This is a genomic window from Archangium sp. (genome assembly GCF_036277355.1).
GTDB lineage: Bacteria > Myxococcota > Myxococcia > Myxococcales > Myxococcaceae > Archangium.
This window is the reverse complement of sequence record NZ_DASUNC010000042.1, coordinates 1-56,127: the sequence shown is the minus strand read 5'-3', so window position 1 is coordinate 56,127 and position 56,127 is coordinate 1. Positions and strand designations below refer to the sequence as shown.

The window sequence follows — 56,127 nt, the reverse complement described above, 5'->3', positions numbered from 1 at the left end:
GGCGGCTGCCTCGTCGTGGGCCTGTTCGCCGCCGGCTGGCACCTGGCCATCGCCGATGCCCGCCGCCGCCGCATGGCCGCCCTGCGCCTCACCCGCACCGACGTGAGCGCCGCGCTGGACTGAGGCCCCTCACGCCGTCACGAGCGGGGCTCCGCAGCCGCGGCGTCGCGCCGGAAGCCATACACCCAGGCCGCCGCCGCGCCGAGCGCCGGCAACACCACGGACAGGGTGAGCACGCCGAACACGGCGTCATTCACGGGCTCGCCGGTGGCGTCCACGCCGGACACGCGCAGAAACGCCTTCACACCGGTGACGAACCAGTTGGCGAAGTTGGACACGATGAAGGCCCACGCGAGCCGGCGCTGGCCCGTGGCCCCGTAGCGCAGCATCGGCAGCGTCCAGGCCACACCCAGCAGCAGGAAGGCCCCCATCAGCGCGTTGAGGTGCGAGGCGAGCGCGGCATGAGCATCCGCCGGCACCTTGCCCGTCATGGCCGCGGACACGAAGCCGCCGGTGAGCAATCCCAGCAGGGTGAGCCACGCGGCGGCATGCGCCATCAGGCGCGCGGCGGGCAACGGGGCGGGAGTGGAGACAGCGGCGGAAGCGGGAGCAATCTCCTCGCTCGGAGGCACGGGACGCAGGGCGGTCGTCATGGGATGCCCCACTCTACCGGGAGAGCGGCCAGCCAGACGAGCCACCCCCCATTTCGAGCCAGCGGACCACGCGGCGCCTGTCCGGCCGCCTGCTCGCATTCCGGGAATGAATGTGAGAGCACCGCTCTCCCGCCCCTCTGGACAGGAACCGCCCCATGCCGTTCCCGCCGCTCCGCTGGAGTCTTCTGCTCGCCCTCGTGTGCCTGCTCGTTCCCGGTCTCGCGCCCGGCGCGGACGCGAAACGCAAGCGGGCGAAGACGGCCGTGTCCAAGCACCTCGTCAAGCTGCCCGGTGGCGAGTCGCTGCGCCGTGACGCCGCGGCCTCCTTCCAACGCATGGCCACCGAGGCCCGCGCGGACGGCATCTGGCTCTGGGTGACGAGTGGCTACCGCACCCGCCGGGAGCAGCGTCTGCTCTACGAGCGCTACCGCAAGGGCCTGGGCCCCAAGGCCGCGCGTCCCGGCCAATCCAACCACCAGCGGGGCCTGGCGGTGGACGTCGTCGTCGGCGACGAGGAGTCCCCCACGTACCACTGGCTCGCGGCCAACGCGTGCCTCCATGGTTTCCGGCGCACGGTGCCCTCCGAGCCGTGGCACTGGGAGTACCGGCCGCGCACCACCCGCGCGCCCGCCCCCGGCACCGACTGCACCGGCCAGCCCCGGCCCTCCGAGGAGCCGCCGCGTACGGCCTCCAAGGACCTCAGCTGACGCCGGGACTCGGCACCCGAGTGCCCACTGGCGAGCATCCGTCTCGCGCCGCTGTCGCATTCCTGCTGCGGGGTGACGCAAGTGCTCGCTAGCGAGCACCCACAATGTCTTGCTGTGTCATGACTGCCCTCGGGTAGGAGGCAATGCGCGAAGGCAGGCAGCAATGTGGGCGGCCTGTCCATGACCGCCCTCCTGCTCACAGCCCTGCTCTGGCACGCCGGCCTGCCCGCGGGTGCCCTGCTGGCCCAGACCGGACCGGGGGCCGCCGTGTCTCCGCCCTTCCAACCCCAGGTCTCCGACCCGCTGCTCGAGCCCGTTCCTCCGGCGCCGGTGCAGGTGGGCTCCTGGGACGAGGCGCTCACGCTGTTGCGCCAGCAATCCACGGACCTGCGCGTCGCACTGGCCCGGGTGGAGTCCGCCGCGGGACAACGGCGCGTGGCCCTCGCCGGACTGCTGCCCACCGTCAACGGCTCGGCCGGTGTCCAGTCCAACGTGCTCGACCCCTCGACGCCCTTCATCGGGGGCGGCGTGGGCGGCGGCGGTATCGGTGGAGGCGTCGGGGCCGGTGGAGGTGACGGCCCACGGCCCACCACGCCCCTGGGCACCGCCACGGTGACGGCCTCCGTGCCCCTGCTCAACTGGAGCGCCATTCAATCCCTGCGCTCGGCCAGCGCCTCCCGCCGCGCCGCCGAGCTGTCCGTGGACGAGACGCGCCGCCAGCTCACCGGGGAGCTCGCCCGGGCCCTGGCGCGGGTGGCCTCCTCCGAGCGGCTCTCCGAGGTGAACCGCGTCAACCTGCGCTCCGCCCTGGAGCGGCTCGCGCTGGCCCAGCGGCGGCTGGAGCTGGGCGCGGGTACCCAGCTGGACGTCATCCGTCTCCAGCAGGACGCGGAGTCGGCGCGCTCCTCCGTGGTGTCCGGGGACAACTCGCTGCTGCAGGCGCGGGATGCGCTGGCGTTGATATTGGGCCAGGAGCAGCCGGTGGGACTGACGCGCGGCGTGTCCCTGGAGGAACTGCTGAATCGCGGCCAGGCGCAGTGCCAGAACCTCCAGGAGCTGGAGAAGCGGCCGGACCTGGCGGCGGCACGCGCGCAACTGGAGGCGGCCGGGCACGACGTGTCGGCGGCCGAGGCGCAGTACCTGCCCACGCTGGCGGCCCAGAGCACGGTGTTGGGCTTCACGGTGGACCCGGGCTTCGCGCGGGTGCCCGTGTGGAACGTCGGCGCGGTGCTCACCCTGCCCTTCTACGAAGGAGGCGCGCGCGGAGGCCGTGTGCGGCAGGCACGGGCCCAGGAGGAGACGGCGCGCCAGGACGTGGTGTCGAGGCAGCGCGGGGCCACGGTCGAGGTGAGACAGACGCGGCGCGAGGTGGGCGTGGCGGGGGCGGAGCTGGAGATCGCCACGCGGGCGCGGGAGCTGGCGGCGGAGAACGACCGGCTCACCCGCCGCGCCTTCGAGGTGGGCACCGGGACGAGTCAGGACCTGGTGGTGTCCGCCGCGGCGCTGCGGCAGGCGGAGCTGAACCTGGTGGTGAGCGAGTTCCAGTTGTTCCAGGCGCGAATCGAGGCGTTCCTGGCGGAGGCGGCATGCGACTGGTGAGGCGGGGAGTGTGGGGAGTGTGGCTGGCGGCCCTGGCCCTCGTGGGGTGTGAGCGCTCGCAAGGAAAGGGCGGCCCCCAGGCCGGACCCGGCGGCCCGGGAGGTGGCGGACAGCCGCTGCCGGTGGAGGTGATGGAGCTGCGGCCGGGCCCGGTGCGCGACACGGGCGATTACCTGGGGACGCTCATCTCCCGCCGCAGCGTCACCGTCTATCCGCAGGTGGCCGGCTACGTGCAGCGCATCGCGGTGAAGCCGGGAGAGCAGGTCAAGGAGGGGCAGATGCTGCTGGAGGTGGACCCGAGGCGCGAGCGCGCGGGCGTGCGGAGCGCCCAGGCCCAGCGCGCCTCGGCCGTGGCCCAGCAGCAGTTCGCGCGCAACAGCCGGCAGCGCGCCGAGCAGCTGCTGCGCGAGGGGCTCATGAGCCGGCAGGACTATGAGCAGGCGGTGGCCCAGGCGGCGGCGGCCGAGGCCAGCGCGCGCTCGGCGGAGGCGCAGCTGCAGGCCCAGCAGGTGGAGCTCGGCTACTTCCGGGTGGAGGCGCCCTTCGCCGGGGTGGTGGGGGACATCCCCGTGAAGGTGGGCGACTCCGTCACCTCGCAGACGGCGCTGACGAACGTGAACCAGAGCCGGGCGCTGGAGATCTCCGTGGCGGTGCCACCCGAGCGGGCCTCGAAGGTGGAGACGGGCAGCACGCGGGTGGAGGTGCTGGACAGCGACGGCCAGCCGGTGGTGAGCGCCCCCGTCTTCTTCGTGGCACCCACGCCGGACCCGCGCACGCAGCTGGTGGAGCTGAAGGCCGCCTTCGACAACACGCAGGGGCTGCGCGCCGGCCAGGTGGTGCACACCCAGGTGGTGTACGCCACGCGCGAGGCGCTGCGGCTGCCCACCTTCGCGGTGACGCAGCAGAGCAGCCAGTTCTTCGCCATGGTGGCGGTGCAGGGCGACGGCGGGCCCATGGTGGCGCAGCGCCGGCCGGTGAAGCTGGGCGGGCTCCAGGGCAACGACTACGAGCTGCTCGAGGGCCTGGAGCCGGGAGCGCAGGTCATCGTCGGCTCGCTCCAGCAGCTGCGGGATGGGCAGCCCATCCAGCCCAAGCCGGCGAAGCAGCTGCCGGGCGAGGGCCCTGGCGTGGGCGGCTCCGCGGACGCCGGTACGGGGGGGGCCGGGGACGCCGGTACCGGCAGCACCGGGGACGCGGGCACGGCACCGAGCCCGGACGGGGGGAAGTGAGCGCCCATGTTCTCCGACTTCTTCATCCGCCGGCCCATCTTCGCCAGCGTCATCTCCATCCTCATCACGCTAGTGGGGGCCATCTCCATCCCCAGCCTGCCCGTGGAGCAGTACCCGGAGCTCGCGGCGCCGCAGGTGAGCGTGACGTCCACGTACATCGGCGCCTCCGCCGAGGTGGTGGAGAGCGCGGTGACGACCGTGCTGGAGCGCCAGCTCAACGGCCTGGAGGGCATGCGTTACATCTCCTCCACCAGCAGCAACAACGGCACCAGCACCATCACCGTCACCTTCGAGCCGGACCGGGACCTGGACGTCGCGGCGGTGGACGTGCAGAACCGGGTGGCCACCGCCTCGGCCCGGCTGCCCGCCGAGGTGAACGCGCTGGGCATCACCATCAACAAGACGCAGTCGCAGCTGCTCATGTCCTTCGGCCTGTATGACGAGGCGGGGCACTACGACACGGGCTTCCTCAGCAACTACGCGGACGTCTACATCCGCGACGCGCTGCTGCGTGTGAAGGGCGTGGGCGACGTGCGCATCTTCGGCGAGCGCCGCTTCGCCATGCGGCTGTGGTTGGACCCCACGAAGCTGGCGAGCCGCGGCCTCACCGCGCAGGACGTGGTGGCCGCGCTGCGCGAGCAGAACGTGCAGGTGGCCGCGGGACAGGTGGGCCAGCCGCCCTCGCCACGGGGACAGACGTATCAGATCAACGTGCAGGTGCTCGGCCAGCTGTCCACGCCGGAGCAGTTCGGGGACATCGTCCTGAAGCGGGGCGAGGACGGCACGCTGGTGCAGATGAAGGACGTGGGCCGGGTGGAGCTGGGGGCGGAGAACTACAACCAGATGCTGCGCTTCAACGGCCGGGACGCGGTGGGCCTCGGCATCTTCCAGCTCCCCGGCTCCAACGCGCTGGATGTGCGCGAGGGCGTGGTGGCCGAGCTGGAGCGGCTCGAGGGCAACTTCCCGCCGGGCATGGTCTACGAGAGCGCCTTCGACACCACGGCGGCGGTGCAGGCCTCCATCGAGGAGGTGCTGCGCACGCTGGTGGAGGCCATCGCGCTGGTCATCCTCGTCATCTTCATCTTCCTGCACGGCTGGCGCAGCATCCTCGTGGTGGCCACGACACTGCCGGTGTCGCTGGTGGGCACCTTCGGCTTCGTGAGCGCGTTCGGCTTCTCGCTCAACACGCTGACGCTCTTCGGCCTGACGCTGGCCACGGGCCTGGTGGTGGATGACGCCATCGTGGTCATCGAGAACGTCGAGCGCGTCATGGTGGAGGAGGGCGTGGACGCGCGCGAGGCGTCGCACCGGAGCATGAAGCAGGTGGGTGGCGCGGTGATCGCCACGGCGCTGGTGCTCTCGGCGGTGTTCGTCCCGGTGTCCTTCTTCCCGGGCACCACGGGCACCATCTACCGGCAGTTCGCGCTCACGCTGGCCTTCTCCATCAGCCTGTCTGCCCTGGTGGCCCTCACGCTGTCCCCCGCGCTGTGCGCCCGGCTGCTGCGCGCGCACGAGGGAGAGAAGTGGCGCGTCTTCCGCTGGGTGGACCAGACGATGGATGCCTTCCGGCGCGGCTACGCGCGCTTCCTGGGCAAGCTGCTGCTGCCCGGCATGCGCTGGGCGGTACTGGGCGTCTTCGTGGTGCTCATGGGCCTCACGGCGCTGCTCTACCGCGTCACGCCCACCGGCTTCATCCCCGAGGAGGACCAGGGCTACCTCATCGTCGCCATCCAGGGCCCCGAGGGCACGTCGCTGGACTACACGCGGCAGGTGCTCCTCCAGACGGAGGAGGTGCTGCGCCAGCAGAAGGAGGTGGCGGACATCTTCACCGTGGGTGGCTTCTCGCTGCTGGGCACCGGCCCCAACTACGGCGTCCTCTTCATCAACCTCCACCCCTGGGAGGAGCGCGAGAAGAAGGAGCAGAGCGTGGCCGGGCTCGTCAACCGGCTGCGCGGGCCCTTCGCCGGCATTGCCGGCGCGCGCGTGCTGGCCTTCCAGCCGCCCACCATCCGCGGCGTGGGCAGCGTGGGCGGCTTCGAGTTCGTCCTGGAGGATCAGCAGGGCAACCACACGCTGAACGAGCTGGCGGCGGCCACGCAGCAGCTCGCGGGGCGGGCCAACCAGTCACCGGACCTGCGCAGCGTCTTCTCGTCCTATACGGCGAGCACCCCGCTGCTCAACGTGTCGGTGGACCGGGAGAAGGCCAAGTCGCTCGGCGTGTCGCTGGACTCGCTCTACTCCACGCTGCAGATCTACATGGGCAGCAGCTACGTGAATGACTTCACCTTCGCCAACCGCGTCTACCGCGTCTACGTGCAGGCGGCCATGCCCTTCCGCAACGAACCCAAGGACATCTCCGCCTTCTACGTGCGCTCGGCGCAGGGGGAGATGGTGCCGCTGGAGAGCCTGGTGAAGGTGGAGCCCGTCACCACCGCGCAGAACATCACGCACTACAACCTGTTCCGCTCGGCCGCCATCAACGGCCAGGGCGCGCCCGGTGTCAGCACGGGCCAGGCGCTGGACGCCATGGAGGCCGTGGCCCGCCAGGGGCTGCCGGCCGGCTTCACCTTCGAGTGGACGGGCCTGTCGCTCGAGCAGAAGCAGTCCGCGGGCAAGGTGCTGCTCATCTTCGCCCTGGGCGTCGTCTTCGTCTTCCTGGTGCTGTCGGCGCAGTACGAGAGCTTCGCGCTGCCCTTCGTCATCATGCTGGCGGTGCCGGTGGCCATCCTCGGCGCGCTCGGCTTCCAGTTGTTGCGAGGGCTCGCCAACGACGTGTTCTGCCAGGTCGGTCTGCTGATGCTGGTGGGCCTGTCCAGCAAGAACGCGGTGCTCATCGTGGAGTTCGCCGAGCAGCTGCGCCATCAGGGCAAGAGCGTGGTGGAGGCGGCCATCCAGGCGGCGGACACGCGGCTGCGGCCCATCATCATGACGTCCTTCGCGTTCCTGCTGGGCGTGGTGCCGTTGGTGCTGGCCACGGGCGCGGGCGCCGCCTCGCGCAAGTCGCTGGGCACGGCGGTGTTCGGCGGCATGCTGCTGTCCACCTTCGTCAACCTCATCTTCATCCCCGTGCTGTACACGCTGGTGGAGACGGCCCGGACGAAGTTGCTCAAGCGCCACGAGCGTGGGACGCCGCCTCCCGCTCCGGGCGATGGTGGGCAGACGCCTCGTCCGGCGTGAGCCGGAGGGGAAACCGGGTGCCTACTTCTGAGGTCAACCCGGGGATTGACAGCCATGTGACTCCTGGAGTCACATGGCTGTCGCATGCCCTCCCTCCGTCACGAGGCCCTCCTGGAGCTGTTCCGCAACCGCCCCGTCCTGGCGGCCGAGTTGCTGCGGGATGCGCTCGGCATCGAGTTGCCCGCCTATGCGGAGGCCCGCGCGGAGTCCGCCGAGCTGACCGAGGCGGTGCCCACCGAGTACCGGGCGGATCTGGTGGTGCAATTGTGGGGGGACACGCCTCGTCTCGCGATCGTGGTGGAGGTGCAGCTCTCACCGGACGAGGAGAAGCGGTACACGTGGCCGGTGTACCTCACCCATATGCGGGCGAAGTTGAGGTGCCCCACGGTGCTGCTGGTGGTGGCGCCGGACGCGGGAGTGGCGCGCTGGTGCGGACAGCCGTTGGAGACGGGCCACCGGGGCTTCGTGCTGAAACCCTACCTCGCGGGTCCGGAGAGCATTCCAGTCATCACGCGGCCCGAGCAGGCGCGCCAGGCGGTGGAGTTGATGGTGCTGTCCGCCATGGCGCACGGACAGGGCGAGCAGGGAGCGGCCATCGCCGAGACGGTCCTGCCCGGGCTGGCGGGGATTGATGAAGAGCGGGCGCGCTTCTATTTTGACCTGGTGATGTGGTCGCTGAACGACGCGGCCCGCACCGCCCTGGAGGCACTGATGAGCAGTGGCACCTACGAGTACCAGAGCGAGTTCGCCCGGCGTTATTTCACTCAGGGGCGCCAGGAGGGCAAGGCGGACGCCCTTCTCGAGGTGCTCGATGCCCGGGGCCTCCAGGTGGACGAGCAGTCCCGCCAGCGCATCACCGCCTGCACCGAGCTCGCTCAACTCGAGCGCTGGCTCCGCAAGGCCGTGTCCGTCCAGTCCGTGCAGGAGCTCTTCGCGTCCTGACCCGCCCGGCCCGCAAAAAAACAGCGACGGAAGAGCTCTCTGGGGGAAGCTCATCCGCCGCGCACCACGCGAGACGTCAGAGGAGGAGGAGTTGACGGCCCGCGCCTTGGTGTAGGCCTCTCTCAAGCACTCAGCGTGCCAGCGGCCAAGCGCTCGATATCACTCGGAGTCCAGAACTGACCCGGTGCGTCAGGGCTCCACTCCCCCTCCGCTCGAATGTAACGCGTCGTGACAGAATCGCTCAAATTCTCAGTAAACTCAAGCGATTGTACGCGCAAATCAAGACTGTCCCAGAATCGGACATTTCTGTCCTGAATCAGGACACTCCCCGCCCTCCTGTGTCGTCCGCCGCACCCGGGGCGGAACGTCCAGCACCGCGGGACGAGGCCCATTGCTACATAGACAGTGAACCTTCCCGAGGATTCCCGTGATTCGCGCCGCCAGGCACATCGAGAACGTCCGATACGCCATCCGCAACGTCGTGGCCGAGGCGAGCCGCCTGGAAGCCCAGGGCCAGCGCATCCTCTTCCTGAACATCGGGGATCCGCTGAAGTTCGACTTCCAGACACCGCCCCACCTCATCGAAGCGGTGCACCGCGCGATGAAGGACGGCCACAACGGCTACGCGCCCTCGGCGGGCATCCCGGCCGCGCGCGAGGCCATCGCCCGCGAGTGCACGCGCCTCGGCATCCCCGGCATCACGCCCTCGGACGTGGTGGTCACCAACGGCGCCAGCGAGGCGCTCGAGCTCGCCCTCACCGCCCTGCTGGAGCCCGGCGAGCGCGTGCTGCTGCCCAACCCCGGCTACCCGCTCTACAACGCCCTCATGGCCAAGCTGAGCGCCCAGGGCGTGCCCTACTCCCTGGACGAGGAGCGCGGCTGGACGTTGGACCTGGAGGAGATCGACTCCCTGTGCACGCCCGGCACCCGCGCCCTCCTGCTGTGCAACCCCAACAACCCCACGGGCGCGGTGCTCGACCGCAAGGTGTTGGAGGGGCTGCTGGAGATCGCCCGGCGGCGCGGGCTCGTCATCCTCTCCGACGAGATCTACGACAAGCTGCTCTACGACAAGGACCACACGCCCACCGCGTCGCTGGCCACGGACGTGCCCATCCTCACCTTCAATGGCCTCTCCAAGGCGTACCTCGCCTGTGGCTGGCGCATCGGGTGGCTCGTCTTCTGCAACGCGCACCTGATGCCGTCGCTCAAGAGCGCGGTGATGCGGCTGGCGGATGCGCGGCTGTGCGCGCCCGCTCCGCAGCAGTACGCCATCCAGCCCGCGCTCGAGGGGCCCCAGGAGCACATCCCGGAGATGATGAAGCGGATGCGCTCGCGGCGGGACTTGATGGTCCGCCGCATCAACGCCATCCCCGGCCTGTCCGTGGTGGAGCCCGCCGCCGCCTTCTACGCGATGGTCCGTCTCCAGTTGCCCGGTGTGACGGACGACGAGCAGTTCGTGCTGTCGCTGCTGCGCGAGACGGGCGTGCTCTTCGTCCACGGCAGCGGCTTCGGGCAGAAGGCGGGCACGCAGCACTTCCGGGTGGTGTTCCTCCCGCCGGAGGACATCCTCACCGCCGCGTTCGACCGGCTGGACGCGTTCATCCGCGCGCACCACGTGGCGGGAGCGCACGGGGCTCCCGCCAGCCATCACCCCTGAGACGCCTCAGGGCGTGAGCTTGGGAACGGAACAGGACGTGGGCGTGAAGGCCGCGAGCCGCTCGCGGAACAGCTTCACCGTCTTCTCGTCCTGAGAGTCCTGCAACACGTCGAGGGCGCGCTGCTCGGTCAGGATGGCCTCCTCGAGAGGGTGAGCATCGCGAGCAGCAGGCCCGCGGCCAGGGTCTTGTGCATACGGAAACGTCCTTTATTCCAAACGAAGGCCCCGCGTGCGCCCCTCACCCGCCCGGGGCATGGGCGGGGGAGTGCTCCGAGCGGGCACCAGAACGCGGGCTGCGTGTTATGGAGGCAGCATGCCTTCCCGACGTCCTGAAATCCTCGCACCCGCGGGCGACCTCGATTCACTGCGCGCGGCGCTCGCCAGTGGCGCGGATGCCGTCTATTTCGGGTTGGACGAGGGCTTCAACGCCCGCGCCCGCGCCGACAACTTCTCGCTCGAGCGGCTGCCGGAGACGATGGTGCTCGTCCACCGCGCCGGGGCCCGCGCCTACGTGACGCTCAACACGCTCGTCTTCGAGCCCGAGCTGCCCCTGGTGGAGCGCATCCTGCGCCGTGTGGCCGAGTCCGGTGTGGACGCCCTCATCATCCAGGATCCGGCCATCGCCCTGCTGGCCCGCGCCATCTGCCCCCAGCTGGAGCTGCACGCCTCCACGCAGATGACGGTCTCCAGCGCCGAGGGCATCCGCTTCGCCCGGGGCCTGGGCGTCACCCGTGTCGTCGTCCCCCGCGAGCTCTCCACCGCCGAAATCCGCCGCCTGGCGAGCCAGACGGACATGGAGCTGGAGGTCTTCATCCACGGCGCGCTCTGCATGTCCTGGAGCGGCCAGTGCCTCACCAGCGAGGCCTGGGGTGGACGCTCGGCCAACCGGGGCCAGTGTGCCCAGTCCTGCCGCCTGCCCTATGACCTGGTGGTGGACCAGCAGACGCGCGACCTGGGCGACGTGCGCTACCTGCTCAGCCCCAAGGACCTCGCGGGCGTGCGGGCCGTGCCGGACCTGGTGGACATCGGCGTCCACAGCCTGAAAATCGAAGGCCGCCTCAAGGGCCCGCAGTACGTGACGACCACCGTGCAGGGCTATCGGCGATGGGTGGACGGAGTCGTCGCCGGCAAGCCGGATGAGCGCCAGCTCGAGAAGGACCTGGCCGACATGTCCCTCACGTACAGCCGGGGCTTCTCCAATGGCTTCCTCGGGGGCTCGGACCACCAGACGCTCGTCGAGGGCCGCTTCCCCAAGCACCGGGGCCTGTACCTCGGTCGCGTGCGCTCGGTGTCCGGCAAGGAGGTCTTCGTCACCCCGGATGAGCGCCCGTGGACCGGAGCGCTCGGCCTGGGCGAGCAGCGCCCCGAGGCGCCCAACGGCGCCATCGCCTCGCCCCTCCCCGGTGGCGAGCCCACGCCGGCCCACGTGGATCCACGTCCGGGCATGGGCGTCGTCTTCGATGCGAACACCCCCGAGGACAAGCACGAGCCGGGAGGCCCCATCTTCCGCGTGGAGCGCAAGGGCCAGGGCTGGGTGCTGGGCTTCGGCCACCCGGGACCGGACCTCGGGCGGGTGGCGCCGGGGCAGCGCGTGTGGCTCAACAGCGACCCGTCGCTCGCCCGCCGCACCGAGGGCCTGCTCTCCCATGGCGAGCCCGAGGGCCGCATCCCGCTCACGCTGAAGGTCTCGGGCGCCGAGGGCACGCCCCTGCGCCTGCATGCGAGCGCCTGGGGGCACGAGTGCTCGGCCGGGAGCCCGACGCCGCTCACGGCGTCCCGGGGCAAGGGCCTGGACGAGGCGCTGCTGAAGGACAAGCTGGGCGCCTTCGGAGGCACGCCCTTCACGCTGGCGAAGCTGGACTGCGCGGAGCTGACGCCGGGGCTGCACCTGCCCGTGTCGGAGCTCAAGGCGCTGCGCAGGGACGTGGTGGCGGAGCTCACCGCGGCGGTGGAGCGGGGCCACAAGCGTACGGTGGTGGAGACGCCGGTGCTGGAGCAGGTACGCGCCTCGCTGCTGGCGCGCGTGCCGGAGGTGGTGGCCGAGGAGACGCCGCGCCTGCTGCCGCTGTGCCGCAACGACGCGCAGCTGGAGGCCGTGCTGGCCGCGGGCCTGCGCGAGGTGGAGCTGGACTGGATGGAGATGGTGGGCCTGCAACGCGCGGTGGAGCGGGCGAAGGCCGCCGGGCTGCGCGTGACGATCGCCACGGTGCGCGTGCAGAAGCCGGGCGAGGAGGGTTACGACGCCCGCATCGACAAGCTGCGTCCGGACGCGGTGCTGGTGCGCCATTGGGGAGCGCTGATGCACTTCCTGGAGCGGCCCGCGGGCCAGCCGCGCCCGGTGCTGCACGGAGACTTCTCGCTCAACGTCACCAACTCACTGACGGCGGCGCACCTGCTGGGGCTGGGGCTGGACACGCTCACCTTCTCGCACGACCTGGACGAGACGCAGCTCTTCTCGCTGCTCGACCACACGCCGGCACACCGCTTCGCGGTGGCGCTGCACCACCACATCGCCACGTTCCACACGGAGCACTGCGTCTACTCCCACACGCTGTCCAACGGGCGCGACTTCAAGAGCTGCGGGCGGCCGTGTGAGAAGCATCAAATCTCGCTGCGCGACCGAATTGGCCTGGAGCATCCGGTCATCGTGGACGTGGGGTGCCGCAACACGGTGTTCAACGCGCAGGCGCAGAGCGCGGCCTCGCTGGTGCCGAAGCTGCTGGAGCGAGGGGTACGGCGCTTCCGGGTGGAGTTCGTGCGCGAGTCCCAGGAAGAGGCCACACGGGTCCTGAGTGCCTACCAGGAGCTGCTGGCGGGACGAATCTCCCCGGCCGAGGCGGTACGTCGCACGGCCGTCCACGAGCAGTTCGGAGTCACGAGGGGCACGATGAAGGTGTTGAGCACCCCCCCAAGTGCCCACTGAGCCCCCTCCCCTGAGCACCCTCCCTCAAGCATCCCCACGGAGCATCCTCCCCTCTCCCCCCGGGAGAGGGACGGGGTGAGGGTATCCGTCCCCGTGCTCCCCACCGTGCTCAAGTCCCGGAGGCCCGTGAAGCGGCCCGAGTATTCGCGGAAGCGAAGGCCTCGACGACACCGGACAGGTCCTCGATGACGAGCGCGCGGACGATCTTCCCGGCGTTGAAGTCGAGGACGAAGGCGAACTCGCTGTAGCAGGAGCGCCCGGTCTTCTTGACGATGAACTGCTCGTCGCCGAGGACGATGACCTGCTCGCCGTTGCCGACGAAGTCCCAGGTCTTCACCTCCTGGACCTCGAGCACCTGCTCGAGCCGCTCGAAGTACTCGAGGATGGCCTGGCGGCCGCGGAACTCCCCGCTGAGGGGAGTGCCCTTGGGGAGGGAGAGCTTGTAGACGGCCTCCTCGTGCATGGCATCGAGGAGGGGCTGGTTGCTCCCGGTCCGGGTCATCTCCTCGAAGATGAGCCGGGTGCGTTCCACGTTCTTCTTCGCTTCGGACACGTCGATTCCCTCGTGGCGCTGCGCGGAACGCCACTCTGCGCCCGAGCGGGGAACACGGCCATGGCCCCCCCTCGTGTAGAGTTGGCGGCATGACGGTCGCCATCATCGGATATGGCCGCTTTGGCCGCGCACTGGGCTCACTTCTGGACGCGGCGGGTATCGGTTACCGGGCGTGGGACACCTCGGCGGACATCCCCGAGGCCCACCGGGCCGGCTCCATCCCGGAGCTGCTCGGTGGGGCCGAGCAGGTGGTGGTGGCCGTGCCCGTGCCGCGGATGCGCGAGGTACTCGAGACGCTGCGTCCCCACCTGAAGCCGGAGCAGCTGGTGCTCGACGTGGGCAGCGTCAAGGTGAAGCCCGTGCAGGCCATGAACGAGGTGCTCGGCACGAAGCTCCCCTGGGTGGGAACCCATCCCCTCTTCGGGCCCCTGAGCCTCGCCATGGCCGAGCGGCCGTTGAGGGTGGTCGTCTCGCCCAACCCGCTGCACCCGGACGCGGCCCGCCGGGCCCGAGCCTTCTTCGAGCGGCTGGGCTGCGAGGTCATCGAGCAGACGCCCGAGGGCCATGACCGGGTGATGGCGCACACGCACGCGCTGACCTTCTTCGTGGCCAAGGGGATGGTGGATGCGGGCTCGGGGGTGGACGTGCCCTTCGCGCCCGCGAGCTTCAAGGCGCTGTCGCGCACCATCGAGATCGTCCGCTCGGACGCCGGGCACCTCTTCACGGCCATCCAGCACGAGAACCCCTTCGCGCACGAGGCGCGCCGGCACCTGCTGCAGGCGCTCGGGGCCATCCACCAGGAGCTGGAGGCGATTCCACCCGAGGCCGCCACGCCGGACACGCCGCGCATGGAGCTGCCGGCGCTGGAGACGGGCCTGCCGGAGCTGAAGGAGACCCGCGAGCACATCGACCAGCTGGACCGCGAGCTGGTGGAGCTGCTGGCGAGGCGGGCGGAGCTGGCGCGGCGGGCGATTCGCGCCAAGGCCGAGGCGGGCCAGCCGGTGCCGGACCCGGCCCGGGAGGACGAGGTGATCGCCACGCGCCGGGCCTGGGCCACCGGGCTGGGGCTGGACCCGGACGGCGTGGAGTCCATCTTCCGCGCCGTCCTGCGCTTCTCCCGGCGAGCCCAGCAGACGTGACTCAGAACCTGCAGGAGAAGGTGCGCGACTGCATGGCCGCCTGCAGGCCGTTGGCGTCACGCGCCACGAAGTAGATGCTCATCGTCCCGGTGGCGGGGAGGTAGGGGTACAGGACCAGCGGGCAGTAGAAGCTCTTCGACAGGGGGCCCTGGTACCAGCCGTAGTTGGACACCAGTCCGCTGTCATGCTGCTCGTACTCGTACCAGAGCGCGTCGTAGGGACCCCCGGTGCCGCCAGAGGCGGTGCCCGTGCAGGTCATGTGCGTGTTGCTGGAGCGCGAACAGGAGAAGGTGCTGGTGGGGCACGGCTCGGAGAAGGTCCAGGTGCGCTCCTGCGGCCCGGAGCCGGGGCACCAGAACTTCTCGCCATTGCTGGAGATGGTCATGGGATACGCCCGCACCTTGAAGGTGTGCTGGACGCCACAGCTCACCGGCTTGTAGCTGAAGTTCCAATTACCGGCGCGGTTGACATCCCCCTGCAACTCCGCCTGGCCGCTCACGACGCCATCGATGGAGAAGTCCAGGTGCACCGCGTTGGCCGGATACGTCACGGACCAGGTCCCGGCGCCGGCCGCCTCGCCGCCCCAGGAGCTGAAACCGCTGATGGCGAGGCCGCTCACGGACGAGCCGGTGCACGAAGCCGACTCCTTGACGCCCAGCTCCTCGGCCGGGGCCGGCGCCTCGGCGGGGGACAGCTCGGAATCAGTGGGAGCGCCACAGGCGGTCAGCATCAATCCAGACAGCAGGAGGCGAAGGGGGTGACCCAGCAGGGAGCGGTTCATCGTCGGTATTCCTTTGGAGGCAGTGGGTGACTCACACGATGGCCGCACATCATGCCATAACCAGGATTATTGGTAATCCGCCGAAACGCAGATTCTTTTCAAATCCACTGAAAGCGTGCCGGACTGGAATCCAGTGGGTGAGGACCTCGGAGTCCAAGCCCCTCGTGGGCTAGCCTCTGGCCCATGTCCTTCCCGCGTGCCCTGCTCACCGGATTCCTCCTCGCGGCCCTGGCCCTGCCGGGCTGCAAGCGCTCCTCGCCTGACGAAGCGAAGCTGCCAGTGCCCGAGGCGCCCAGGGCGGACCCGGGCCCCTTCGCGCGCGCCGGGCTCACCGCGCCCACCACCGTGCCGGGCGAGCGCGACACGGGGACGGTGGACCTCCCGGCGCTGCGCGACGCCGTCGCCGACCCACAGGCCGTCACCGAGGAGGAGCTCTTCCGGCTCGTGGGTGAGGCGAACGGGCGCGGAGCTCCGCCCGCCGGAGGGCCGGGCACCGGAGCGCCACAACCGAGCCGCCGAAACCTCCAGACCTTCGGGGAAGCGGAGGTGGACGAGTCCCTGGGCTCCGAGCAGATGGAGGGCGGGTTGGCCCAGGCTCCCGCGGCGGCTGCCCCGCCCCCGCCTCCGCCTCCCGCCCCCATGCCCGTGGCCGAGCCCGCGCCCGCCATGGACGAAGCCGAGCGCGAATACGAGGAGCGCCCGCGCGTGCTGGAGCAGAAGCGGCGGGAGATCATCCAGATCATCAAGGGGGGCTCGTCGGAATACGCCTCCGGAGGAGGCCGGGGCGGTGGAGCCGACGCCCGGAAGCCCGAGGAGAAGTCCAAGCCCGACGAGCCGCCCCGTCCGGTGCTGCCGAAGGTGGAGACCGCGCAGCGCGTGGCCAAGGTGCTGGTGCAGGACGACGAGGGCCGCTACCAGCCGCTGGTGACGCGCGAGGTGCGCGTGGTGACGTACATCCAGGGAGCCCGCGCGCGCACGGTGGTGGACTACCTCTTCGAGAACAACACCGGCCGCGCGCTGGAAGGCACCTTCTACTACCCGCTGCCGGGTGGAGCGACGGTGGCGGGCTTCGCGCTGTACTCGGGGGCGGTGGCGGTGGACTCGCCCTCGCTCTTCCAGTCCACGGAGCTGCTGCCGCCGTTGGGAGACTCGGGCAGGGCGGAGACGCTGGTGGCGGCCGCCCCGCCGAGCCCGCCGGGAGCGAAGCGCTCGTGGGGCGAGCCGCAGGAGGCCCGCGTCGTCGAGCAGAAGCGCGCCCGCGAGGTGTACGAGGACGTGGTGCGCCGCAACGTGGACCCGGCGCTGCTGGAGTGGGCGGGCGCCTCCAACTTCAGCGCGCGTGTCTTCCCCCTGCCGCCGAAGTCCCTCAAGCGCGTGGTCATCGCCTATGAGCAGACGCTCCTCTTCGACGGCCAGCGCCTGCGCTACACGTGGCCGGTGCCACCGGGCGCGGGCAAGGGACTGAAGGTCTCGGCGCGCGTGCACGTGGACCCGAAGCACGCGGGCGAGGTGGTGGTGGGCCCCCAGACGGGCAAGCCGCTCACGCTCGGCACGTGGCAGGCGTGGGACTGGCCCAAGCTGCAAGGGGACGGCACGCTGGACGTGGCGCTCACGCCGCGGAGCCAGGACGCGGACGTGCTGGTGGGCAAGGACCCCGCGGGATTGCCCGGACAGGCCTTCTTCACGCGGGTGCGGCTGCCGGAGCGGCTCACCGTGAGCAGCGAGGAGGCGGCCACCGGGCGGGCGGTGCTGGTGGTGGACACCTCGCTGTCGGCGGAGGACGGCAACGCCTGGGCGCTGCAGGGCGCCATGCTGCGCGCGCTGCTGGAGAAGGACCCGAGCCTCACCGAGTACGCGGTGCTCCTCTTCGACGTACGCCCGCGCTGGCTGCACGGCGCCGGCTTCCGGCGCAACACCCCCGAGGCCCGCCAGCAGACGTTCGCCGAGCTGGAGCACGTCTTCCTCGAGGGCGCCTCCAACGTGGCGGGCATGCTCTCCGAGCTGGACCGGGCCGGCCGCGACTGGCTGAAGCCCGCAACGGGTGGCGGGCGGGTGACGGCCTTCCTGCTCTCGGACGGCAACGTCACCTGGGGACAGAGCAACGTGGAGGAGCTCATCTCCCGCCACCCGGCCGCGGAGTCGCTGCGCTGGGTGAGCTACCGCTTCGGCGAGGCGTCGGTGAACACGGACCTCTTCGACGCGCTGGCGCGCTCGGGCGGAGGCCGGGTGGTGAACGTGCTCTCCGGCGCCGAGGTGGACGCGGCGGCACGCGCGCACCGGGCGGCCTCGGTGGTGCTCGCCCGGGTGGGGGTGAAGGGCGCGCCGGTGAAGGACCTGGTGGTGTCCGGCCGGCCGCACCTCGTCTACGCCGGGCAGGAGCTGCGGGTGGCGGGCCGGCTGGTGGGTGAGGGACCGGCGCAACTCGAGGTGGTGACGCAGGCCGCGGGCGAGGAGCGCACGCTGTCGGTGCCGCTGCCGCGCGACGAGGACAGCGCCTTCGCCCCGCGCGCGTGGGCCGAGCTCTTCGTGTCCCGGCTGGTGGCGCTGGATGACGTGAAGCTGGACCGGATGGTGGTGGCGCTCAGCCAGCACTACCGGCTGGCCAACGCGCGGGCCTCCATGCTGGTGCTGGAGTCCGAGGGGGACTCCGTGCGCTACGCGGTGCGCGACGAGCAGTTGGACCTCACGGACCTGGACGCGCTGCGGCGGCAGCAGGAGGACCAGCGCCGGGACGAGCTGCTGGGGCTGTCGTTGGACGGAGTGCCAGCGGAGGGCCGCGAGGTGCTGCGCGTCCTGAAGGAGAAGCAGGCGGAGCTGGGCTCTCGGGTGAAGGCGCAGCCGCTGCGGGACGAGCCCTACGCGGGAGGCGAGGAGCGGCTGCAGGCGGAGCTGACGTACCGGCGGGCGAGGCGGGAGAACAAGGACGACGTGCTGGTGTACGAGGCGGTGGCGCGCAAGCGGGCCTTCTCGGGCGACACGTGGGGCGCGGTGCGCGCGCTCTCGTCACCGGTGGAGCTGCGTCCCAAGGACGCCGAGGCGCTGCGGCTGGTGGGCTACGGGCTGCTGGCGCTCGGCCAGTTCCCGGCCGCCACGGAGCTCTTCGAGCACGTGCGGCTCAACCGTCCCTTCGAGCCCCAGTCCTACCTGGAGGAGGCCCTGGCCCTGGACGCCGCGGGCCGGCCCGCCGAGGCGGCGCGCAACTGGGAGATCGTCCTGGCCCGTGCCTGGAAGCGCCACGACGAGCAGACGAAGACGGTGGCGGCGTACCACTACGGCCGGATGCTGGCGGCGCTGGCCCGTCATCCCCGGCTCGCCGGACAGGCGGCGGCGCTGGAGGCCCGGCGGCGCGAGCTGAACAGGCTCCAGGAGATGGCCCCCCTCGACTACCAGCTCACCACGCACTGGAACTCGGACGGGACGGACATCGACCTGTGGGTGATGGAGCCCAACGGCGAGAAGTGCTTCTACAGCCACAAGCAGACGACCCTGGGCGGCAAGCTCTTCTGGGACATCACCGACGGCCTGGGGCCCGAGCTGTACCACGCGCGCAAGGCGGCGCCGGGCACGTACTTCGTGCTGGTGCACTACTTCGGCAACAACTCGCAGCGGTACGTGGTGCCCACCGCCCTGCTGCTGGTGACGGACCGGGACGTCTTCTCCAAGGACGATGCCTACCAGCGGCGCTTCCAGGTGCGCATCCTGCCCAGGCAGAACGCCCAGCTGCTGCTGCGGCGCGAGCAACTGGTGGCCGCTCCCGCTCCGGTGGCGAAGTCCGGGGAGTGAGGCCCCCTCCGGCCCCCGTCACCAGGAGCAGTGCAGCTGGAAGTTCATCCCCGGCTCCAGGCACGGGCCCAGGGTGACGGTGATCTGCACGCCCGGGATGTTCTGGGCGATCACCCCATAGGCCCCCAGCAGGAACGAGGGCCCCATCAGCTCGCGCTTCCAGATGAGCCGGGCGTCGGTGGGCCCCTCGCGCTCGTACTTGCGCTCCCCATACGTGACGAGCACCCGGGCCGCCGCCTGCGACATGGCCAGCCGCTCGTGCGGCTCGTTCCCCACCGCCAGGTGAGCGGCCCTGCTGAAAGGTGTGCCCTGGGTGATGCGTGTCACCCAGCCGCCAATCTCCTCCAGCGCCTGCGGGTAGGACAGAATCCCCTGCTTGTCGGCGAGGTCCGCGGCGGTGTTCATCATCCGCAGCAGCTCCGACACGGGGTAGCGCTGGAAGCTCGCCCACGGCCGGAGCGGCCACGTGGCGTCCCGCACCGAATCCGCCACGTCCCGCCCCAACATCTCCCGGATGGCCAGGTAGGCATTCTCGCAGAACAACCCGGAGACCAGATCTTCCGGGGTCGCCTGCTGGATGCGCTGGGCCATCGCCTCTCGTGTATCCGCGTCCATCGACTCTCTCGGGGCGGGGGTGCTCAGCGCCCGGGGCTCAGGATGAGCCGCAACTCCTCGAGCATCTCCTGCTCGGAGGCCTGGAGCTTGCCATCACTCGCGATGAGCGCGCGAGCCGCCTCGAAGACCTCGTCCGGACGCTCGCGCAGCAGGCCCAGGTCGGGCGCCGGCAGCGTCACGCCCCCCTCCAACGCCTTCTTGAGGGCGGCCACCTCGGACTCGGGCACCCCCCAGCTGCGCGCCGCGCCGAGGAGGGTCCCCACCTCCTGCACGTCTATCCGCTCATCGCTCCAAGCCAGTTGGAGCATCAACTTGAGCACTTCGAGGTTGAAGTGGTCCTCGGGGGTGGGTTTCGCCATGGGAAGCGAAGACTCGCCGTTCCCGCCGCGAACGTCCATGGGGTGCGGGCCCCGGGCTCCTGAAAGCGCGAGAGCCCCCACTTCCCGGCGGACCGAGGCACCGCCGCTCCGTCCTCCGGCACACACCCGGCGGCGGCGGCGAGCCCCGCGCTGCCCACCCGCGGACACCCCACGCGCGGCCGTGTCCTCGCATTCCCTCCATTCCCAGCAATCCCTTGCACCTTTCCGGCATGGACTCACACCACCGGGGGACGGCTCCGCCCGGGCTGCAGAGCCGCCAGCCCGGCAAAAGCCTGACAACGCTCCGCGCGCACCCTGCAAGTCATTGTTTGCCCGGTTCCACGCGGGAGCCGTTTTCCCTGAGATACAGCGGGGTTCCAGGGTCTCGACCCGGAGGGACGGACTTTTCCAGCCCCGCGGACCCGGGCCTCGGGCATGAGCAAAGAATGGCACTGTCCGCCTTGACGAAAGGGTGGCCCGGGCGTTCTCTTTTCATGCAAGGGATTACCCTCGTCGTGGAAGAGCACGACCCCGGCGAGGTGGCGCCAGCCAACGCCAGCCCGGCAAAGGAGTGAGGAGTCGCACATGCGCGGAGACGTGGAGACATCGGCCGGACCGGGCCTCGCCGCCGGTACCTACTCGGGGTACTCGCTGCACGCCGAGGGGCCGGAGAAGGGCATCAACCTCATCCTGTCCCAGCCCGGCATCAGCAGCAGCCGGGTGACACGCCTGAGTCCCACCGTGGTGTGGGCCCTCCCGGAGCCGGGCGCCGAGCTGCCCCCGCGAGACCGTCTGCTGCAGCTGCTGCTGGACGACAACGGCCGCACCATCGGCCCGCTGCGGGGCGAGCTCTTCTGGAGCGACCCGCGCCGGTACGACGCGCCCATCGGCATCCAGCTGGTGGGGGTGACGCGGGAGCAGGGCCGGCAGATCCTCTCGCTGCTGGACGCGGCGGCGCGCGAGGGACGGGCGCTGCCCGCCGTGTCGCCGCAGCCCATCGAGGAGGCCTTCGTCGAGCCCGAGCGCATCCGCTCCATCCTCAAGACGGTGTGCGTCATGAAGCACCAGGGCCTGCTGCGGCAGCTGGGCCGGACGCTGCGCGTGTCGCTGGAGTACTTCGACGTGGCGTCCTCGCAGCTGCACTGGCGGCTGGAGGAGCCGGAGGCGAACTGGGGCACGGCGCCCTATGACATCGAGGTGGTGGGCCACAACACGGCCTACCGCCTGCGCGTGCCGGCGCTGGAGACGCGGGGCAACCGGATGGTGACGCCCCTGCCGCGGCGGCTGTGGAAGGTGCGCCACCGCTCGCACCGGCGCGTGCCGGCCCCCGAGGGGATGACGGCCTGGTTCCACCACCCGCTGTGGGGCGAGCTGGGCGCGCTGGAGCGTGAGGTGGTGGACCTGTCCTTCAACGGCCTGTGCCTGCGGGGCACGCCCGAGGACCTCGTCTTCCCGGGGCTGCTGCTGCAGCCCATCGAGGTGCGCAGCGCGAGCGGCGAGCCCATCCTCCTGCGGGGCGAGGTCCGCTACGTGGGCGGCAAGCAGCCGGACGGACAGCGGCTGTTCGGCCTCCAGGTGATTCCGCGCACGCCGGTGGACGAGGCGCGCTGGGTGCAGCTCGTCTCCCAGGCGCTCTGCCCCGCCACGCGCGGCGCGGAGGGGTTGCTGGAGCCGCTGTGGGAGCTCTTCGTGGACTCGGGCTACTTCAACCTGGCCGGCAAGACGACGGAGCACTTCCAGGAGCTGCGCGCCAGCTTCCTGGAGACGGGCCGCCAGGCCGCGCACCTGCCGCGGCTCTTCTGCCAGACGGTGTGGCCGTCCGAGCGCGGGGTGGAGGCCACGCTGTCCTCGGTGCGGCCCTACCGTCACACCTGGCTGGTGCACCAGCTGGCCAAGCGCCCCGGCAAGCCCGCCGCGGACGTGCCGCCCGGACAGATTCTGCGCGACATCCACGTGCGCACGCTGGAGCACGCGCAGAGTGACCCCGACTTCCGGTGGCTCATCGCCTACACCGAGTCCACCGTGCCCCTCATGGAGCGCGTGCACCACACCTACGCGCGGGAGCACGAGGCCAGCGGCGAGGCCCTGGTCATGCCCGTGCGCCTGATGCACGTGAGCTGCGACGAGCCCAGCGGGCTGACGGGCCACGGCTTCGAGCTCGGCCCGGCGCGCTTCGAGGAGAAGACGCGGCTGGTGGAGCAGATCGCCCGCACGCGCCCGGCGAGCTACGTGGACGCGCTGGACCTGTCGCGCGAGCGGCTGGACCTCCGGGCCCCGATGGAGACGTGGCACGAGGCCGGGCTGGAGCGCGAGCGCCAGGTGCTGGTGGCGCGCCGCGAGGGCGTGGCGGTGGCCGCCCTCCTGCTCGAGCTGGGGCAGCCGGGGACGAACCTCTTCCGCCTGCTGGACGCGGCGCGCCTGTTCCCGCTCACGCCCGAGGGCCCGGAGGCCTACGTGGCGCTGCTGGACGCGGCCCGCGAGTGGTACGCGCGGCGGGGCCGCAACGCCTTCGTCTTCGTGCGCGAGGACGAGGACGACAGCTACGCCGCCACCGCCCGGCTGCACGACGAGCCCGGCGCCAGGCCCTGCCTGTGGCTGCTGTCCGCCCGGCTGCTGCCCGATTTCCTGGAGTACGTGAGCGAGGCGACCGTGGGCCGCCTGACGCCCGGGACTCCATCCGTTTGAAGTGCCGTTGCCGTACCGCAGAAAGAGCCGTCAGGAGTCGTCGCCATGAGTCTGGTCAAAGAGTTGTATGAGCCCTACGTCCTGCCCGCGCGTGCCCGCATCTCGACGGATCCGGTGATGCGCAGGCTGGTGGACCCCGCCATCGAGCCGGCGGTGCTGGAGCGTTTCTTCATCCAGTACCACTCGTTCGGCGTGTACATGACCGAGCCGGTGGAGGCGTGGATCCGCCGGGCGGGCCAGCGCTGCCTGGTGCTCGGGCTGGACTCGATTGGCAAGGGGCTGCTCAAGCACTCCAAGCAGGAATCCGGCCACCACCAGCTGATGACCGACGACGTACGGATGCTGGTGCGCCGGTGGAACATCCGCCGCCGGGCCATGCTGCACACGGAGCGGCTGCTGGCGCAGCACCCCACGGACGCGATGCGGGCCTACCGGCAGCTGCACGAGTCGACCATCGCGGGAGAGCTGCCGGCGGCGCAGATCGCCATCGAGTTCGAGATCGACAACCTGTCGCTGGTGCTGGGGCCGCACCTGCTGTCCAACGTGGCGCGGGTGCTGGGCCGGGACACGCTGGAGGGGCTCAGCTTCCTCAAGGAGCACGTGCAGCTGGACGTGGGCAGCGCCAACGCGAGGCTGATGGAGGAGCTGCTGCAGCTGATGCCGGAGAACGCCCGGACGCTGGCGGAGGTCGGCTCCGAGGCGCTCGACATCTACCTGCGCTTCCTGGGGGACTGCCTGCAGTCGGCCGAGGCCGCGCTGTGGTCCCCCCAGTCCGAGGAGGCCATGGCCTGCTGAAGTCCGGAAGGTCTTCCCGAGGAGTGCCTTCCTGCCGTAAGCAGGGTGCTCCTCGGGAGGAAAGATGATGGCACCTGGCCCGCAGTCGAAGCTGAAGCGCTCCGCATCTTCAACCGCAGCATGGGTTCTGCTCGGAGCGCTGCTGGGCTCCGTGACGGGTTTCGCCGCGGGTGGGGGGCTGAGCTACCCCGGAGACTGCAAGAGTTCGACGCTTCAGCGAGCGGCCAGCAAGAATGGCTGTTCGACCCATTCCGGCTCGAACCACCTCACCGTCAAGAAGGACGGCAAGGTCATCACCCAGATCCCCCACACCGTCAAACCCAACGGGACCTGCCGGGAGATCATCAAGGTCCTCAACACTCAGTGCGGTGGATAGGTCCTCGCGCCCGGGCACGGCCCGCCTGAAGATGGAAGACTCCGTGCGCCTCTGGACCCTCCGCACGGCTCCCGAGCGCACACTGCTGGAACGGCAGGGCGTGCTGCGCACGGATGGCCGGCGGATTCCCCTCTACCGCAGGAACGCCTACGCCTGGATGGGCGAACAACTGGCGAGGCGGGTGGGACCGCCGCCTCCAGGTTGCCGCTATCCGCTCTGGGCCTGGGTTCAATACGGAGGAGAGGACCGTCCCCAGCCAGACCTCCGCGCCAGGGGCCACTGTCCTCCCGGGACCCGCGCCGTGCGCATCGAGGCCGTGCTTCCCAGGCAGAGCATCCTCCTGTCGGACTTCCAGAAGTGGCATGCGGTCCTCAACCGCACCTACCTCGCGCAATCCGAGTCGGATGCACGGGCCTTCGAGGAGTCCCTCCAGCGCGTGGGCGTCACGGACGCCTGGCCCTACCCCGAACCCTTCGCCTCGCGTGTCATCCAGAGCTGGGAACGGGTGTTCGAGCTGTCTGAGGGTGACGAGGCCCATTGGGGCCCTGTCCGCGAGAGACAGCTCCAGGCCGTGTTCTGGGAGCTCCACGCCGAGCAGGTGCGGCGGCTCACTCCCTTCGTCGCACGGTGAGGGCGCGCCTCAGCGCCCGAAGATGGACTCGGGGCGGGTGAGGCCGCGCGCCTGGGCCAGTGCCTGGAGGATGTCCTGGGGCGGCTGGTCCGCGGTGAGCAGCAGCGCGCGCACCGCCGTCTCCACCACGTCCTCGGCGCTGGGACGCACCATGCCCCGGCGCGCATCCTCCACCCGGCGCTGGCGGTAGACGTCGAAGTGCTCCATCACCCGCCGCGCGATGGACTCCATCGCCTTGTCCCCCGCCTCCACCCGCAGCTCCGCCTCGGTGCGCAGCTGCACCGGGTCCGCCAGCACGCCCACCTTGTCGTAGGCCTTGTTGGCCGAGTCCTCGTGCATCGCCGAGTAGTCCGCGCTGCGCGGAGAGGCCGCCACCGCGTCCTTGGACAGCGCCACCAGCCGCTCGGTGACGCTCGCGGTGATGGCCAGCCGGTGCAGCTCCACGTCGTACGGGTAGTCGGCGTAGACGGGCTCGTCCACCGTGAGGGGCTCGCGGTAGTAGGCGTCCCGGCCTCGCTGCACCTCGCGCCGCTGCGTCTCCGCCGTCTCCTGCGCCGCCTCCAGCCGGCGCTCCAGCTCCTGCGCCGCCGAGGCCCGCTGCGACAGCGCCGTCTCCTCCGCCTCGCACTGGGGGTTGCAGCGCGAGGCACTGCACTCCTTGGGCACCTCGCCGGGCTTGGACTGGCCAAAGGCGCGCACGCACTCGGCCAGCGCCGTGCTGCACGCCTGGCGCTCGCGCGAGCGGCAGCGGGTGGCCACCTCGCGCGCCTGGGACAGCTCGTCCTGCTTGCGCAGGTAGTCGCGCAGCACGCCCGACAGCTTGCGCTCCACGTCCTCCAGCTTGCGCTCCTGCTCCAGCAGTGACGCCTCCGTCTGCAGCCGGCGCGGGTTGGGCACCGCCTTGTTCGTCACCAGGTAGCGCTGCAGCTTCTGCGCCTGCTCCACCGACTTCACCGGCATCACCCGCTCCACCGACAGCCCCAGGCGCACGCCCTCGTGGTCCTTCGGCGCCTCGGTGGTGATGACGCGGATGGGCACCTCCTGCGGCAGCAGCGCCGACAGCCGCCCGGGCGACAGCCGCTGCGCCACGTCCGGCGCCTCCGCCTTGTCCTCCGCCGGCCCCGTCACCACCAGGAAGGCCACCTCGTCCTGAAGCTTGCGGCGCACCGCCTCGGCGCGCTCCAGCGCGGGCGTGGCCCCCGTCTGCTCCTGGTTCGCGCGCACGTACGCCAGCAGCGCGTTGCCCAGCTTGCCCTCCTCCTCCAGCCGCTGCGCCGTGCCGAACCACCGCCGCGCCAGCGCCGTCTGCACCGCGCTCACGCCCTTGCGCGCCGCCACGTGCCCCGCGTCCACCGCCAGCACCGCCTCGAACTCGGCCCGGGCCTCCGGCAGCCTGTCCTCCTTCAGCGCCTTCTGCGCCACCTCCACCCGGGCATCCAGCGTCTGCGCCAGCAACGCGCGCGCATCCGCGTTCTCTCCGTCCAGTTGCAGCGCGCGCACCAGCAGGGTCGTGGTCCCCGCCAGGTCCCCCTCGGTGTGCTTCACCCGGGCGCCCTGGAGGATCTCCCCGCTCCACTGCTGGCGCAGCTTGAGCAGCTTCGCCTTCGCCTCCGCGTCGTTGGGCTCCTCCTCCAGGGCGCGCAGGTAGGCCGCCTCCGCCTCGGCCCACTTCTGCTGGGCGGAGAAGGTGTCGCCTTCCTTGAGGGCTCGGGCGAAGGGTGAACAGCCCGCCGCGGCGAGAAGGGTGACGGCGGTGAGGGCAATCAATCCCAGCCGGCGGGCCAGGGGGGAGGAGCGGGGGGCGAACGAGGAACGCACGGGGCGCATTGTCGGGGAAAGCACCCCCCGGATGAAGCGCCGAGTGAAGGAGCACCAACCAGGAGAGCGGGCCCCCGGAAACGGTTGCGTGACGGGCTCGCCGCTGAGCGCCCGCCCGCTCGCCTGTTGTGCGGACGAGATGCCCCGCCGCGCCGCCCTTCTCCGCTCGGGAATGACGCGACGCACCAGTGGGTATGAAGAGTCCCGAGGGGGGCCCACGAATTCTTAGAGAGGGAGTTGAAGCGACATGGCCTGCTCGCCACCCAAGCCCAATCCCACCGAGCTCCGCCTGCCCATGTGGGCGGACCACCATCGCGTCGAGGACTACCGCAACGTCCACTGCCGCTCCTACGCGATGTGCATCGACGCGGCCGTGCGCGCGGACTGGGAGGGCTTCACCTGTCAGAAGTGCCCCCTGTTCCACAATGACGCCGCGCCGCGCGCGGAGCAGTACGCCTTCGATCAGCCGGCCGACAACGGCCGCCCGTAGTCCACCGGACTCCACTCGGAGTCCAGCCGTCTCCCGGGTGGACACCCTCCGGTTGTGCGCCAGCGCACGGGCCTCCCGTGGGCACCGTGCACTGGCACACGTGGGGCCCGTTCCCCAGTGCATTGGCCCACGCGCCCATACACGGGGCCCTGGCCTTTCCAGTGCGGCGGCAGCAGTTTGACGCGTCCTCACGTGCGGGCCACCCGCGGGAGACGCGATGATCCGACAGCTGCTGCTGTCCGAAACCGACTTCCGGGCCGACGACGCGACGCCCTCGCACTCCGGTGCCTTCGTCCTGCTGGCCGAGGAGTTTCCCACCGTCACCGTGTGGCCCGTCACCCTGGACGGCCACGAGAACGTGCTGAAGCTGGACGCTCAGCAGTGGCGCGCCCCGGGGTTCGACCCCTTCGACTGGGACGAGCGCGTCTTCACCGCCGACGCCGCCGGGTGCCTGGCGGGCCATGACCTGGCCCTGCACATCACCGGCTCGCCCCGCGAGGCGCTCGCCGCCACCGCCCTGGAAGTGCTCACCCGCTACCAGGGCCTCATCGGCCGCCGCAACGCCGCCTCCGCCGGGCCCCTCTTCGACGCCATCCTCGCGCGCCACCTGGCCCTCCATGACTTGAGCAAGCCGCTCGTCGTGGCGGACTACCGGCACGCGCTGGACACCTGGCAGTGGGTGCTGCGGCTCGCGCCCCACGCGGACCTGGCCCTCCAGACGGCGGCCCTCTTCCACGACGTGGAGCGCCTGCTGTCCGAGGCCGATGCGCGCGTGGAGCACCACGCCTCGGACTACCAGGCCTTCAAGGACGCCCATGCCGCCCGCGGCGCGGACGTGGCGTGCGCGCTGCTCTCCGACGTGGGCATGGACAAGCCCACCATCGAGCGCGTGCGCTGGCTCATCGGCCGCCACGAGCGTCCCGAGGGCGACATGAGCCTCACGCTCCTCAACGACGCGGACGCCCTGTCCTTCTTCTCGCTCAACGCCTCGGGCTTCGCCCGCTACTTCCCGCTCGAGCACACCCGCCGCAAGGTGGCCTACACGCTCGGACGGCTGCGCCCCAATCAGCGCTGGCGCCTGGCCCGCGTGCGGCTCGCGCCCCAGGTGCGCCGCCTCCTCGAGGAGGCCGTCGGGGCCGTCACCCTGCCGTCCACGCTGCAGGAGTCGGCATGAAGCTGGTCATCTTCGGCCTCACGGTCAGCTCGTACCGTGAGCAATCTCCCCTCTCCCCTCGGGAGAGGAACGGGGTGAGGGTGCCGGACCCAACCGGGTTGCATCCCCCACCCGTGCTCACGGATTGGAAGAACGGTGACGGACACCCTCACCCTGACCCTCTCCCGGAGGGAGAGGGGACAGTGGGCGAGGGTTGAAGCAAGGTGGTTGAAGCAAGGTGGTTGAAGCAAGGTGGGGCGGGGCGGGGCGGGACGGGGCGGGACGGATGGGAGGCGGCGTGGAGAGAGCACCAGGAAGGAGGCCCTTGAATGCGGCCTCCTGATGAATCGACGTCGTTGGACAGGTATCTGGGCGGAGACGGGCGCACCGTGGGAGACATCCTCGCGCCCCTGCTGCTACCGCCCCAGGCGTTGCGAGGCACCGTCCTCTTCGTGGCCGCACACCCGAATGACGAGGTGCTGGACGCCTCGTGGCTGCTGCGCCGCAGTCCCGGCTGCCACGTCGTCCACGTCACCGACGGCGCGCCCAGGGACCCCTCTCTACGCGCTCCGGGTGCGCCGCCCGTTCGCGAGGCCTACGCGCGCATCCGCGAGGAGGAGTCCTTCGCGGCCCTGACGCTCGCCGGCGTCCCCCGGGACAACCTCTTCTCGCTCGGCGCCGTGGACCAGGAGGCCGCGCTGGACCTCTCCACGCTCACCGGGTGCCTGGTGGCGCTGCTCAAGGCGCTCCGCCCGGCGCTCCTCGTCACGCATCCCTACGAGGGCCGGCATCCGGACAACGACTCCACCGCGTTCATCTCGCATGCGGCCGTGGCACTGCTGGCCCGCGCGGGGCGCACGCCTCCGGCATTGCTGGAGATGGCGCCCGGGTTCCTCCCCGCTCCGGATGGCCGTGCCGTGACGACGGTGGCCTTCACCGAGGCGGAGTGCACCGCCAAGCGGCGGATGCTCGCGTGCTGCGCCTCGCAGGCCCCCACCCTGGAGTCCTTCCCGGTGGGCCGCGAGCACTACCGGGCCGCGCCCCGCTACGACTTCACCCGTCCCCCCCACGAAGGAGTGCTCCCGTACGAAGCCTCCGGCTGGAGGATGACAGGCGCCCGCTGGAGCGAGCTCGCCCGCGCGGCCCTCGAGACGCTGAGACTTCCGGAGGCACCATGGCACTGAGCACGGACACCCCGACGCCCCGCCTCCGGACAGCGCGGGCTCCCACTCCCCTCGAGGTGGAGGAAGTGGTCTCCCTCCGGGGCCTCGAGCAGCTCCAGGGCGAGTGGCGCTGGCTGTGGACGCGCTGTCCCACGGCCACCACCTTCCAGCGGCCCGAGTGGCTGCTGCCCTGGCTCCGGAGCTCCGGCGCGTCCTTCTCGCCCCGGCCGCCCTGGGTCATCACCCTGCGCAGCGAGGGCCGGCTGGTGGGGCTCGCGCCGCTCGCCATCCGAGAGGAGAACGGCATGCGCGTGGTGCGGCTGCTCGGCGAGGGCGGCGCGGACCACCTCGACGTGCTGATGGATCCCGTGCTGGCGCCGCACGGGGTGCGGCTGCTGTTCGACTGGCTCGCCCTCAACGGCGAGCACTGGGACACGTGCGTCTTCGAGCAGCTGTGCGAGAGCTCGCCCCTGCTGCACACGCCCGCGCCCGAGGGCTGGGGCGATCGCACCGAGACGCGGGAGCCCTGTCCCCGGACGGGCCTCCACCGCTACCGGCGCCTCCTCTGGCACGGCCCCGAGCACACGATGTGAGGCCAGGGCCGAAACGGGGGCGCGGGGGCAGCAGCCGACGTGCCCCTCCCCCGCCCATCCACCCGTGCTCGGCCTCACCTTCTCAGCCGCCCAGCAGGCGCGGCTTCAACCGCCCCGCCACGCGCGGCAGATCGTCCGGCGCCTTCACCGGCTCGAACCGGCTGGTCGCCGGGTCCACGCGCTCCACCTCGATGAAGGCCACCGGCACCAGCGGCTGGCCGTCCGGGCGCGTGAGGCTGCTCGCCTCCGCCGTCACCTGCTCGAGCTGGATCACCGGCGTGTCGTCCACCTTCTTGGAGACCGCCCGGTAGGGAATCGGCACGTCCTGGCCAATCATCGCCTCCAGCGTGAAGGTGATGTTGTTGGTGGAGATGTACCCATGCTGCGTCGGGTCCACCTTCTCCACCAGCTGGAGCATCCCCTTGAGGCGCACCGGCGCCGCGCCCGCGTCCAGCGCGCCGCTCGGGTTCTTGCGCGGCGTCACCTCCACCGTCATGGCCTTGCCCTGCTTGAGGTGCAGACCGATGACGATGGGATCCAACGTCGCCCCGAGGTTGTCCACGTTGGAGAAGTACACGTGGCGCACGCCGCGCCGGCGCAGCTCGTCACCCACGCCGCTCTCGCGCAGCGCCCGGAACACGTCACCGTGTCCGGACGGAGCGAAGGACAGCTTGCCCTCCGCGTCCCGGAACAGCTCGCCCGAGGACGTGAGCCGCGGCAGCATCCGCTGGCGGAACAGGAACACGTTCTCCTGCAGCCGGTGGTCCGCCAGGTACTCGGCGATCTCGTCGTGCGTGAGGTAGGACGTCATCAGCGCCATGGACACCGGACGGCCGTAGCGCCTCCCCAGCTGACGCGCCTCCTCCAGCTTGAAGTCGAGGAAGGACTTCCCGCCCACCACCTGCACGAGCCCCTTCACCCCACCGCCGAAACGCGTGCCCGCGCCCCCGGCCACCACGAGGCCCGCCACCTGGCCCTTGCGGAATGCCTCCTCGCCCCGCGCCTTGCAGTCCTCGTACTCGGGAGTGCCCGGGCGCGGCAGCGGCTGGATGTCCCCTTCCTGGAGCGGCTGGAGGGCCCCCGCCAGCGGCGGGGCTTCGATGAGCTCACCGCGCTTGTACCGGGCGAGCAGCTCGCGAAAGCTCGCGGCGTCGAAACCGTCACGCGCGAACTGGGGATTGTCGAGGTCCGTATCCATCGGTTGGCCTGTCACGGGTGCAAAGGTTCTGCGCACCTCGCGGTACGCAATGTCCGCCATGGACGCCCCAGGTCTCTCACGAACCCAGTCAGGGGGGAAGAGGTCTGTCTGGTCGGCTGCCAGACATTCAACGGGCTCGGCACACGAAGGGCCCCGCCGTCACGGCCACTGCTGCGCTGCATGATCGGTACCTAGCCTCCACCAGGAGGCGGCATGCCCAGGAGGATCCAGGGGTCCGTGGTGGTCATCACCGGCGCGTCCAGTGGCATCGGCTGCGCCACGGCGCTCGCGTTCGCCCGGCACGGCGCGAAGGTGGTGCTCGCGGGCCGGCAGGAGCAGACACTCGACGAGGTGGCCTCGCAATGCGCCGAGGTGGGCGGCGAGGTCCTGGTGGTCCCCACGGACGTGACGGACGAGGCGTCGGTGAAGGAGCTGGCGCGCCGGGCGGTGGAGCGGTTCGGCCGCCTGGACGTCTGGGTGAACAACGCGGCCGTCACCGGCTTCGGCTTCTTCGAGGACACCCCCCCGGACGTCTTCCGCCGCATCATCGACACCAACTTCTTCGGCTACGTGCATGGAGCGCGGGCCGCGCTGCCCCTCTTCCGCGAGCAGGGCAGCGGAGTGCTCATCAACAACGCCTCCATGGTGGCCCGGATGTCGGAGCCCTACGTGAGCGCCTACGTCGCCTCCAAGCACGCCATCCGGGGCCTGTCGCAGAGCCTGCGGCAGGAGCTGGAGGTGAAGAAGGAGCGGGACATCCACGTGTGCGTGGTGATGCCCGCCACCATCGACACGCCCTTCTTCCAGCACGCCGCCAACTTCAGCGGCCGCGCCGCCAAGGCCATGCCCCCGGTGTACCCCGCCGAGCGCGTGGCCCGGGCCATCGTGGGCATGGCGCGGCGGCCCCGGCGCGAGATGTTCGTGGGCAACTCCGCCCGCCAGTTCCACCTGCTGTCCCTCGTGGCCCCGGGCCTCGCCGAGCGCCTCATGGCCCGCATGGTGGATCGCCAGCACCTGTATCAGGATGTTCCAGCCTCCCCGGCGCCGGGCACTCTCTTCCAGCCCCCGAGGCATGGCGCGGAGAGCAGCGGCGGCTGGATGCCCCATGGCCTCACGCGGCTTCAACGCTCCGCGTTACGAACCACCCTCACCGTGGTACCCGCCGCCCTGGGCCTCCTGTGGCTGCGGAACCGCCTGCTCACTCGAATGCTTTCCGCAAGCTGACCCCGGGGACAATGCGTCGTCCGCCGCTGGATGACAGTTTGACCTCATGAGCCTGGCGATTCGGAAAGAGAGCGAGCGACGCGAGGTGGGAACCGCCAACGGCCGGCGGTGGGTGATCGTGGCCGCGGACGGACGGGGTTGGTACGTCCGGCTCGAGGGCAGCCGCGGCCTCGACCGGTTCCCCAATGTGACGCAGGCCATCCACCGGGGCCGCAGGCTGGCGCATCAACACAAGCCCTCGGGCCTCGTCGTCCGGTACACGGACGGTGAGGAAGAGGAGTCCCACTACGAGCCCGCGGTGAGTCCGTAGCGCGGTCCTCTGGAGCAGGTGGGCTCCGGCTCACTTCTCCGAGTCGCGCGAGGACCCTTCGCGCAGCACCGACGAGCGCAGGCCCGCCGTGGCGGCGGCGGCCATGAAGCGCAGCACGAAGCGCGGGTCGTCCAGCATCCGCTTCACCTCCCCGCCGAGCTCCTGGAAGAGGGAGCGGTAGGCCTCCATCTTCTCCGGGTCCGACAGGGGCGAGGCGTGCCCCAGCATCGGCAGCCGCTTCTGCCACGCGGGCGAGCGCAGCAGGTGCGTGCGGACGTAGTCCAGCACGTCGATGCCCGTGGGCGGCATGAGCCCCACCGAGATGGAGATGGCCTCCTGGTCCGGCGCCGTCACCTCGTGCCAGAAGCCACCAGGAATGTAGAGCCAGTCCCCCGCTTCCAGCCGGCACTCCTGGATGGGCGTGCGCTCGCGCGAGGGGTTCATCTCGTCCTCGAGCGTCTCGTGCAGGGGCGTGGGGTTGAGCGTGTTCTGGCGCAGCAGGTAGCGCTTGGCGCCGGACGTCTGGAAGATGAAGACCTCCTCCGGGTCGCAGTGCCAGCCGAAGCTGCCGTGGCCCGCGGGCGTGCAATAGACCTGGAGGTTGACGGTGCCCTGCAATTCAGCGGAGAGGGTGCGCCCCAGCTCCGCCAGGCCGGCGTCGTACCGGTCCGGGTTGCGCAGGGCCAGCGAGTACCCTTCCTTGAAGAGCGCACGGGCCTCGGCGGCCGTCTTCGGCCGGGCACCGGGCCACAGCTTGCCGTCGCGCACCAGCAGCAGGTCGCACGAGGTCGTCTCGACGAGGCGATCGACGGTGGCCCAGGTCGCCAGCTCCCGCAGGTGGGCCGCGGTGGAGGGCTTCGCGAGAGGCTGTTTCTGGTAGTGCTCCTGGAGGAAGGTGGAGCGGGGAAGGTCTCCCAGGAGTGTATCGATGAGCATGGAGTGAGCGGACACGAGGGGGCGGAGGATGCCCCTGTTCCCAGGAACAATCCAGGAGCCCCGAGCATGCCGCCCGCCCGCGCGTCAGTGGACCTGGGCGCCCGCCGCTTCCGCGTGGGACGGAGCCTTCCGGCGGTGCTCGGCGCGCTCCAGCCGCTCCTCCATCTTCTTGGCGAACTGGTGCGACGGCTGGCGGGTCCGCAGGTCGTAGGTGTCGCCCTGGCTCAGCACGTGGAGCCGGACGTTGAAGAGCGAGAGCGCCCGGCTCGTCTCCTCCTGCGCCACGTTGGTGTAGGTCGCGTCCTCGGCGTCGGCGACGTAGACGGCTCCCGCGCCGACGACGGTGAAGCGCTCCTCGCGCTCGACGATGACGGCCGTGTCCTCGTCGATGCCCAGGCCGATGAAGCGCGGATTCTGGGCCACCGCGCCCAGCAGCCGGCCGATGCGCCCGCGCTCGGCGAAGTGCTGGTCCACGATGACGTCCCGGATGAAGCCGAGCCCCGGCGCCATCTGCAGCGACTCGCCAATCCTGTGGCTCTCCCGGCTGGTGCCGGTCACGAGCATCGTCTCGGACATGGCCGCCGCACCCGCCGAGGTGCCCGCCACCGTCCCGCCCTTGCGGTAGAACTCCTCGACCGCCGCGCACAACCGCGTGCCCGCGAAGCGCGTGGTGATTTTCAGCTGCCCACCACCGGTGAAGAAGAAGGCATCCGCCCCCTCCAGCAGGTGCAAAGGAATTCAGGGTCAGGGTGATTCAAGAGTTTTTGGCGACATGGCCAGATGACTGTTTTTAGAGGTATCCCCGCCCCTCGGGACCGGCACCTGTCCCTGGGACCAGGAATCCTCGACGGAGCGATGCGTGGGTTGTCATCCAAGCGACGTGGCCACGGACCCTGGCCCGGATTCATTCCTGGCAGTGCTCAGACGTGCACGCGGCGTCTCTGGCCCATGCCGCCAGCGATTGGACGCTCGGCTGCCTTGTAGTTGGTGGTCAACCAGACCAGGAAGAGGCCAATGGCCGACACGAGGAAGAAGTTGCGCGCCGAGACGACTCGCGAGAAGCCGAACATGTAGGGCGCCAGGAGGAGGAAGAACGAGACGACGAGCTCGATGGAGCCGTGCACGGTGAAGGGGATGATCTTCGCCACGCCGAGTGGATAGGCCGTCAGCAGGCTCATGCCCAGCTGCGCCACGGCCAGCACGTAACAGAACACCGCGGGCAACCCCGAGAAGTCGAACAGCGTGGGCGCCAGCGCGAGCAGGGCCACGATGAGATAGTCGCCGTAGCCGTGAATCCTGGGGGAGAGAGGGGGTTTCATTGCGGAGCCTCCGGAAGTGGACACTGCCTGTCACGCAGCGTGGGCACGCCCGGCGCCAATGCCATCCCACCACGGTAGGGCCTGGCGGTGGATGCTCATGCAGCGGGGAAGCAGCCCCGCCTCACGCGGGGGGAGGCGCCACGGAGCCCGCCGGCCGCGTCTTCACGGTGCGCAAGCTCAACGAGTAGCGCAGGGTCTTCACGTCCACCCACACCCGCTCCTCCTCCTCGGAGAGGAAGCCGGGCAGGAATCGGAGTCCTTCCGGGGTCTCGCTCATGTCACCTCAGTGGCGCGTGCCGCCGCCGCTGCCCATGCCCGCGTCACGGCCCGTCGAGCCCATGCCGCCGCCATGCGTGCCGCTGGTGCCCGTGCCACTGGTTCCCGTGCCGGTCGTGCCGCCGGTGGTGCCACCCGTCGCGCCGGTGCCCGAGCCCGAGCCGGTGCCGCCCATGGTCCCGCTACTGGAGCCACCCGCTCCCGAGCCGCCCATGTCGGAACCACCGCTCATTCCCGACGAGCCTCCGCTACCTCCCTGCATGCCCGCGCCACCCGAGCCGCCCGTCCCTTCCTGCCCACCACCTCCGCTGTTGCCCCTGCAGCCCACGCCCAAGAGCAGCGCCGCCGACAACGTCCCGATGACCACGGCCTTGATGTTCCTCATGTGACCTTCCTCCCCGTTTCACACGGTTCAGCGAAGGCTAGGGACGCATCACGCACCGCGGCATCGGTCCTGAAGACAATCTCCCACCTGGCGTATGGGCGCACGTGCCAGGGAGCCCCGGGCTGCCCATCTTCCCGCCCGTGTTCGAACATCGGGTGAAGAACTGGGTGGAGCTGCAGGACGCGCTCTTCGCGGGCTCGTGGAACGAGAGCCTCCAGCGCTTCCGTCCCACGCTCGCCTTCCGCGGCATGCCCGACTCGCGCCATGACCTGGCGACCAGCCTCAACCGTCGGGGGGGCAACTACTCGCGGCAGGAGCACGTCATGCTGCGCGCCTTCCGCAAATACGCGCGCGGCACCTCCAATCCCTGCGAGTCGCTCTGGGACTGGCTGTCGCTCGCCCAGCACCACGGCCTGCCCACCCGCCTGCTCGACTGGACCTTCAGCCCCTACGTGGCGCTCCATTTCCTCTCCGAGGATCCAGACCTGTACGGCGTGGACGGCGTGGTGTGGAGCGTGGACTACCGGGAGACGAACCGGCTGCTGCCCCGTCCCCTCAAGGCCCAGCTCCAGGAGGAGGGCGCGGACGTCTTCAGCGCGGAGATGCTCGCCTCGGTGGCGGGAGACCTCGCCACCTTCGACCGGCTCACCCGCCACCCCTTCGTGCTCTTCTTCGAGCCGCCCTCGCTCGACGAGCGCATCGTCAACCAGTTCGCCCTCTTCTCGGTGATGAACGATGCGTCGGCGCGCCTGGACACGTTCCTCGAGAAGCAGAAGCGCGGCGTGCGCCGGCTCATCGTCCCCGCGCACCTCAAGCAGGAGGTGCGGGACAAGCTCGACCAGGCCAACATCACCGAGCGTGTGCTCTTCCCCGGCCTGGACGGCCTGTCCCGCTGGTTGCGCCGCTACTACAACCCGCGTCCTCCCGGCGCCCCGGACAAGCCTCAGTAGCCGTGGGCTTCCCGGTCCGACGGCGGACGCTGCCCCTCGGTGGGGCGCCCCTCCCGCTCCACGCGCTTGTCTCCCACCCTGCTGATGCCGCCCAGGATGAGGGTGAGCGCGATGGCCACGAAGAAGACGAGCATGGCGAAGATGAAGAACCCCAGTGCGAAGGCACCCATGTGAAATCTCCTTTCCGCTCAAGCTAGGGCCGCCCCTGGAGCGTGGGGGGCAGAGCCTCGGGTGAGGCCCCGCCCGTCCGCCCGCCCTCCATGCCGCCCCCCGCTTAGGGAGAGGAGCACTCAGGCTCGCAGTTCCTGGAGGAGCCAGTCGCGCACCCTCCTGAAGACGCGCTCGGCGGCCTCGTCCAGGACGTGGCCCGCTCCCGGGATGAGCTCCAGCTCCTTCCGTCCCCTCGCCCGCTCGTGGATGCTCTGCGAGCAGCTCGGGGGCAGCACCGCGTCCGACAGGCCGTGCACCAGCAGCAGCGAGCGCGGCACCAGTTGGGACACCGCCTCCGTCCCATAGCTCTGCGGCGCCAGCCCCACCACCGTCGTCACCCAGGGAGACTGGGCCCCGGCGTCGATCATCACCGCCCCGCCGAACGAGTGCCCCACCAGCGCCACCCGCTCCAATCCCCGGCCCACCAGGAACTCCACCCCGGCGAGCACGTCGTGCACCGACTCCGTCAGGTCCGTCGAGTGGCGGTACTTCAACCGCAGCGTGGACATGTGCTGGCGCAGCAGCTCCTCGGCCAGCCGGGGGTACAGACCGAGCGCGGGCGTGTCGAAGCCTCCCCCGGCTCCACCCGCGAGCAGCGCTCCTCCCTTCGCGCCCAGGGACTCGTAGAGCAACGTGTCCACCGGGCCCTGCCTCGTCCGCAGGGTGTACGCCCTCGGCTCCAGCGCCCCATCCCGCGGCGTCTCGATCTCCGACACGCTCCGCGCCTCCTCTCGTACCGCCTGCCCCTTGCCCTCAGGGTGGGCATGCACAGTCGGTGGGGAAGGCTCGGGGCATCGGGCGGGAGGGCTGACGGTCGAGCCCTCCCCCGGGCCGCGCCCGGAGAAGCCCCGGGAGAGGTGCGTCTGGCCGCGTGACTTCACCCGCCGGTCAGGGGACGCCGCAGGCCCCCACGTTGAAGAGCAACTCGAGCGTGGTGTCGCCGGCAGTCCAGGCCACATCCATGAGCCCGTTCATGTCCAGGTCGCTGGCGGCCAGGGCCGTGGGCCAGCTCCCCGAATAGAGGAACAGGGGAGAGGACGCGAAGGAGCCTCCCTGCAGCCCCCTCTGGAGCAGCACATGACCGTCCACGCTGGAGACGAGCAGGTCCTTCAACCCATCCCCGTCGATATCCTCGTGCAGCAACGCATGGGGCGAAGGCTGGGGAAACCGCTGTTCGGGCCCGAAGGTCCCGTCCGCGCTCCGGAGGGAGAGGGAGACGAAACCGGGGTCGGTCAGGCCATGCACCACCCACATGTCCTCCCGGCCGTCTCCGTTGGCATCGGACATGAGAATCTGCCAGGGGTCCTCCGGCAGGGGGATTGCCGCCGAGGGCAGGAGCGTCCCGTTGCCCTGGCCGAGCCACACCGCCACCTGCCGGTTGAGGAGGGCGACCAGCACATCCGGCCGGCCGTCCTGGTTGAGATCCGAGACCTGCAGGTCCATGGGCGCGTCCGGGGTGGCGTAGGGGACCGCCGCACCGAAGGTGCCGTCACCGTGCCCGAGCAGCAGGGTGATGTTGAAGTACCCGGCGGAGCCCCCATTCTTGGTGACGACGTCCAGGTGCCCATCCCGGTTGAAGTCCGCGAGCGCGAGCCGCTGCGAGTGATTGCCGAGCGGGTAGCTCTTGGGAGCGCGGAAGGAGCCCCCTCCGCTGCCCAGCAGGACCGTCAGCGCATTGGCGAAGTGCCCCACCACCAGCACGTCCTGATGGCCGTCCGCGTTGACATCCTCCACGGCGAGGTCACTGGGAGTGGAGCCCACGGGGTAGCTCCGGAGGAAGGAGAACCCTCCGGCGGACTCTCCCCGCAGGATGACGAGCAGCCCCTTGTCCTTGAGCAGCAGCAGCAGCTCCTCACGCCCATCCCCCGTGACATCCCGGGCCCGGAGCGCCCTGGGGCCCAGGGACCCCTGCAGGCCCGTCAACTGCCGCAGGTCGTAGAAGGCCCGGTGGCAGCGCGTCAGCTCGGACGAGGCAGGTTGAGCCGCCGGCCGCGCGTCAACAGGGGGCGGCTGGAGACAAGCCCATAGCGCCAGGCTGGCCAGCAAGACCGTCCCGGCTCGCACCGCGTTCACCTTCATGGTTTCTCCTGGCAGCTGTCTCGTCATGGCACTCATGGTGGGGAATCCCAGCGGAAAGAGGCCGGCGGCGGAGACCGCCGGCCAGGTACGCGGGGAGTCAGGCGCTACCGCGCGCCCGCCTCCAGCTCGTCGCGCAGCGACAGCCGGTACGCCTCGTCGCCCCACTGGTTCTGGAAGCGGATGGAGCCCGACAGCAGCCCCTCGGCGTCGAAGATGTTCTCCATCTTCTCCTGGCTGAAGGGCAGCACGTTCCACACCTTGCCCTTGAACAGGAACGTGCTCACCTCCACCAGCGCCACTTCCTTGCCATCCCCGCCCAGCAGCGTGTCACCCACCTTCAGGTCCACCGCCTTGACCACCTCACCGGTGCCGCGCACCATCGGGTGGGTGCTCGTCACCTCCAGCCGGCGCCCATCGGCCGTCTTCAGGACGTAGATGGACTCCTCGGTGTCACCCGCCACGTAGAACTTGATGGCCTGCTCCCCGTAGCTCAGCAGGCTCTGCGAGGAGGCGGGGGTGAGCGCGGTGACGTTCGCCACCTTCTGCTCGGCGGCCTCCTGCACACCGATGTACCTGCCCTCGAAGGACAGCCGCTGCTCCGGCGTGTAGCAGCCGGTGTAGCAGTAACCCAGCTTCTGCAGCCCGGTGATGCACGCATACGAATCCCGGACAGGCGCCTTGTAGATACCTCCACTGGCATCCAGGAAGGTGATGTACAGACGGTCCGTGTTCAAGAACGACTCCATGGACGTGCTGATGTAGCCGCACTTGCGCGCCCAGGCGTTGCGTCCGATGGCGTCCACATCGACGGTGAGCCAGTCATTGGTGATCGCGCAGCGCGAAGTCACATCCTGGGCGGAGGCGAGGGCGGGAATCAGGGCGGCCAGGAAGAGGGTCAGCTTTCTCACGAATGTTTCTCCTTTGCTTCTTGTGTCTGTGAATCGAGCCCGGAAGTCCGGGCCCAGGGGTTGAGGACGGAGTCGATGGGCGGTGCGCTCAGAGGAGGCTGCTGGTCATCCGGGCCGCCTCGGGCGGAGGGACGCCCTTGTCCAGCAGGGCGCCGACAATGGCTGGCATCAGCGTCTGCTTCAGGCTCGCGGGCTGGAGCTGGGAGAAGACCTTGAATCCCAGCTCCCGGTCCACGCGGGTGAGGCTGACCAGCGCATCGTATTTGTCACCCAGCCGGGCGCGGCGGATATGGGGAGGCAGGTCCGCCTCGAGCGGCGCTCGAGCCAGCTCGGCGAGCGCATGAAGGGCCTGGCGGTCCTCTCCGGCGAGCCCCTCGAGCATGTCCACCATGCCCATGCGCTCGATGATGGGCTGACGGTTCTCGAGGTAGCTGACGTCCGGGGGAAGCTCCTCCAGTCCGCGGGTGCTCAGCAGCTCGGCCTTGAGGGCCTGGATGCGGCCCGGCCCACCGCGCACGAAGTCCCGCAGGAACTCCCGCTCCTTGAAGAAGACGTTGTTACGGCCCGCCTTGAACTCCATCGCCTTGCCCCGGATGAGCTTGGACAGGACGGCCGCGTCCTCCAGCTCCTCCACGGGCGCCGGCGGCTGGGGGCTCGGGGGTGGAGGCGCCTGGAGGCGGGCGGGAGTTGGCGCGGCGGCGTTCCGCGCGGGCGCGGGGCTGGGATGCCTGGGATTGGGCCAGGGGGGGACCTGGGGCACTGGAGAAACCGGGTCCTGCTCTTGCGGCCACAGCAGGCCCGCCGAGAGCCCCAACCCCAGTACGAGCAACAGCATCCAACGCAACGATCGTGGCTTCATGAAGGCCTCTGACACTCAGCGGGAGACACTCAGCGCAAAGAGGCCGGCGGCGGGTGCCGCCGGCCAGGGGCGCGGGGGAGTCAGGCGCTACTGCGCGCTCGCCTCCAGCTCGTCGCGCAGCGACAGCCGGTACGCATCATCGCCCCACTGGTTCTGGAAGCGGATGGAGCCCGACAGCAGCCCCTCGGCGTTGAAGATGTTCTCCATCTTCTCCTGGCTGAAGGGCAGCACGTTCCACACCTTGCCCTTGAACAGGAACGTGCTCACCTCGGCCAGCGCCACTTCCCTGCCATCCGCGCCCAGCAGCGTGTCACCCGCCTTCAGGTCCACCGCCTTGACCACCTCACCGGTGCCGCGCACCATCGGGTGGGTGCCCGTCACCTCCAGCCGGCGCCCATCGGCCGTCTTCAGGACGTAGATGGTCTCCTCGGTGTCGCCCGCCACGTAGTACTTGATGGCCTGCTCCCCGTAGCTCAGCAGCTCCTGCGAGGAGGCGGGGGTGAGCGCGGTGACGTTCGTCACCTTCTGCTCGGAGGCCTCCTGCACACCGATGTACTTGCCCCCGAACGACAGCCGCTGCTCCGGCGTGTAGCAGCCGGTGTAGCAGTAACCCAGCTTCTGCAGCCCGGTGATGCACGCGTCCACCTCCCGGACAGGCGCCCGGATGTGCGTCCCCGTGGAGTTCGTGAAGGTGATGTACATGTGCTCCGAGTTCATGAAGCTTTCCATGCCCGCGGTGTGGTAGCCACACTTGCGCGCCCAGGCATTGCGCCCGAAGCCATCCGTATCATTCGTAATCCAGTCATTGATGTTCGTGCAGCGCGATGCCGTCTGGGCGGAAGCCAGGGCGGGGGCCAGGGTGAGCAGGGCGAGGATCAGGTTCTTCATGGATGTTTCTCCGTTGCTTCGTGCGGAAACCCGAGGTTGGGGCTGTGCCGGACCTGAGCAACCCGCATGCCACCACCCCGCAAGCCTGGAACTCCTGTATTTTCCCGCACTTACTGGAACCGATGCGCAGCCGGGAAAGGTGAGGACAACTGTCCTCACCTGAAGCTCGCAGTCCTCAGGTGAGGACAACTGTCCTCACCCGTCGCTCGCGGTCCTCCCGCCCGTTTCCCCAAATCCTTGTAGATACGAGACAAAACGGGATTGCGGGAATTGGCACGGCAGCCGCAACGGTCCGGCTCCGCAAACCGTGAAGACCTGTTTGCGACATCCGCCTCACTCACATCAGCAGACAACATTCGGACCCGCTCGAAAGTGCACATGAAGATTCTGAAGAGAAAGCCACGCGTCTCCCTGCGTCAGGCCTGTCGAAGCCTGCCACTCGTTCCACTGCTCACGCTCGCCATGGGGTGTGGGGAAGTGGAGGGCGCGCGGGAGAAGGACGTCCCCCCCACCGCCGCCAGTGCCAGGCCGGAAGCCTGTCTGACGCTGCTGCACGAGGACACGCGGTTCAGCGAGGAGACGCAGCGGGACCTCGTCCAGACGCCGCGGGCGGAGGGCCTGACGGACCTGGCTTGCTTGCAGGAGGGCACCTTCACGCGGGAGGACCTTCAGCGGCTCGGCTTCTCGGTGCCGGAGGTGGGCTCCATCGACGTGGAGAACGGCTACCGCGCGCTCCTGCGCTTCACGGATGGCTCGACGGCCGTCTACGTCGACAGCCGCTCCAGGCTGTTGTCGCCGGACAAGCCCCGGGTGCTCGAGTCCGTCAAGGTCGAGTGGTGCCCGGTCAGCATCACCCTCGAGGGCCAGTCCGATGCCCAGGCGGCATGCCTGGGGCTCGGCGAGAGCGGCCTTCCGGGCTCCACCCCGGCGTCACTGCGCGAGCTGCGGGTGGCGCCGGGCTTCGAGCTGGAGCTCCAGGGCAGCGATGGAAAGCGCTACCACGCGAACCGCACCGTGAGTGACTCCGGACGCCTCTCGGCGCTCCGCCAGCCCGCGAGCCTCACCCGCGCGGTCGTCTCGCGCATGAGCGCCAGGCCGTCCGTCTCCTCGATGCAGTCCGTCCCGGCGGGGGAGCGCATCGAGCTGACGCCCACGGAGGTCCAGGCCTCGGCCATGACCAACCGGATGCTGCTGACCGACCTGCGGCGCCTGGTCATCTTCGGCGACAGCCTGTCGGACCAGCGCAACATGCACTCCAGCTACCTCTTCTGGGTCCCCAACGGCCATCATGGCTATTGGAACGGCCGCTTCACCAACGGGTACAACTGGGTCGACTACCTCGTGCGGGACTACAACGTCCTGGCGCCCAAGGTGTACAACGAGGCGTGGGGTGGCGCGGAGCTGCGCCGCAACCTGATTGATCGCCCGTCGCTGAAGACCCGGGCGAGCCGGTACATCGACACGCTCCGGCAGAACGGCCAGCTCGGGACCATCCGGGAGAGCCTCTTCGTCTTCTGGGGAGGCGCCAACGACGTGATGAACCGCGTCAGCGAGTCGGGCTGGGAGACGGTGTCCCCCGTCGCGTTCTCCACCGAGCTGCGCAACTCGGTGATGGAGACCGTGCAGATCGTCTCCACCGCGACGTCCTCCAGCTACGCGGCGGCGCTCCTGGTCGGTCTGCCCGACATCGCCACCGTGCCCCTGGCGTCCTACGACGGCTGGACACAGCAGAAGAAGGACTGGGTCCAGCTGACGACCTTCCTCTTCAACGATGACCTGGAATACCAGGCGGGCTTCATGACCAACACGCTGTACTTCGAGCTGAACGACTTCATCCGCTCCTGGCTCAACGGCACCTACCGCTCTTCCGGGATGACCAACTTCAGCACCTCCTGCTACGTGGGCTCGGCGGCGGACACGTCCTGGTCTCCCTCCTATGTGGACAAGCCCTGCCCGGGCTACATGTTCTTCGACAAGGTCCACCCCACCTCCATCGCCCACTGCGGCATCGCGGGGGAGATCGCCGGCGTGCTGTCCAGCGGCTTCGACACCATTCCGTCCGGAGACAGGTCCGCCCGGCTCAACGCCTGCGCGCAGCGGCGGCAGAGCAACGTGCGCTCGTTCTGGAGGGACGCCGTGGTGGCGCCCCTGAGTGGACAGACCGCCGCGAACAACACCTGCCCCAATGCGTGCGTGCAGCTGGGCACCAGCCTGAACGAGAGCATGGGCTGGAACAACCAGTGGACCAACTCCGGCGCGACGGGACTCTGCGGGTGCGTGTCCGCGGGCAGCCAGCCGGCCGCGTTCACCCAGAATGCCCAGCTCGGGTTCGCGCTCAGCGGGCAGGGGGAGGCCGAGCTCATGTGCCCGGTCACCTGCGAGTACAAGCGCTCCACCATGCCCGATGGCCTGTACTGGAACCTGGGCTGGTCGAACACGACGAGCGGAGCCACCTGCGGGTGCACCTCGCAGCCCAGGGACTGATGGGCTGACCGGGGCTGGCGGTGGGCAGGGGAACCTGTCCGCCGCCGGCCCTGGCGTCCGCTTCACTCGTCCAGCCCATGCTTGAGCAGCAGCCGGCGCAGGTAGACCCGGTCGATGCCGGCCTCCCGCGCCGCGCGTGACTGGTTGCCCTCGCACCGGGCGAGCAGGCTCTTGAGGTAGTCGCGCTCGAACCCCTCGATGAGCTGCTCCTTGGCCTCCTTGAAGGGCAGCGCCGGCCCGGGCGGCTCGCTCCGGGGGGGCCGCGGCCCGGCCACCTCGCGAGCCACCTCCCGCGGTGGGGTGTGAGGGCGGCCGGAGCCGCGCTCCGGGCTGGCGTCCAGCTGCCGCAGCGCGTCCTCGCCCAGGCTCACCACCTGCTCCACCATGTTGCGCAGCTCGCGCACGTTGCCCGGCCACGGATACTGGCCGAGCAGGGCGCGTGTCTGGTCCGACAGCGCGCTGGGTGGATGCCCCATGCGCGCCAGCACCGTGTCGATGAGCAGGGGAACGTCCTCGGATTGCTCGCGCAGGGGCGGCAGGGCCACCCGCAGCACGGCGAGCCGGTGGAACAAGTCCCTGCGGAACCTGCCCGCCTCCACCGCCGCTTCCAGGTCCACGTGCGTGGCGGCCACCACCCGCACGTCCACGCCGCGGTAGTCGTTGCCGCCCACGCGCTTGACCTGGCGCCGCTCCAGCACCCGCAACAGCCGCGGCTGCAGCTCCAGCGGCAGCTCCCCCACCTCGTCCAGGAAGACGGTGCCCCCGCGGGCCTGCTCGAACACGCCGGCCCGGTCTCCGTGGGCTCCGGTGAAGGCCCCCTTCACGTGGCCGAACAGCTCGCTCTCGATGAGCGAGGGAGCGATGCCAGCCAGGTCCACGATGACGAAGGGGCCCTTGCCGCGTGGGCTCTCGGCGTGGATGGCCTCGGCGCACAGCTCCTTGCCCGTGCCCGTCTCGCCCTGGATGAGCACGTCTCCATGGCTGGCCGCCAGCCGCTCCAGCACGGCGAACAGCCCGCGCATGCTTTGGCTGCGCCCCACCAGCCCACCGAAGCGCTCCCGCGTGGACAGGGGCAGGCTGGCCTCGCGGGTGTCCGCCAGCACCAGCTTCAGCTCCGTGGTGCCCAGGGTGAGGAGGGCACCGGGGCGGACCTCCAGCTCGGAGAAGCGCATCCCCTCGCAGTAGGAGCCGTTGCGCGAGCCCAGGTCCAGCGCCCGCACCCGCTCCTCGCTCACCTCGAGCGCCAGGTGGCGCCGGGAGATGGTCCTGTCGCTCAGCACGAGCTGGCACGAGGACGCCGTGCCCACCTCGTACCGCCCGCAGTCCAGGGCGAGGCCGCGGCCGCTATCCGGCCCGGACACCACCAGCACACGGAATTGAAGGTGGGGGGCGCGCGCGCGCGTCAGCGGCGAGGTCTCCAGGCCCAGCCCCTGCATACCCCTGTCAAGCTCGGACGCCACCTGGCAACCAGTAACGCAGCAATCGTGGGATTTCAATCAATCCACGCCCCGCTCGCCGGGGCTGCGGGGGTGGGGGCCCTGGCTCAAGGGGAGGGGTGGGAAGCCAACCACCGGGAGGCCTCGGCCTGCCGGGGATGAGCCAGCGCGCGCCAGGCCTCCCGCGCCAGGGAGACGAGACGGGTGGCGCGGCGCCGCTCTCCCCCCGAATCCCACAGGGCCCGCGCCAGGGTGAGCTGAATGAGCGGTTTGTCCCCGCTCCTGGCGAGCGACAGGGCGCGCTCCAGCGGAGGCGCGGCCTGGGAGGGGAGGCGGCGGGCCAGCTGCAGCTCGCCCAGTCCCAGCAGGGTGGAGGCCAGCTCCGGGTGCCCGGGCCCCAGCACCTTCTCCTTGAGTGACAGGGCATGCTCCAGCCGCGCCTGCGCCTGCTCGTGCTGGCCCCGGGCCAGGAGGACGAGGCCCAGGCCCGTCAGCGTGGCGGCGCCGCTGGGGTGCTCGGCGCCAAGCGCCTTCTGCTGAATGGCCAGGGCGCGCTCCAGCCGCGCCTGCGCCTGCTCGTACCGGCCCAGCGCATGGAGCGTGAGGCCCGTGTTGCCCAGCGTGGTCGCCACCTGGGGGTGCTCGGCGCCGAACACCTTCTGCTTGAGCGTCAGCGAGCGCTCGTAGGCGGCCAGCGCCTGCTCGTATCTGCCCAGGGCGTTGAGCGCGAGCCCCACGTTGTTGAGCACGGTCGCCACCTGGGGGTGCTCGTGCTCCTGCGCCTTGTCGTGCAGCGCCATCGCCTGCTGGTAGCGGGCCAGGGCCTCCTCGTACCTGCCCAGGCCGTGGAGCGTGTGGCCCAGGTTGTTGAGCGCCACGGCCGTCTTGGGAGAGCTGGCGCCAAACGCCTTCTGCTTGAGCGCCAGCACGCGCTCGTAGGCGGCCAGCGCCTGCTCGTGTCTGCCCAGGGCGTTGAGCGCGAGGCCCACGTTGCCGAGGATGGTGGCGACCTGGGGGTGCTCGGGCCCCAGCGCCCGCTCCTGGACGGCCAGCGCGCGCTCGGAGTGGGCCAGGGACTCCTCGTACCGGCCCAGGGAGTGGAACACGACGCCCAGGCCGTTGAGCACGGGGCCCACGTGGACGTGCCCGGGCCCCAGCACCTTCTCCTGGATGCGCAGCGCCTGCTGGTGCGAGGCCAACGCCTGCTCGTACCTGCCCAGGGAGTTGAGCACGATGCCCATGTTGTTGAGGATGTCGGCGACCTCGGGGTGCTCGGGCCCGCGGACCTTCTCGATGAGGCCGCGCGTGCGCTCCAGCCACGTCAGCGCCTCCTCATGCCGCCCCAGGGCGCGCAGCACGATGCCCAGGTTGTTGAAGGCGTAGGCCCGCACCTGGTCATCCCTGGCCAGCTCCACCAGGGACTCCACCGTCAGCTTCAGCCCGAGCGCCTCCTGGAGGCGGCCCTGCCGCGGTCCAATCACCCACAGCAGGGTGCTCCAGGACTGCGCCAGCAGCACGGTGTCTCCGCAGCGCGCGGCCTGGGAGATGGCCTCGCGCAACCGGGCCTCGGCGCCCGGGAAGTCTCCGGCGCCGTCCTGCAGCCGGGCCTGGGCATACAGCGCCCGGGCGCGCAGCGGGACGAAGTCCACCTGCTCCACCCGCGGCAGCAGTTGCCGCGCCAGCGTCAGCCCCTCCGAGTACCTGCCCGCCTCGTGCAGCACCAGCAGCCGGTCCACCTGCTGCTGCAGCTCCTCCACCCGGGCGCGCAGCACCGGCTCCTCCGGGGGAGGCACCGCGGCCATCAGGGCCGCCTCGTCCGCGCAGTCCTCCAGCGGCGGCAGCGCCCGCGCGGCCTCGATGGCCCCGGACAGCAGCTTCGGGTCCGGCTCCTGGACGAGCAGCTCGGTGAGGGCGCGCAGCTGGCCACGCCGCCGCTCCAGGCACGCCACGCGCCGCAGCCCCAGGCCGCGCGCATCGGGCGCCCGCGAGCCCTCCTGCTGACACACCTCCGTGCTCATCCGCACCCAGGCGCTCGCGTACTGCTCCAGGACGGAATCCACGCGCTCGGCGGTCTGAAGGGCGTAGGGCAGCTCCGAGGCCCGCAGGGCCTCGCCCACCCGGGTCCGCACCTGCGCGTCCCACACTCCCGCCAGCCGCCCCTCCAGCCCCGCGCAGGTGGAGCCCTGCTGGCCCCCCCACGTCCACGCCACCAGGCCCCCCAGCGCCATCATGCCCACCGCCAGGGCGGAGGCCCGCAGCCGTGCCCGCAGCCGCGCCTGGGGATCCTCTTCCAGCAGGGCCAGCAGGCTCCCCAGCGAGGCCGTGCGCCGGGCCGACTCGGCGCTCAGCCCCTGCAGCACCGCGCGCGTCACCCACGCGGGCACCTCCGTCCTGGCGGGCAGCGGGTTGAGCCGGCCCTCCAGCAGCGCCTGGGCGTGCTCGGCGGCCGAGGCGCCCAGGAAGGCGGGCTGCGCGTAGAGCGCCTCGTAGAGGGCCACGCAGAAGGAGAACAGGTCGCTGCGCGCGTCGGCCGGCTGTCCCCGAAGCACCTCGGGCGCCATGTACCGGGGCGTGCCCACCACCAGCCCCGGCAGGGTGAAGGTCTTGCGCCAGTCCTCGGCGGAGGGGGGAGCGGAAGGAGGGGGGGTCGAGGAGGGGAGCCATGCGGCACGCGCCACGCCGAAGTCCGTCACCCGCACCCGTCCGTCCTTTCCCACCAGGACGTTGTCCGGCTTGAAGTCGCGGTGGATGATGCCCACCGCGTGCGCCCCGATCAGCCCCCGGCCCGCCTCCAGGTACATGGCGAGCACCTCCCGCCAGGAGCGCGGCTGCTGCTCGTACCACTGGCGCAGCGTCTGCCCCTCCACGTACTCCATGGCGATGAAGACCGTGCCGTCCTCCAGGGTGCCCGCGTCATAGACGGACACCACATGGGGGTGGTTGAGGCGCGCCATGACCTTGGCCTCGCGCACGAGCCTCGCCTCGAGCTCGTCGCTGGTGCCGCGCTCGGGACGGGGGCGCACCAGCTTGAGGGCCACGCGCCTGTCGAGCCGCGCGTCATAGGCGGCCAACACCACCCCGATGCCGCCCTGGCCCAGCACGTGGAGCACCGTATAGCGCTCCATCAGCACCTGCCCCGGTGTGGGCACCACCCGAGGCCTGGCCGCCCCCGGGTTCCCGGAGCGCCCGGGCAGTGAGAGCGTCTCCATTCCCTTGTCCTCTGGCCACGGCGGCGAGTCGTTCATACACCTGCATCCAGGCAAGATGCGGCGCGCTCCCTGCCGCGGGCCGCACGGCGCAGCAGCATAGCCCGGGACCCCTCTCGTCCCCAAACACGGTGGCGCTTCGAGGCGAGGGGTCCCGCGGGCTCAGCTCTTCGCGGCGGGGGGCGGATGGCGCGGCAGCTTCAGCCAGAAGCACGTGCCCTCCGCCTCCGTGGAGCGCACCTGCAACGAGCCCCCGTGCGCCTTCACGATTTCATGCGTGATGTAGAGCCCCAGCCCCAACCCCGAGCGGGAGCCCGAGCGGGAGCCCTGCTGCCCGCGCACGAAGGGATCGAAGATGTGGGGCAGGCGCTCGGCGGGGATGGGCGTGCCCTGGTTGTGGATCTCCACCCGCACCCCATCGCCCTCGTCGCGCGCCAGCACGCGCACCGCGCTGCCCTCGGGCGAGTACTGCACCGCGTTGCCCACCAGGTTGGACGCCGCCTGGGCGATGCGGTCCGCGTCCCACTCGCCCCAGCCGGTGCCGGACACGCTCAGCTCGAACGGCTTCTGCGGATGGGCGACCTCCAACTCCTCCACCACCTGCTTGAGCACCTCGTGCACGTTCATCCACGTGCGCTGCAGCGTGTAGCCGCCGCCCAGCCGCGTGCGCGTGAAGTCCAGGATGTCGGAGATCATCCGCGCCATCCGGTCCGAGGAGATGGAGATGCGGTTGAGGGCCTTGCGCTGGGGCTCGGACAGGCCGCCGTAGCGCAGCAGCAGCGCCGCGTTGCCGGAGATGGCCTGGAGCGGGTTGCGCAGGTCATGCCCCAGAATCCCCAGGAACTGCTCGCGGAAGAGCGCCGTCTGCCGCGCGGCCTCCTCGCGCTTGAGGCCCTCCTCGGCCCGCTTGCGCTCGATGGCGTAGCGCAGCGCGCGCACCAGCAGCGGCCCCGTGGCCTGGCCCTTCACCAGGTAGTCCTGCGCGCCCGCGTGCATGGCCCCCATGGCCAGTTGCTCGTCGTCGGTGCCGGTGAGCACCACCAGGGGCAGTGCCGGCGCCACCTGCACCACCCGCTCGATGTTGGACAGCCCGTGCCCGTCCGGCAGGGAGAGGTCGAGCAGCACCACGTCCAGTCCCGGCTCCTCCACCGCCGCCAGCGCCTCGGCCATGCGCGTCACGTGGCGCACCTCGAAGCGGGCGGACGCCACCTCCTTCAGCTCCTCCTGCAGGAGCCGGGCGTCCCCGGGGTTGTCCTCCACCAACAGCAGCCGCAAGGGCTTCACCTCGTCCAGGCTCATGGCGGCCTCACTCCACCGAGGGCAGCCGCACCACCGACAGCCAGAAGTCGTCGATGGAGCGCACCACCGAGATGAACTGCTCCAGGTCCACCGGCTTGGTGATGTAGCAGTTGGCGTGCAGGTCGTACGTGCGCAGGATGTCCTCCTCCGCCTTGGACGTGGTCAGCACCACCACGGGGATGCGGCGCAGGCGCGAGTCGTCCTTGATCTCCGCCAGCACCTCGCGCCCGTCCTTCTTGGGGAGGTTCAGGTCCAGCAGGATGAGGTCCGGCCGGGAGGCGCTGGCGTGGGGGCCCTCGCGGCGCAGGAAGGCCAGCGCCTCCACGCCGTCGCGGGCGACGGAGAGGCGGTTGCGCACCTTGCCCTCCTTGAGGGCCTCGATGGTCAGGCGGACGTCGCCGGGATTGTCCTCCACCAGGAGGATTTCAATGGGCCGTCCAAGGGTGTCGTCACTCATGCGGGGGTGCCCGGAATGGTTGGGGTGGGGACCACGGGCAGGGTGAACCAGAACGTGGTCCCCTGTCCGGGTTGGGAGTCCAGGCCGATGCGGCCTCCGTGCCGCTCGACGATCTTCTTGCAGATGGCCAGGCCGATGCCGGTGCCGGGGTACTCCTCCTTGCCGTGGAGCCGCTGGAAGATGACGAAGATGCGCTCGTAGTACTGGGGCTCGATGCCGATGCCGTTGTCCTCCACGGTGAAGCGCCACTCGGTGCCCTGGAGCTCGGCCTCCACCAGCACCCGGGGCGGCGTCTCGCCGTGGAACTTCAGCGCGTTGCCCACCAGGTTCTGGAAGAGCTGGGTGAGCTGCGTCTCGTCCGCCATCACCTGGGGCAGCTTGCCCTGGATGAGGGTGGCGCCCGTCTCCTCCATCAGCGTCTTGAGGTTGGCCAGCGCCTTGTTCAGCGCCTGGCCGGAGTCGAGCGGCTTGAACTCGTGGCCGCGGGTGCCCACGCGCGACCAGGCCAGCAAGTCCTGGATGAGCCGCTGCATGCGGTTCACCCCGTCCACGGCGTAGGAGATGAACTCGTCCGCGTCCGAGTCCAGCTTGCCCTGGTAGCGCCGCGCGAGCAGCTGCGTGTAGCTGGCCACCATGCGCAGGGGCTCCTGCAGGTCATGCGAGGCCACGTAGGCGAACTGCTGCAGCTCCTCGTTGGAGCGCGCCAGCTCGCGGGCATGCTCCTGGAGGGAGAACTCGGCGCGGCGGCGCTCGAGGCCCTGGGCCACCGCGTCCGCCACGGTGGCCAGCGTGGCCAGCGTCTCCTCCTCCAGGGACGTCTGGCCGTAGACGGCGAGCACGCCCACCAGCTGGCCGCGCACCAGCAGCGGGGCGCCCAGGAAGGACACCAGCCCGTTGACCTCCGCCCACGTGCGCGAGCGCAGCCGCGCATCCGCCAGCAGCTCGTTGACGAGCAACGGCTGGCGCACCTGGCCCACGGTGCCCACGAGCGTCTGGCCCAGCTCCACCCGGGAGGGCTGCACGGAGAGAGGCGCGGCGGCGCCGGCGTTGCCCTCCAGTTGCAGCACCAGGGCCTCGCGGTTCCACGTCCACAGCTGGACGAGCGAGAGCACCGGCAGGTTGCGCACCATCACCTCGGCGCAGGCCTGCATCAACCGGGGCGGGGCGTCCTCGCGGGAGAGCACCTCGCTGACCTCGGCGCGCAGGGCCTCCAGCTGGCGGGCGCGCTGCTCGCTCTCCAGCCGGCGCGACGTCTCCTCGGCGCGGCGCTGGGCGGTGATGTCCGTGCTGGTGCCGATCCACTCGCGCACCTGGCCCCGCGCATCCAGCATGGGCACGGCGCGCGACAGGACGGTGGCCCAGCTGCCATCGGCCCGGCACAGGCGCATCTCCACCTCGTAGGGCTGTTTGATGACCCGGGCCGCCTGCCACCCGCGCCGCACGCGCTCCTGGTCCTCGGGGTGGACCACGGCGAGCCAGCCATAGCCCTGGTACTCCTCGGCGGCCTGGCCGGTGAAGGCCCGCCAGGTGGGCGAGTCCTCCGCCACCGTGCCCTCCGGCTGCATCACCCAGACGGCCTGGGCGGTGGCGTGGATGAGCGAGCGGAAGCGCTCCTCGGCGCGCACGGAGTTGGTGTAGAGGCGCGCGTTGTCCACCGCCAGGGCGGCGCGGCTGGCGAGCTGCTCGGCGAGCGTCAGGTCCGCGGGGGTGTAGCGCCGGCCCGTCTCGGCGAAGACGAGCGCGAGGGCACCGAAGGTCCGGCCCCGCGCGGTGAGGGGCACGGTCATGGCCGAGCGCAGGCCCAGCTCCCGGGCGATGCGCAGGTGCTCGGCGTCGCCGCGCGTGGCGGCCACCAGCACCGAGTCGGGGATGTCCGCGAGCATCACGGAGCGGCCGGTGCGGATGACCTCGTGGATGCCGTGGGGGTCCTTCGGGTCCGGCGGGTAGCGCTTGCGCAGCTCGTGGGCCCACTTCACCTTGGCCGGATCCACGTGGGCCACGGCCAGCAGCCGGACGACGCCATCCTCGCCCTGGATGTCCAGGGAGCACCAATCGGCGAGCCGGGGCACGGCGAGCCGGGTGAGGGCCGCCAGCGTCGTCTCGTAGTCCAGCGAGGAGCCCAGCAGGGAGCCGGCCTCGGCGAGCAGCTGCAGCGAGTCCGTGGTGCGCCGTTGATCATCGATGTCGGTGCAGGTGCCGAACCACTTGATGATGCGTCCGCTGGCATCGCGCACCGGGTTGGCCCGGCCGAGGAACCAGCGGTATACCCCATCGTGCCGCCGGCAGCGGTACTCCACCTCGTAGGGCTCGCCGGTGGCCAGCGAGTGCCGCCAGCGCCGGGAGGCCTCGGGGAGGTCGTCCGGATGCACGGGCAGACGCCACCCGTCACCCGCGGTGGAGCCGGGCGGCATGCCCGTGTACTCGAACCAGCGCGGGTTGAAGTAGTCGTGGTGGCCGTCCGGCCGGGTCGTCCACACGAGCTGCGGGATGGTTTCGGCGAGCTGCCGGAAGGTGAACTCACCGTCGGGACCGCTCAGGATTTGGCTCAGCAACGTGGAATCGTCCGGGACGCGCCGCTCGGAGGGGTTCATGAAAGGGACGAGGGACGTTAACAGGGCCAGAACAGCCCTGAGCACCCCACACCATCCCTCCCCCCCGGCCTTTCCACCAGCGGACATTCCCTCGACGAAGCTTCCCTCCCGGGGGGCCGGGTGTGGAGCACTCACCCGGCCGCTCCCCCTGGAGCCCGCCGCACGTGGCATTTCGCCCGGGCGCGAGGCACGGATGCGGGGAGCGTCCAGAGGAGGAAGCAGCCATGGCCAGAGCGATGTGGAACGGAGCGGTGATCGCGGAGAGCCCCACGTACGAGGTGGTGGAGGGCAACGTCTACTTTCCGCGGGAGGCGGTGAAGCGCGAGGTGCTGAAGGACAGCACGACGCACACCACGTGCCCGTGGAAGGGAGTGGCGAGCTACTACGACGTGGAGGTAGACGGGAAGGTGAACAAGGACGCGGCCTGGTACTACCCGGAGCCGAAGGACGCGGCGAGCAACATCCGGGGACACGTCGCCTTCTGGAAGGGCGTCCAGGTGGAGCGATAAGTCCACACAACCCCTCTCCCCTCGGGCGGGGCAGGCTCAGATGGTGCAGTTGATGAACTGCCCCGCCATGGGCACCAGCGAGCGCCCAGCCGCACTGATGACGACACTGGAATCGCGCACCGTGAGGTCCGGGCCGAGCCAGTAGATCGGGCCCTTTTTCAGCTCCAGCCGCTCGCCGGCCCTCTCTCGCTTCTCGTGCGTGTTGATGGAGCTTGTCCATTCCCAGTGAACCTCCCTGACTCCCCACAGGCCAAGAGCCTGTAGGGCTCAACAGGTATTCTCGGCCCTCTGCTCTGCGCGCCAGTTCGCGGACTCCTTCCGACACCCAGTTCCGTCTTCCGACGTGTTCTCCTACTTGGGCCGGTTGCCCGCGCCTCCTGACCTACCCAGTAAGGCGACTTCCATTTCTCCGCCCTTCCATGGTACGTGTCGGAGCACTTCCGACGTAACCATTGGGGACCTTCGCCTCCCCCTCGAGCGATCCGCAGCGCACAGGAGACCACATGGCCGGATTCGACACCCCGCCCACGGACACAGGGCCGTTCACCTTCGCTTCAGAATGCTTCCGCTACGAGGTGCTTCGCTCCCTCCTCGAACACGTGGACTACGACACCCTGTGGCTCGCCAGGAGCAGGCCCTTGAAGGAGAAGGCGCGCCGGAGGCTCGTTGTCCTGAAGCAGGTAGAGGTCCCTGAAGGGCGTGAGGGCCGGACCCGAGCCATCGAGGAAGTTCAGCTCGCCGAGCACCTTCATCATCCGAGGATCGCTCGCGTCTTCAGGATCGCCGAGTACCAGGGGGCACCCTTCGTGGTCATGGAACACATGCCAGGAGCCTTCCTGGCCACGATCATCGGCTCCGCGCTGTTGCTGGGCCGCAAGCCCTCGCCTGCCCTCGCCGCCTTCATCGCCGCTGAAGTGGCCAACGCCCTCGACTACGCCCACCACTGCGAGGATGACCGAGGCCGCCCGCTTCACATCATCCACCGTGCCATCGGTCCCATGACCATCCGCCTTGGACGCAACGGTCGCGTGAAGCTCACGAACTTCGGTGCCGCGTTCTCCGAGCTGTTGGGCCGCGTGCCCACGCCACCGAAGGTGCTCCGGGGGAACTTCGCCTACGCGGCTCCGGAGCTCATTCGCTCCCTCTCCGAAAAGGGCCGAGCCGGTCTTCTCTCTCCCAAGGGCGTCGACAGCAGGGCGGACATCTTCTCTCTCGGGCTCGTGCTGCTGGAGATCATCGCGGGGAACCATCCGCTCGATCCTCTGGACACGCTGCCGTCCGAGGTGTCCAAGCGCGCGCTCCGGCTCGTCTCGGGAGTGAGGGCCGAACATTCAGCCTGGGCATCCACCGAGGTGCTCGCGGATCGTCTCCTCCGCTTCGGCCCCGAGGACGTGGAGCGCATCGCCCACAAAGCCCCGGCCCCGCTGAAGCAGATAGCTCACCGGGCTCTTCGGAGTGACCCCGCCGAGCGCTATCAATCGGCCGCTGAGCTGCGTGATGACCTCCGCACCTACCTGCGCGGTCTCCGCCAGCCCTTCGGCGCCACGGAGGCCGCAGCGGAGCTGGCCGACATCCTCAAGAAGGCATCCGCCCTCAAGTGGAAAGCAGCGCACCCTGTCGAGATGGGAGTCCTCCCGTGGCCGAAGGCACTGAGCGTCCAGTAACCCCTGGACCGAGCAGAACGAGCAGGCAGAACGACAAGAAGAGGTTGATGACCCATCTGGCAGTGGTCGTGCGCGAAGCTCGAAAGAAGACTGAGCTGACCCAGGCGGATGTCGCGGACCGCGTTGGCATTGTCACCGAAGTGTTCGGTCGGATTGAGCGAGGATACCTGCTCCCGAGCGTTGCGACCTTTCGCAGGTTGTGCCGTGTGCTTCGCCTCGATGCGAACGTCGTCCTGGGACTCGATATCGAGAAGGCACCTCCATGGCTGAAGGAGCCTGAACCCGAGGCAGATGAGCCGCCCGAGCTGCGCCGACTGGTGAGAACGATTCGCCGCATGGACGCTGCACAGGTATCCGTCATGCTCAGCACCGCCAATGCGCTGGTGAGACACACCGCGCAACAGCCAGATGACCAGGCCGAGTAGGCGGATGGCTCTACCGGGTTCAATCCTCGAAAGACGAAGCAAGGACGGTCAGAACCTTGCTGAGCACCTTCAAGCGCTTTGGCGACCACGTCCGGAGCTGGTGGAGGATGCGCCGCAGCTCCGGCGAGAGGTTCCCCTCTGGGGGAGCCTCATCCACCGTGGCCGCGACCTGAGAAGGGCTCACTCCCATCAGCGCGTCGGACGAGATTCCCAGGGCGAGGCTGATTCGCCGCAGGCTCGGGACAGACGGCATCATGTCGCCACGCTCGATCCGTCCGTAGACACCTGGAACGAGCCCCACCTTCTGGGCCACCTGAGCTTGAGTCAGTCCGAGGCGCTCGCGTGCAGCGCGAGCTACTTCCCCAAGCGAGCGCTGAAGTTCTTCGTCCATGGTGGCCGTCTACCACGGTGGATGGGGGGCCGGGGCTTTCGGAGCGCAGCTCGTTCTCCACGAGGCTGGTAGGCTCGGCATTCTCGGAGGTGCGTCATGGGATTGGTCTACAGGCTGCCGGAAACCCAAGAGATGGTCGGGGGCTACCGCATCGTCGAGAAGCTCGGCAGCGGGAGCTACGGCTACGTCTACAAGGCCGAGCAGGCCGGATGCTTCTACGCCGTCAAGATCCTCCGGGGCCGCTTGTTGAATGACCGGGCCAGGCGCGAGATCGGCATCCTGAACCACATGGATCATCCCGA

General features: G+C 70.3%; 49 protein-coding genes and 1 pseudogene (1 of these 50 only partly in view). 26 read left to right on the top strand and 24 right to left on the bottom strand.

Going from position 1 to position 56,127, the window contains the following annotated elements; genetic code table 11:
* Positions 1–123: the final stretch of an MFS transporter gene (locus tag VFZ09_RS10715; RefSeq protein ID WP_329727428.1), read on the top strand. 1,137 nt of this gene lie to the left of the window's left edge; 123 of the gene's 1,260 nt are visible here — the last part of the coding sequence; the start codon falls outside the window, past its left edge; it ends in the stop codon at positions 121–123.
* 14 nt (positions 124–137) lie between these two features.
* Here the strand turns inward: VFZ09_RS10715 and VFZ09_RS10710 are convergent, their stop codons facing one another.
* The gene (locus VFZ09_RS10710; RefSeq protein WP_329727427.1) at positions 138–653 is read right to left on the bottom strand and encodes a hypothetical protein; all 516 of its coding nucleotides are present in this window, start codon (positions 651–653) and stop codon (positions 138–140) included.
* Positions 654–808: 155 nt separating this feature from the next.
* Between VFZ09_RS10710 and VFZ09_RS10705 the strand changes: the two genes are divergently transcribed.
* From VFZ09_RS10705 to VFZ09_RS10675, 7 genes are all read left to right on the top strand, one after another.
* A complete protein-coding gene (locus tag VFZ09_RS10705) occupies positions 809–1,360 on the top strand; it encodes a M15 family metallopeptidase (protein ID WP_329727426.1) in 552 nt (183 codons plus the stop codon).
* A gap of 180 nt (positions 1,361–1,540) precedes the next feature.
* A complete protein-coding gene (locus tag VFZ09_RS10700) occupies positions 1,541–2,959 on the top strand; it encodes a TolC family protein (RefSeq protein ID WP_329727425.1) in 1,419 nt (472 codons plus the stop codon).
* Entirely contained in the window at positions 2,947–4,188 is a 1,242-nt protein-coding gene (locus tag VFZ09_RS10695) for an efflux RND transporter periplasmic adaptor subunit (RefSeq protein WP_329727424.1), read from the top strand. The genes VFZ09_RS10700 and VFZ09_RS10695 overlap by 13 nt, the downstream gene beginning before the upstream one ends.
* 6 nt (positions 4,189–4,194) lie before the next feature.
* Positions 4,195–7,365, top strand: coding sequence for an efflux RND transporter permease subunit (locus VFZ09_RS10690; RefSeq protein WP_329727423.1), 3,171 nt, complete (start codon positions 4,195–4,197; stop codon positions 7,363–7,365).
* 84 nt (positions 7,366–7,449) lie between these two features.
* Positions 7,450–8,307 (top strand): hypothetical protein, encoded by an 858-nt coding sequence (locus VFZ09_RS10685; protein WP_329727422.1) that lies wholly within the window; start codon positions 7,450–7,452, stop codon positions 8,305–8,307.
* Between the two features lie 427 nt (positions 8,308–8,734).
* A complete protein-coding gene (locus tag VFZ09_RS10680; protein WP_329727421.1) occupies positions 8,735–9,964 on the top strand; it encodes an aminotransferase class I/II-fold pyridoxal phosphate-dependent enzyme in 1,230 nt (409 codons plus the stop codon).
* Positions 9,965–10,277: 313 nt separating this feature from the next.
* Positions 10,278–12,887: a U32 family peptidase gene (locus VFZ09_RS10675; protein WP_329727420.1), complete on the top strand. Its 2,610-nt coding sequence runs from the start codon at positions 10,278–10,280 to the stop codon at positions 12,885–12,887.
* A gap of 109 nt (positions 12,888–12,996) precedes the next feature.
* On the opposite strand, the gene VFZ09_RS10670 is transcribed toward VFZ09_RS10675, so the two are convergent.
* Positions 12,997–13,440: a nuclear transport factor 2 family protein gene (locus VFZ09_RS10670; RefSeq protein WP_329727419.1), complete on the bottom strand. Its 444-nt coding sequence runs from the start codon at positions 13,438–13,440 to the stop codon at positions 12,997–12,999.
* Positions 13,441–13,529: 89 nt separating this feature from the next.
* On the opposite strand from VFZ09_RS10670, the gene VFZ09_RS10665 reads away from it, so the two are divergent.
* Entirely contained in the window at positions 13,530–14,579 is a 1,050-nt protein-coding gene (locus VFZ09_RS10665; RefSeq protein ID WP_329727418.1) for a prephenate dehydrogenase/arogenate dehydrogenase family protein, read from the top strand.
* A gap of 1 nt (position 14,580) precedes the next feature.
* On the opposite strand, the gene VFZ09_RS10660 is transcribed toward VFZ09_RS10665, so the two are convergent.
* Positions 14,581–15,360 carry a hypothetical protein gene (locus VFZ09_RS10660; RefSeq protein ID WP_329727417.1) on the bottom strand — a complete coding sequence of 260 codons (780 nt, stop codon included), beginning with the start codon at positions 15,358–15,360 and terminating at the stop codon, positions 14,581–14,583.
* A 183-nt stretch (positions 15,361–15,543) separates the two neighbouring features.
* Between VFZ09_RS10660 and VFZ09_RS10655 the strand changes: the two genes are divergently transcribed.
* Positions 15,544–19,143: a DUF2135 domain-containing protein gene (locus VFZ09_RS10655; RefSeq protein ID WP_329727416.1), complete on the top strand. Its 3,600-nt coding sequence runs from the start codon at positions 15,544–15,546 to the stop codon at positions 19,141–19,143.
* Between the two features lie 18 nt (positions 19,144–19,161).
* Here VFZ09_RS10655 and VFZ09_RS10650 read toward each other — a convergent pair whose 3' ends face one another.
* Positions 19,162–19,734 carry a DUF2378 family protein gene (locus tag VFZ09_RS10650; protein ID WP_329727415.1) on the bottom strand — a complete coding sequence of 191 codons (573 nt, stop codon included), beginning with the start codon at positions 19,732–19,734 and terminating at the stop codon, positions 19,162–19,164.
* A 47-nt stretch (positions 19,735–19,781) separates the two neighbouring features.
* Entirely contained in the window at positions 19,782–20,117 is a 336-nt protein-coding gene (locus VFZ09_RS10645; protein ID WP_329727414.1) for a TerB family tellurite resistance protein, read from the bottom strand.
* Positions 20,118–20,702: 585 nt separating this feature from the next.
* On the opposite strand from VFZ09_RS10645, the gene VFZ09_RS10640 reads away from it, so the two are divergent.
* From VFZ09_RS10640 to VFZ09_RS10625, 4 genes are all read left to right on the top strand, one after another.
* A complete protein-coding gene (locus VFZ09_RS10640) occupies positions 20,703–22,802 on the top strand; it encodes a hypothetical protein (protein WP_329727413.1) in 2,100 nt (699 codons plus the stop codon).
* Positions 22,803–22,847: 45 nt separating this feature from the next.
* The gene (locus tag VFZ09_RS10635; protein ID WP_329727412.1) at positions 22,848–23,597 is read left to right on the top strand and encodes a hypothetical protein; all 750 of its coding nucleotides are present in this window, start codon (positions 22,848–22,850) and stop codon (positions 23,595–23,597) included.
* 64 nt (positions 23,598–23,661) lie between these two features.
* Positions 23,662–23,973 (top strand): hypothetical protein, encoded by a 312-nt coding sequence (locus tag VFZ09_RS10630; protein WP_329727411.1) that lies wholly within the window; start codon positions 23,662–23,664, stop codon positions 23,971–23,973.
* Positions 23,974–24,016: 43 nt separating this feature from the next.
* A complete protein-coding gene (locus VFZ09_RS10625) occupies positions 24,017–24,604 on the top strand; it encodes a DUF3841 domain-containing protein (RefSeq protein WP_329727410.1) in 588 nt (195 codons plus the stop codon).
* Positions 24,605–24,613: 9 nt separating this feature from the next.
* Here the strand turns inward: VFZ09_RS10625 and traC are convergent, their stop codons facing one another.
* Complete coding sequence (traC, locus tag VFZ09_RS10620; RefSeq protein ID WP_329727409.1) at positions 24,614–26,431, bottom strand: outer membrane exchange accessory lipoprotein TraC; 1,818 nt, start codon at positions 26,429–26,431, stop codon at positions 24,614–24,616.
* Between the two features lie 238 nt (positions 26,432–26,669).
* Between traC and VFZ09_RS10615 the strand changes: the two genes are divergently transcribed.
* The 4 genes from VFZ09_RS10615 to VFZ09_RS10600 all read left to right on the top strand — a co-directional run bounded on the left by VFZ09_RS10615 (position 26,670) and on the right by VFZ09_RS10600 (position 29,821).
* Positions 26,670–26,912 (top strand): hypothetical protein, encoded by a 243-nt coding sequence (locus VFZ09_RS10615; protein ID WP_329727408.1) that lies wholly within the window; start codon positions 26,670–26,672, stop codon positions 26,910–26,912.
* 217 nt (positions 26,913–27,129) lie between these two features.
* Complete coding sequence (locus VFZ09_RS10610) at positions 27,130–28,086, top strand: DUF4202 family protein (RefSeq protein WP_329727407.1); 957 nt, start codon at positions 27,130–27,132, stop codon at positions 28,084–28,086.
* Positions 28,087–28,394: 308 nt separating this feature from the next.
* On the top strand, positions 28,395–29,249 hold the full coding sequence (locus tag VFZ09_RS10605) for a PIG-L family deacetylase (protein ID WP_329727406.1): 855 nt from the start codon (positions 28,395–28,397) through the stop codon (positions 29,247–29,249).
* Positions 29,240–29,821: a hypothetical protein gene (locus tag VFZ09_RS10600; protein ID WP_329727405.1), complete on the top strand. Its 582-nt coding sequence runs from the start codon at positions 29,240–29,242 to the stop codon at positions 29,819–29,821. The genes VFZ09_RS10605 and VFZ09_RS10600 overlap by 10 nt, the downstream gene beginning before the upstream one ends.
* An 82-nt stretch (positions 29,822–29,903) precedes the next feature.
* Here the strand turns inward: VFZ09_RS10600 and VFZ09_RS10595 are convergent, their stop codons facing one another.
* Complete coding sequence (locus VFZ09_RS10595) at positions 29,904–31,019, bottom strand: UTP--glucose-1-phosphate uridylyltransferase (RefSeq protein WP_329727404.1); 1,116 nt, start codon at positions 31,017–31,019, stop codon at positions 29,904–29,906.
* 213 nt (positions 31,020–31,232) lie between these two features.
* Between VFZ09_RS10595 and VFZ09_RS10590 the strand changes: the two genes are divergently transcribed.
* Positions 31,233–32,243 carry an SDR family oxidoreductase gene (locus VFZ09_RS10590; protein WP_329727403.1) on the top strand — a complete coding sequence of 337 codons (1,011 nt, stop codon included), beginning with the start codon at positions 31,233–31,235 and terminating at the stop codon, positions 32,241–32,243.
* 46 nt (positions 32,244–32,289) lie between these two features.
* Entirely contained in the window at positions 32,290–32,553 is a 264-nt protein-coding gene (locus tag VFZ09_RS10585) for a DUF2188 domain-containing protein (RefSeq protein WP_329727402.1), read from the top strand.
* A gap of 30 nt (positions 32,554–32,583) precedes the next feature.
* On the opposite strand, the gene VFZ09_RS10580 is transcribed toward VFZ09_RS10585, so the two are convergent.
* The 5 genes from VFZ09_RS10580 to VFZ09_RS10560 all read right to left on the bottom strand — a co-directional run bounded on the left by VFZ09_RS10580 (position 32,584) and on the right by VFZ09_RS10560 (position 35,469).
* Positions 32,584–33,489, bottom strand: a complete 906-nt coding sequence (locus VFZ09_RS10580) for a JmjC domain-containing protein (protein ID WP_329727401.1) — start codon at positions 33,487–33,489, stop codon at positions 32,584–32,586.
* An 84-nt stretch (positions 33,490–33,573) separates the two neighbouring features.
* The gene (locus VFZ09_RS10575; RefSeq protein ID WP_329727400.1) at positions 33,574–34,221 is read right to left on the bottom strand and encodes a cyanophycinase; all 648 of its coding nucleotides are present in this window, start codon (positions 34,219–34,221) and stop codon (positions 33,574–33,576) included.
* A 188-nt stretch (positions 34,222–34,409) separates the two neighbouring features.
* On the bottom strand, positions 34,410–34,808 hold the full coding sequence (locus tag VFZ09_RS10570) for a hypothetical protein (RefSeq protein ID WP_329727399.1): 399 nt from the start codon (positions 34,806–34,808) through the stop codon (positions 34,410–34,412).
* A gap of 121 nt (positions 34,809–34,929) precedes the next feature.
* Entirely contained in the window at positions 34,930–35,085 is a 156-nt protein-coding gene (locus tag VFZ09_RS10565) for a hypothetical protein (RefSeq protein ID WP_329727398.1), read from the bottom strand.
* 6 nt (positions 35,086–35,091) lie between these two features.
* Entirely contained in the window at positions 35,092–35,469 is a 378-nt protein-coding gene (locus VFZ09_RS10560; protein ID WP_329727397.1) for a hypothetical protein, read from the bottom strand.
* Between the two features lie 104 nt (positions 35,470–35,573).
* Here VFZ09_RS10560 and VFZ09_RS10555 point away from each other — a divergent pair, with 104 nt between their 5' ends.
* Positions 35,574–36,419 (top strand): FRG domain-containing protein, encoded by an 846-nt coding sequence (locus VFZ09_RS10555; protein ID WP_414640692.1) that lies wholly within the window; start codon positions 35,574–35,576, stop codon positions 36,417–36,419.
* Here VFZ09_RS10555 and VFZ09_RS10550 read toward each other — a convergent pair.
* The 6 genes from VFZ09_RS10550 to VFZ09_RS10525 all read right to left on the bottom strand — a co-directional run bounded on the left by VFZ09_RS10550 (position 36,413) and on the right by VFZ09_RS10525 (position 41,363).
* The gene (locus VFZ09_RS10550; RefSeq protein ID WP_329727396.1) at positions 36,413–36,589 is read right to left on the bottom strand and encodes a hypothetical protein; all 177 of its coding nucleotides are present in this window, start codon (positions 36,587–36,589) and stop codon (positions 36,413–36,415) included. The genes VFZ09_RS10555 and VFZ09_RS10550 overlap by 7 nt on opposite strands.
* Positions 36,590–36,709: 120 nt before the next feature.
* Complete coding sequence (locus tag VFZ09_RS10545; RefSeq protein ID WP_329727395.1) at positions 36,710–37,345, bottom strand: hypothetical protein; 636 nt, start codon at positions 37,343–37,345, stop codon at positions 36,710–36,712.
* Between the two features lie 172 nt (positions 37,346–37,517).
* Complete coding sequence (locus VFZ09_RS10540; RefSeq protein WP_329727394.1) at positions 37,518–38,708, bottom strand: VCBS repeat-containing protein; 1,191 nt, start codon at positions 38,706–38,708, stop codon at positions 37,518–37,520.
* A 104-nt stretch (positions 38,709–38,812) separates the two neighbouring features.
* Positions 38,813–39,616, bottom strand: coding sequence for a Hint domain-containing protein (locus VFZ09_RS10535; protein ID WP_329727393.1), 804 nt, complete (start codon positions 39,614–39,616; stop codon positions 38,813–38,815).
* A gap of 88 nt (positions 39,617–39,704) precedes the next feature.
* Entirely contained in the window at positions 39,705–40,475 is a 771-nt protein-coding gene (locus tag VFZ09_RS10530; RefSeq protein ID WP_329727392.1) for a hypothetical protein, read from the bottom strand.
* 87 nt (positions 40,476–40,562) lie between these two features.
* A complete protein-coding gene (locus VFZ09_RS10525; protein ID WP_329727391.1) occupies positions 40,563–41,363 on the bottom strand; it encodes a Hint domain-containing protein in 801 nt (266 codons plus the stop codon).
* A 378-nt stretch (positions 41,364–41,741) separates the two neighbouring features.
* Between VFZ09_RS10525 and VFZ09_RS10520 the strand changes: the two genes are divergently transcribed.
* Positions 41,742–43,847, top strand: a complete 2,106-nt coding sequence (locus VFZ09_RS10520) for an SGNH/GDSL hydrolase family protein (RefSeq protein ID WP_329727390.1) — start codon at positions 41,742–41,744, stop codon at positions 43,845–43,847.
* Positions 43,848–43,909: 62 nt separating this feature from the next.
* Here the strand turns inward: VFZ09_RS10520 and VFZ09_RS10515 are convergent, their stop codons facing one another.
* The 5 genes from VFZ09_RS10515 to VFZ09_RS10495 all read right to left on the bottom strand — a co-directional run bounded on the left by VFZ09_RS10515 (position 43,910) and on the right by VFZ09_RS10495 (position 52,797).
* Positions 43,910–45,283, bottom strand: a complete 1,374-nt coding sequence (locus VFZ09_RS10515) for a sigma 54-interacting transcriptional regulator (protein WP_329727389.1) — start codon at positions 45,281–45,283, stop codon at positions 43,910–43,912.
* A gap of 107 nt (positions 45,284–45,390) precedes the next feature.
* Entirely contained in the window at positions 45,391–48,528 is a 3,138-nt protein-coding gene (locus tag VFZ09_RS10510) for a serine/threonine-protein kinase (protein WP_329727388.1), read from the bottom strand.
* A 123-nt stretch (positions 48,529–48,651) separates the two neighbouring features.
* Positions 48,652–49,788 (bottom strand): hybrid sensor histidine kinase/response regulator, encoded by a 1,137-nt coding sequence (locus tag VFZ09_RS10505; protein WP_329727387.1) that lies wholly within the window; start codon positions 49,786–49,788, stop codon positions 48,652–48,654.
* Between the two features lie 7 nt (positions 49,789–49,795).
* Entirely contained in the window at positions 49,796–50,245 is a 450-nt protein-coding gene (locus VFZ09_RS10500; protein WP_329727386.1) for a response regulator, read from the bottom strand.
* The gene (locus VFZ09_RS10495; protein ID WP_329727385.1) at positions 50,242–52,797 is read right to left on the bottom strand and encodes a PAS domain-containing protein; all 2,556 of its coding nucleotides are present in this window, start codon (positions 52,795–52,797) and stop codon (positions 50,242–50,244) included. Before VFZ09_RS10495 ends, VFZ09_RS10500 begins: the two co-directional genes overlap by 4 nt.
* A 263-nt stretch (positions 52,798–53,060) precedes the next feature.
* Between VFZ09_RS10495 and VFZ09_RS10490 the strand changes: the two genes are divergently transcribed.
* The 3 genes from VFZ09_RS10490 to VFZ09_RS10480 all read left to right on the top strand — a co-directional run bounded on the left by VFZ09_RS10490 (position 53,061) and on the right by VFZ09_RS10480 (position 55,434).
* Positions 53,061–53,345: a DUF427 domain-containing protein gene (locus VFZ09_RS10490; RefSeq protein WP_329727384.1), complete on the top strand. Its 285-nt coding sequence runs from the start codon at positions 53,061–53,063 to the stop codon at positions 53,343–53,345.
* Positions 53,346–53,848: 503 nt separating this feature from the next.
* Positions 53,849–55,009 carry a serine/threonine-protein kinase gene (locus VFZ09_RS10485; RefSeq protein ID WP_329727383.1) on the top strand — a complete coding sequence of 387 codons (1,161 nt, stop codon included), beginning with the start codon at positions 53,849–53,851 and terminating at the stop codon, positions 55,007–55,009.
* Between the two features lie 47 nt (positions 55,010–55,056).
* Entirely contained in the window at positions 55,057–55,434 is a 378-nt protein-coding gene (locus tag VFZ09_RS10480; RefSeq protein WP_329727382.1) for a helix-turn-helix transcriptional regulator, read from the top strand.
* A 19-nt stretch (positions 55,435–55,453) separates the two neighbouring features.
* Here VFZ09_RS10480 and VFZ09_RS10475 read toward each other — a convergent pair whose 3' ends face one another.
* On the bottom strand, positions 55,454–55,825 hold the full coding sequence (locus tag VFZ09_RS10475; RefSeq protein WP_329727381.1) for a helix-turn-helix transcriptional regulator: 372 nt from the start codon (positions 55,823–55,825) through the stop codon (positions 55,454–55,456).
* A 96-nt stretch (positions 55,826–55,921) separates the two neighbouring features.
* Between VFZ09_RS10475 and VFZ09_RS10470 the strand changes: the two are divergent.
* Positions 55,922–56,127: pseudogene (locus tag VFZ09_RS10470) on the top strand (hypothetical protein); the annotation flags it as partial.

Bases quoted from the DNA above. Each gene is read 5' to 3' on its own strand.
- VFZ09_RS10710 (WP_329727427.1), bottom strand. From the start codon at position 653: ATGACGACCGCCCTGCGTCCCGTGCCTCCGAGCGAGGAGATTGCTCCC.
- VFZ09_RS10705 (WP_329727426.1), top strand. From the start codon at position 809: ATGCCGTTCCCGCCGCTCCGCTGGAGTCTTCTGCTCGCCCTCGTGTGC.
- VFZ09_RS10700 (WP_329727425.1), top strand. From the start codon at position 1,541: ATGACCGCCCTCCTGCTCACAGCCCTGCTCTGGCACGCCGGCCTGCCC.
- VFZ09_RS10695 (WP_329727424.1), top strand. From the start codon at position 2,947: ATGCGACTGGTGAGGCGGGGAGTGTGGGGAGTGTGGCTGGCGGCCCTG.
- VFZ09_RS10690 (WP_329727423.1), top strand. From the start codon at position 4,195: ATGTTCTCCGACTTCTTCATCCGCCGGCCCATCTTCGCCAGCGTCATC.
- VFZ09_RS10685 (WP_329727422.1), top strand. From the start codon at position 7,450: ATGCCCTCCCTCCGTCACGAGGCCCTCCTGGAGCTGTTCCGCAACCGC.
- VFZ09_RS10675 (WP_329727420.1), top strand. From the start codon at position 10,278: ATGCCTTCCCGACGTCCTGAAATCCTCGCACCCGCGGGCGACCTCGAT.
- VFZ09_RS10665 (WP_329727418.1), top strand. From the start codon at position 13,530: ATGACGGTCGCCATCATCGGATATGGCCGCTTTGGCCGCGCACTGGGC.
- VFZ09_RS10660 (WP_329727417.1), bottom strand. From the start codon at position 15,360: ATGAACCGCTCCCTGCTGGGTCACCCCCTTCGCCTCCTGCTGTCTGGA.
- VFZ09_RS10655 (WP_329727416.1), top strand. From the start codon at position 15,544: ATGTCCTTCCCGCGTGCCCTGCTCACCGGATTCCTCCTCGCGGCCCTG.
- VFZ09_RS10650 (WP_329727415.1), bottom strand. From the start codon at position 19,734: ATGGCCCAGCGCATCCAGCAGGCGACCCCGGAAGATCTGGTCTCCGGG.
- VFZ09_RS10645 (WP_329727414.1), bottom strand. From the start codon at position 20,117: ATGGCGAAACCCACCCCCGAGGACCACTTCAACCTCGAAGTGCTCAAG.
- VFZ09_RS10640 (WP_329727413.1), top strand. From the start codon at position 20,703: ATGCGCGGAGACGTGGAGACATCGGCCGGACCGGGCCTCGCCGCCGGT.
- VFZ09_RS10635 (WP_329727412.1), top strand. From the start codon at position 22,848: ATGAGTCTGGTCAAAGAGTTGTATGAGCCCTACGTCCTGCCCGCGCGT.
- VFZ09_RS10630 (WP_329727411.1), top strand. From the start codon at position 23,662: ATGATGGCACCTGGCCCGCAGTCGAAGCTGAAGCGCTCCGCATCTTCA.
- traC (WP_329727409.1), bottom strand. From the start codon at position 26,431: ATGCGCCCCGTGCGTTCCTCGTTCGCCCCCCGCTCCTCCCCCCTGGCC.
- VFZ09_RS10615 (WP_329727408.1), top strand. From the start codon at position 26,670: ATGGCCTGCTCGCCACCCAAGCCCAATCCCACCGAGCTCCGCCTGCCC.
- VFZ09_RS10610 (WP_329727407.1), top strand. From the start codon at position 27,130: ATGATCCGACAGCTGCTGCTGTCCGAAACCGACTTCCGGGCCGACGAC.
- VFZ09_RS10605 (WP_329727406.1), top strand. From the start codon at position 28,395: ATGCGGCCTCCTGATGAATCGACGTCGTTGGACAGGTATCTGGGCGGA.
- VFZ09_RS10600 (WP_329727405.1), top strand. From the start codon at position 29,240: ATGGCACTGAGCACGGACACCCCGACGCCCCGCCTCCGGACAGCGCGG.
- VFZ09_RS10595 (WP_329727404.1), bottom strand. From the start codon at position 31,019: ATGGATACGGACCTCGACAATCCCCAGTTCGCGCGTGACGGTTTCGAC.
- VFZ09_RS10590 (WP_329727403.1), top strand. From the start codon at position 31,233: ATGCCCAGGAGGATCCAGGGGTCCGTGGTGGTCATCACCGGCGCGTCC.
- VFZ09_RS10585 (WP_329727402.1), top strand. From the start codon at position 32,290: ATGAGCCTGGCGATTCGGAAAGAGAGCGAGCGACGCGAGGTGGGAACC.
- VFZ09_RS10580 (WP_329727401.1), bottom strand. From the start codon at position 33,489: ATGCTCATCGATACACTCCTGGGAGACCTTCCCCGCTCCACCTTCCTC.
- VFZ09_RS10570 (WP_329727399.1), bottom strand. From the start codon at position 34,808: ATGAAACCCCCTCTCTCCCCCAGGATTCACGGCTACGGCGACTATCTC.
- VFZ09_RS10565 (WP_329727398.1), bottom strand. From the start codon at position 35,085: ATGAGCGAGACCCCGGAAGGACTCCGATTCCTGCCCGGCTTCCTCTCC.
- VFZ09_RS10560 (WP_329727397.1), bottom strand. From the start codon at position 35,469: ATGAGGAACATCAAGGCCGTGGTCATCGGGACGTTGTCGGCGGCGCTG.
- VFZ09_RS10550 (WP_329727396.1), bottom strand. From the start codon at position 36,589: ATGGGTGCCTTCGCACTGGGGTTCTTCATCTTCGCCATGCTCGTCTTC.
- VFZ09_RS10540 (WP_329727394.1), bottom strand. From the start codon at position 38,708: ATGAAGGTGAACGCGGTGCGAGCCGGGACGGTCTTGCTGGCCAGCCTG.
- VFZ09_RS10530 (WP_329727392.1), bottom strand. From the start codon at position 40,475: ATGAAGCCACGATCGTTGCGTTGGATGCTGTTGCTCGTACTGGGGTTG.
- VFZ09_RS10525 (WP_329727391.1), bottom strand. From the start codon at position 41,363: ATGAAGAACCTGATCCTCGCCCTGCTCACCCTGGCCCCCGCCCTGGCT.
- VFZ09_RS10520 (WP_329727390.1), top strand. From the start codon at position 41,742: ATGAAGATTCTGAAGAGAAAGCCACGCGTCTCCCTGCGTCAGGCCTGT.
- VFZ09_RS10515 (WP_329727389.1), bottom strand. From the start codon at position 45,283: ATGCAGGGGCTGGGCCTGGAGACCTCGCCGCTGACGCGCGCGCGCGCC.
- VFZ09_RS10510 (WP_329727388.1), bottom strand. From the start codon at position 48,528: ATGAACGACTCGCCGCCGTGGCCAGAGGACAAGGGAATGGAGACGCTC.
- VFZ09_RS10505 (WP_329727387.1), bottom strand. From the start codon at position 49,788: ATGAGCCTGGACGAGGTGAAGCCCTTGCGGCTGCTGTTGGTGGAGGAC.
- VFZ09_RS10500 (WP_329727386.1), bottom strand. From the start codon at position 50,245: ATGAGTGACGACACCCTTGGACGGCCCATTGAAATCCTCCTGGTGGAG.
- VFZ09_RS10490 (WP_329727384.1), top strand. From the start codon at position 53,061: ATGGCCAGAGCGATGTGGAACGGAGCGGTGATCGCGGAGAGCCCCACG.
- VFZ09_RS10485 (WP_329727383.1), top strand. From the start codon at position 53,849: ATGGCCGGATTCGACACCCCGCCCACGGACACAGGGCCGTTCACCTTC.
- VFZ09_RS10480 (WP_329727382.1), top strand. From the start codon at position 55,057: ATGACCCATCTGGCAGTGGTCGTGCGCGAAGCTCGAAAGAAGACTGAG.
- VFZ09_RS10475 (WP_329727381.1), bottom strand. From the start codon at position 55,825: ATGGACGAAGAACTTCAGCGCTCGCTTGGGGAAGTAGCTCGCGCTGCA.